Source organism: Scytonema sp. UIC 10036 (genome assembly GCF_009725235.1).
Window position 1 is genome coordinate 1 of record NZ_WJFC01000029.1, and the last position, 57,671, is coordinate 57,671.

The 57,671-nt window shown below is 41.6% G+C and carries 49 protein-coding genes, 1 tRNA gene and 5 pseudogenes (1 of these 55 running past the window's edge); 28 read left to right on the forward strand and 27 right to left on the reverse strand.

From position 1 onward, the window contains the following. Nucleotides 1-345 precede the first annotated feature (345 nt). Nucleotides 346-693, reverse strand: a complete 348-nt coding sequence (locus F7734_RS15795) for a hypothetical protein (RefSeq protein ID WP_155745606.1) — start codon at nucleotides 691-693, stop codon at nucleotides 346-348. Between the two features lie 280 nt (nucleotides 694-973). Between F7734_RS15795 and F7734_RS15800 the strand changes: the two genes are divergently transcribed. Continuing rightward, complete coding sequence (locus F7734_RS15800) at nucleotides 974-1,132, forward strand: hypothetical protein (RefSeq protein WP_155745607.1); 159 nt, start codon at nucleotides 974-976, stop codon at nucleotides 1,130-1,132. 91 nt (nucleotides 1,133-1,223) lie between these two features. On the opposite strand, the gene dhaL is transcribed toward F7734_RS15800, so the two are convergent. After that, on the reverse strand, nucleotides 1,224-1,862 hold the full coding sequence (gene dhaL / locus F7734_RS15805) for a dihydroxyacetone kinase subunit DhaL (protein WP_155745608.1): 639 nt from the start codon (nucleotides 1,860-1,862) through the stop codon (nucleotides 1,224-1,226). Between the two features lie 3 nt (nucleotides 1,863-1,865). Further along, nucleotides 1,866-2,939, reverse strand: coding sequence for a dihydroxyacetone kinase subunit DhaK (dhaK, locus tag F7734_RS15810; protein WP_166481936.1), 1,074 nt, complete (start codon nucleotides 2,937-2,939; stop codon nucleotides 1,866-1,868). 744 nt (nucleotides 2,940-3,683) lie between these two features. On the opposite strand from dhaK, the gene F7734_RS15815 reads away from it, so the two are divergent. Then, the gene (locus F7734_RS15815) at nucleotides 3,684-4,496 is read left to right on the forward strand and encodes an SDR family NAD(P)-dependent oxidoreductase (RefSeq protein ID WP_155745609.1); all 813 of its coding nucleotides are present in this window, start codon (nucleotides 3,684-3,686) and stop codon (nucleotides 4,494-4,496) included. Nucleotides 4,497-4,583: 87 nt separating this feature from the next. Here the strand turns inward: F7734_RS15815 and F7734_RS62025 are convergent, their stop codons facing one another. Beyond that, nucleotides 4,584-4,838 carry a hypothetical protein gene (locus F7734_RS62025; protein ID WP_207714112.1) on the reverse strand — a complete coding sequence of 85 codons (255 nt, stop codon included), beginning with the start codon at nucleotides 4,836-4,838 and terminating at the stop codon, nucleotides 4,584-4,586. Between the two features lie 93 nt (nucleotides 4,839-4,931). Further along, complete coding sequence (gene glp / locus F7734_RS15825) at nucleotides 4,932-6,173, reverse strand: gephyrin-like molybdotransferase Glp (RefSeq protein ID WP_155745610.1); 1,242 nt, start codon at nucleotides 6,171-6,173, stop codon at nucleotides 4,932-4,934. A 130-nt stretch (nucleotides 6,174-6,303) separates the two neighbouring features. On the opposite strand from glp, the gene F7734_RS15830 reads away from it, so the two are divergent. The 8 genes and pseudogenes from F7734_RS15830 to F7734_RS15865 form a co-directional block, all read left to right on the forward strand. After that, a complete protein-coding gene (locus F7734_RS15830; protein ID WP_155745611.1) occupies nucleotides 6,304-8,196 on the forward strand; it encodes a PAS domain S-box protein in 1,893 nt (630 codons plus the stop codon). A gap of 50 nt (nucleotides 8,197-8,246) precedes the next feature. After that, nucleotides 8,247-8,693: a response regulator gene (locus F7734_RS15835; protein ID WP_155745612.1), complete on the forward strand. Its 447-nt coding sequence runs from the start codon at nucleotides 8,247-8,249 to the stop codon at nucleotides 8,691-8,693. Between the two features lie 10 nt (nucleotides 8,694-8,703). Then, nucleotides 8,704-10,257 (forward strand): ATP-binding protein, encoded by a 1,554-nt coding sequence (locus tag F7734_RS15840; RefSeq protein WP_155745613.1) that lies wholly within the window; start codon nucleotides 8,704-8,706, stop codon nucleotides 10,255-10,257. Nucleotides 10,258-10,291: 34 nt separating this feature from the next. After that, entirely contained in the window at nucleotides 10,292-10,837 is a 546-nt protein-coding gene (locus tag F7734_RS15845; RefSeq protein WP_155745614.1) for an RDD family protein, read from the forward strand. Nucleotides 10,838-10,881: 44 nt separating this feature from the next. Then, a complete protein-coding gene (gene rpmG, locus F7734_RS15850) occupies nucleotides 10,882-11,076 on the forward strand; it encodes a 50S ribosomal protein L33 (protein ID WP_155745615.1) in 195 nt (64 codons plus the stop codon). A gap of 2 nt (nucleotides 11,077-11,078) precedes the next feature. After that, nucleotides 11,079-11,294: a 30S ribosomal protein S18 gene (rpsR, locus tag F7734_RS15855; protein WP_038088818.1), complete on the forward strand. Its 216-nt coding sequence runs from the start codon at nucleotides 11,079-11,081 to the stop codon at nucleotides 11,292-11,294. A 649-nt stretch (nucleotides 11,295-11,943) separates the two neighbouring features. After that, nucleotides 11,944-13,989, forward strand: coding sequence for a ribonuclease R family protein (locus tag F7734_RS15860; protein ID WP_166481937.1), 2,046 nt, complete (start codon nucleotides 11,944-11,946; stop codon nucleotides 13,987-13,989). A gap of 87 nt (nucleotides 13,990-14,076) precedes the next feature. Continuing rightward, nucleotides 14,077-14,292 (forward strand): annotated as a pseudogene (locus F7734_RS15865) (type II toxin-antitoxin system RelE/ParE family toxin); the annotation flags it as partial. A 445-nt stretch (nucleotides 14,293-14,737) separates the two neighbouring features. On the opposite strand, the gene F7734_RS65310 reads toward F7734_RS15865, so the two are convergent. Beyond that, nucleotides 14,738-14,863 (reverse strand): hypothetical protein, encoded by a 126-nt coding sequence (locus F7734_RS65310; protein WP_279239724.1) that lies wholly within the window; start codon nucleotides 14,861-14,863, stop codon nucleotides 14,738-14,740. A 21-nt stretch (nucleotides 14,864-14,884) separates the two neighbouring features. On the opposite strand from F7734_RS65310, the gene F7734_RS15870 reads away from it, so the two are divergent. Further along, nucleotides 14,885-15,700, forward strand: a complete 816-nt coding sequence (locus F7734_RS15870; RefSeq protein ID WP_155745617.1) for a carbon-nitrogen hydrolase family protein — start codon at nucleotides 14,885-14,887, stop codon at nucleotides 15,698-15,700. A gap of 146 nt (nucleotides 15,701-15,846) precedes the next feature. Further along, nucleotides 15,847-16,014: pseudogene (locus tag F7734_RS15875) on the forward strand (four helix bundle protein); the annotation flags it as partial. 65 nt (nucleotides 16,015-16,079) lie between these two features. Here F7734_RS15875 and F7734_RS65315 read toward each other — a convergent pair. Further along, nucleotides 16,080-16,211, reverse strand: coding sequence for a hypothetical protein (locus tag F7734_RS65315; protein WP_279239725.1), 132 nt, complete (start codon nucleotides 16,209-16,211; stop codon nucleotides 16,080-16,082). Between the two features lie 93 nt (nucleotides 16,212-16,304). On the opposite strand from F7734_RS65315, the gene F7734_RS15880 reads away from it, so the two are divergent. The 3 genes from F7734_RS15880 to F7734_RS15890 all read left to right on the forward strand — a co-directional run bounded on the left by F7734_RS15880 (nucleotide 16,305) and on the right by F7734_RS15890 (nucleotide 19,492). Beyond that, on the forward strand, nucleotides 16,305-16,514 hold the full coding sequence (locus F7734_RS15880; RefSeq protein ID WP_155745618.1) for a hypothetical protein: 210 nt from the start codon (nucleotides 16,305-16,307) through the stop codon (nucleotides 16,512-16,514). Then, nucleotides 16,511-16,777 (forward strand): type II toxin-antitoxin system RelE/ParE family toxin, encoded by a 267-nt coding sequence (locus F7734_RS15885; RefSeq protein WP_155745619.1) that lies wholly within the window; start codon nucleotides 16,511-16,513, stop codon nucleotides 16,775-16,777. The genes F7734_RS15880 and F7734_RS15885 overlap by 4 nt, the downstream gene beginning before the upstream one ends. Before the next feature lie 885 nt (nucleotides 16,778-17,662). Further along, nucleotides 17,663-19,492 carry a polysaccharide deacetylase family protein gene (locus F7734_RS15890; RefSeq protein ID WP_155745620.1) on the forward strand — a complete coding sequence of 610 codons (1,830 nt, stop codon included), beginning with the start codon at nucleotides 17,663-17,665 and terminating at the stop codon, nucleotides 19,490-19,492. Nucleotides 19,493-19,585: 93 nt separating this feature from the next. On the opposite strand, the gene fba is transcribed toward F7734_RS15890, so the two are convergent. The 3 genes from fba to pdhA form a co-directional block, all read right to left on the reverse strand. After that, nucleotides 19,586-20,665 (reverse strand): class II fructose-bisphosphate aldolase, encoded by a 1,080-nt coding sequence (gene fba / locus F7734_RS15895; RefSeq protein WP_155745621.1) that lies wholly within the window; start codon nucleotides 20,663-20,665, stop codon nucleotides 19,586-19,588. A gap of 301 nt (nucleotides 20,666-20,966) precedes the next feature. After that, a tRNA-Lys gene (locus tag F7734_RS15900) sits at nucleotides 20,967-21,038 on the reverse strand. Nucleotides 21,039-21,173: 135 nt separating this feature from the next. Then, on the reverse strand, nucleotides 21,174-22,208 hold the full coding sequence (gene pdhA / locus F7734_RS15905; protein ID WP_155745622.1) for a pyruvate dehydrogenase (acetyl-transferring) E1 component subunit alpha: 1,035 nt from the start codon (nucleotides 22,206-22,208) through the stop codon (nucleotides 21,174-21,176). Nucleotides 22,209-22,886: 678 nt separating this feature from the next. On the opposite strand from pdhA, the gene F7734_RS15910 reads away from it, so the two are divergent. Then, complete coding sequence (locus F7734_RS15910; protein ID WP_166481938.1) at nucleotides 22,887-25,202, forward strand: IMS domain-containing protein; 2,316 nt, start codon at nucleotides 22,887-22,889, stop codon at nucleotides 25,200-25,202. A 20-nt stretch (nucleotides 25,203-25,222) separates the two neighbouring features. Here the strand turns inward: F7734_RS15910 and F7734_RS15915 are convergent, their stop codons facing one another. Continuing rightward, complete coding sequence (locus F7734_RS15915) at nucleotides 25,223-25,678, reverse strand: response regulator (protein ID WP_243146909.1); 456 nt, start codon at nucleotides 25,676-25,678, stop codon at nucleotides 25,223-25,225. Between the two features lie 480 nt (nucleotides 25,679-26,158). Between F7734_RS15915 and F7734_RS15920 the strand changes: the two genes are divergently transcribed. Beyond that, the gene (locus F7734_RS15920; protein ID WP_155745671.1) at nucleotides 26,159-26,479 is read left to right on the forward strand and encodes a hypothetical protein; all 321 of its coding nucleotides are present in this window, start codon (nucleotides 26,159-26,161) and stop codon (nucleotides 26,477-26,479) included. 123 nt (nucleotides 26,480-26,602) lie between these two features. Here the strand turns inward: F7734_RS15920 and F7734_RS15925 are convergent, their stop codons facing one another. Together F7734_RS15925 and F7734_RS15930 are read right to left on the reverse strand one after the other, a co-directional pair. After that, complete coding sequence (locus tag F7734_RS15925; RefSeq protein ID WP_155745624.1) at nucleotides 26,603-28,390, reverse strand: alpha/beta hydrolase; 1,788 nt, start codon at nucleotides 28,388-28,390, stop codon at nucleotides 26,603-26,605. Between the two features lie 163 nt (nucleotides 28,391-28,553). Further along, complete coding sequence (locus F7734_RS15930) at nucleotides 28,554-29,678, reverse strand: C1 family peptidase (protein ID WP_155745625.1); 1,125 nt, start codon at nucleotides 29,676-29,678, stop codon at nucleotides 28,554-28,556. Between the two features lie 179 nt (nucleotides 29,679-29,857). Between F7734_RS15930 and F7734_RS62030 the strand changes: the two genes are divergently transcribed. Then, nucleotides 29,858-30,067, forward strand: a complete 210-nt coding sequence (locus F7734_RS62030; protein ID WP_155745626.1) for a hypothetical protein — start codon at nucleotides 29,858-29,860, stop codon at nucleotides 30,065-30,067. Nucleotides 30,068-30,095: 28 nt separating this feature from the next. On the opposite strand, the gene F7734_RS15940 is transcribed toward F7734_RS62030, so the two are convergent. Together F7734_RS15940 and F7734_RS15945 are read right to left on the reverse strand one after the other, a co-directional pair. After that, nucleotides 30,096-31,019 carry a histone deacetylase gene (locus F7734_RS15940; RefSeq protein ID WP_155745627.1) on the reverse strand — a complete coding sequence of 308 codons (924 nt, stop codon included), beginning with the start codon at nucleotides 31,017-31,019 and terminating at the stop codon, nucleotides 30,096-30,098. 55 nt (nucleotides 31,020-31,074) lie between these two features. Then, nucleotides 31,075-31,296, reverse strand: coding sequence for a hypothetical protein (locus F7734_RS15945; RefSeq protein ID WP_155745628.1), 222 nt, complete (start codon nucleotides 31,294-31,296; stop codon nucleotides 31,075-31,077). A 169-nt stretch (nucleotides 31,297-31,465) separates the two neighbouring features. Between F7734_RS15945 and F7734_RS15950 the strand changes: the two genes are divergently transcribed. From F7734_RS15950 to F7734_RS15970, 5 genes and pseudogenes are all read left to right on the forward strand, one after another. Continuing rightward, nucleotides 31,466-32,827, forward strand: coding sequence for a chloride channel protein (locus F7734_RS15950; RefSeq protein WP_347566210.1), 1,362 nt, complete (start codon nucleotides 31,466-31,468; stop codon nucleotides 32,825-32,827). A 184-nt stretch (nucleotides 32,828-33,011) separates the two neighbouring features. After that, the gene (gyrA, locus tag F7734_RS15955; RefSeq protein WP_155745629.1) at nucleotides 33,012-35,609 is read left to right on the forward strand and encodes a DNA gyrase subunit A; all 2,598 of its coding nucleotides are present in this window, start codon (nucleotides 33,012-33,014) and stop codon (nucleotides 35,607-35,609) included. 79 nt (nucleotides 35,610-35,688) lie between these two features. Continuing rightward, nucleotides 35,689-37,331: pseudogene (lnt, locus tag F7734_RS15960) on the forward strand (apolipoprotein N-acyltransferase). Between the two features lie 15 nt (nucleotides 37,332-37,346). Then, nucleotides 37,347-38,246 (forward strand): annotated as a pseudogene (locus F7734_RS15965) (RNA-guided endonuclease TnpB family protein); the annotation flags it as partial. 1,649 nt (nucleotides 38,247-39,895) lie between these two features. Next, nucleotides 39,896-40,642, forward strand: a complete 747-nt coding sequence (locus F7734_RS15970; protein ID WP_155745630.1) for a hypothetical protein — start codon at nucleotides 39,896-39,898, stop codon at nucleotides 40,640-40,642. Here the strand turns inward: F7734_RS15970 and F7734_RS15975 are convergent. Beyond that, nucleotides 40,616-40,840: a hypothetical protein gene (locus F7734_RS15975; protein ID WP_155745631.1), complete on the reverse strand. Its 225-nt coding sequence runs from the start codon at nucleotides 40,838-40,840 to the stop codon at nucleotides 40,616-40,618. The genes F7734_RS15970 and F7734_RS15975 overlap by 27 nt on opposite strands. A 437-nt stretch (nucleotides 40,841-41,277) precedes the next feature. Between F7734_RS15975 and F7734_RS15980 the strand changes: the two genes are divergently transcribed. The 4 genes and pseudogenes from F7734_RS15980 to F7734_RS15995 all read left to right on the forward strand — a co-directional run. Next, on the forward strand, nucleotides 41,278-41,730 hold the full coding sequence (locus F7734_RS15980; RefSeq protein ID WP_155745632.1) for a winged helix-turn-helix domain-containing protein: 453 nt from the start codon (nucleotides 41,278-41,280) through the stop codon (nucleotides 41,728-41,730). Between the two features lie 641 nt (nucleotides 41,731-42,371). Beyond that, entirely contained in the window at nucleotides 42,372-42,644 is a 273-nt protein-coding gene (locus tag F7734_RS15985) for a hypothetical protein (RefSeq protein WP_166481939.1), read from the forward strand. 142 nt (nucleotides 42,645-42,786) lie between these two features. Continuing rightward, entirely contained in the window at nucleotides 42,787-43,812 is a 1,026-nt protein-coding gene (locus F7734_RS15990; protein ID WP_155745634.1) for a phosphotransferase, read from the forward strand. Nucleotides 43,813-44,028: 216 nt separating this feature from the next. Next, nucleotides 44,029-44,190 (forward strand): annotated as a pseudogene (locus F7734_RS15995) (ester cyclase); the annotation flags it as partial. 101 nt (nucleotides 44,191-44,291) lie between these two features. On the opposite strand, the gene F7734_RS16000 reads toward F7734_RS15995, so the two are convergent. The 11 genes from F7734_RS16000 to F7734_RS16045 all read right to left on the reverse strand — a co-directional run bounded on the left by F7734_RS16000 (nucleotide 44,292) and on the right by F7734_RS16045 (nucleotide 56,428). After that, nucleotides 44,292-44,987, reverse strand: a complete 696-nt coding sequence (locus F7734_RS16000) for an acyltransferase (RefSeq protein ID WP_155745636.1) — start codon at nucleotides 44,985-44,987, stop codon at nucleotides 44,292-44,294. Nucleotides 44,988-45,674: 687 nt separating this feature from the next. Next, complete coding sequence (locus tag F7734_RS65320; protein ID WP_279239726.1) at nucleotides 45,675-45,803, reverse strand: hypothetical protein; 129 nt, start codon at nucleotides 45,801-45,803, stop codon at nucleotides 45,675-45,677. A 225-nt stretch (nucleotides 45,804-46,028) separates the two neighbouring features. Then, the gene (locus F7734_RS16005; RefSeq protein WP_155745637.1) at nucleotides 46,029-46,649 is read right to left on the reverse strand and encodes a hypothetical protein; all 621 of its coding nucleotides are present in this window, start codon (nucleotides 46,647-46,649) and stop codon (nucleotides 46,029-46,031) included. A 119-nt stretch (nucleotides 46,650-46,768) separates the two neighbouring features. Then, entirely contained in the window at nucleotides 46,769-48,454 is a 1,686-nt protein-coding gene (locus F7734_RS16010; RefSeq protein ID WP_155745638.1) for a TrbI/VirB10 family protein, read from the reverse strand. Nucleotides 48,455-48,482: 28 nt separating this feature from the next. Beyond that, nucleotides 48,483-49,169, reverse strand: a complete 687-nt coding sequence (locus tag F7734_RS16015) for a hypothetical protein (RefSeq protein WP_155745639.1) — start codon at nucleotides 49,167-49,169, stop codon at nucleotides 48,483-48,485. 159 nt (nucleotides 49,170-49,328) lie between these two features. After that, nucleotides 49,329-50,162, reverse strand: a complete 834-nt coding sequence (locus F7734_RS16020) for a hypothetical protein (RefSeq protein WP_155745640.1) — start codon at nucleotides 50,160-50,162, stop codon at nucleotides 49,329-49,331. 143 nt (nucleotides 50,163-50,305) lie between these two features. After that, the gene (locus tag F7734_RS16025; protein ID WP_155745641.1) at nucleotides 50,306-51,355 is read right to left on the reverse strand and encodes a hypothetical protein; all 1,050 of its coding nucleotides are present in this window, start codon (nucleotides 51,353-51,355) and stop codon (nucleotides 50,306-50,308) included. A 264-nt stretch (nucleotides 51,356-51,619) separates the two neighbouring features. Next, on the reverse strand, nucleotides 51,620-52,492 hold the full coding sequence (locus F7734_RS16030; protein ID WP_155745642.1) for a hypothetical protein: 873 nt from the start codon (nucleotides 52,490-52,492) through the stop codon (nucleotides 51,620-51,622). A gap of 290 nt (nucleotides 52,493-52,782) precedes the next feature. Next, the gene (locus F7734_RS16035; protein ID WP_155745643.1) at nucleotides 52,783-55,530 is read right to left on the reverse strand and encodes a hypothetical protein; all 2,748 of its coding nucleotides are present in this window, start codon (nucleotides 55,528-55,530) and stop codon (nucleotides 52,783-52,785) included. Next, a complete protein-coding gene (locus tag F7734_RS16040; protein WP_155745644.1) occupies nucleotides 55,478-55,855 on the reverse strand; it encodes a hypothetical protein in 378 nt (125 codons plus the stop codon). Before F7734_RS16040 ends, F7734_RS16035 begins: the two co-directional genes overlap by 53 nt. 15 nt (nucleotides 55,856-55,870) lie before the next feature. Further along, entirely contained in the window at nucleotides 55,871-56,428 is a 558-nt protein-coding gene (locus F7734_RS16045; RefSeq protein WP_155745645.1) for a hypothetical protein, read from the reverse strand. A gap of 1,065 nt (nucleotides 56,429-57,493) precedes the next feature. Between F7734_RS16045 and F7734_RS16050 the strand changes: the two genes are divergently transcribed. Beyond that, on the forward strand, nucleotides 57,494-57,671 hold the 5' portion of the coding sequence (locus F7734_RS16050) for a hypothetical protein (protein ID WP_166481940.1). Its footprint extends 818 nt past the window's final position; only the first 178 of its 996 coding nucleotides appear in the window; it begins with the start codon at nucleotides 57,494-57,496; its stop codon lies beyond the right edge, outside the window.

A 57,671-nucleotide genomic window follows, 5' to 3' on the forward strand; every position in this document is an offset into this window, starting at 1 on the left:
TTATTAATATATTGATAGATTTTTTGGTTGTTTCTCGAAAAGAAAAATATTTCTAATTTATGTCAGGGTTTACTTAAATATAAGGTCTCACATTTCTTCTCTAAGAATGTACCGTAGAAATGCGTAAAATTTTAGAAACTGGTTACCACCAGTTGTGACAACTGTGGGGCATCTTACCCGCTCATGTTTCCATCTTACCGTGTAGACGGCATTCTGCCTCCAGCCACTGGTCACGGCTCACTGATGTTATTAAATTTTTAATCCTTGTTGATATTAACAAGGATTATTAGAAAACCTGAATTATTCATGAAAAATGCACCCAATTGCACCAAGATGCATGCGAAATTAATCTTCTAGATACTGAGCTACCACAGTTAAATCTTCCATCGCCCGATTCAGACGTTCGAGCAGTACCTCATACACGTCTGGATCGGCATCGACGATTTCTAACTTTTTCCTTAAATAAAGTTCCAACGCTTCTATCCACAGAAACGCTTCTACACTGTAGATTGCTTTCACTAATCCCATATTGGTCAGAACAGCTAGCTGAAATCCTATATGGTCTTGTTCGGGGTCACCCAAGTACCCATTTCTAAATTCTAATTTTTCTGGTACGTAATGTTTGTATTGTTCGTGAGTGATACCACTAGGTATTAATTGTGGTTCTGGAAGGGGAGGTTGAGAGTCAGTCATAATTTCAGACCTTGAGACTATAGAATTCATGTTATTTAAATCTCACGCTAAGGCCCAAAGACGCAAAGCTTTTTTTGAAGTCTTTGCGTCTTTGGGTGAAGTTCATATTCTTTCTATAAGAGAGCTATTCTGTCAATAGAGATTTTCCGCAATTTTACGATATGAGTATTGGCAGATTTTTGTCATCTTATATACTAAGAAAAATTTTTCTATCTAAGCAAGAAGGCAAATTGCAATAGACATTTAACAATATATGCAACAATTTTTCTGGGAAAACTCTATGAATGTTATTAAAAGTCAAAAAAATTATCATTTATTAGCGAAAAATATAGCAAAAGAAACGGAAATGGTTTTGATGGTGATTTTAGACAGCATTAAAACGCAAAAAAGGCTCATCAATCGAAATGAAGCCAGCAAAATTTACCTGGCTAAGAAATAACAAAATTTACCTGCCTCCATCCGCTACAAACTGCGGTATCTAGCGGTTCAATCTATGCTATATTAAACAGTTATAGCTGCTAGCTTTTATTTCATGCATCAGAACTTTTCAGTACTTCATACAAACTCTTTAACATTAAGTAAGATGAAGTAGCTCCTGGGTCTTGATGTCCCACACTTCGCTCTCCCAAATAACTAGCCCGTCCTTTTTTAGCGAGCATGGGAGTTGTGTCACCCATTCCCCGTTCACCGGCAGCGACAGCTTCCTGCATTCCTTGGATAGAATTCTTCCCTTCACTTATAGCTTGTTGAAAAGCAGCGATAGCGGGAGAGAGTACATCTAGCATTGTTTTGTCTCCCAATTGCGCCTTACCTCTTTGAACAACACCATCTAAACCTGCTTGCAACATTGCCAACAGATCGCGATCGCTAAGTTCCTCTTTGCCAGTGACAGCTGTACTTGCTCTTAAAAAGAGAGTGCCATATAGGGGACCACTCGCACCGCCAACTGACGAAATGAGGGTCATGCTAACGGTTTTCAAAAGACTACCAATATCCTTATCTGCTACTGTTGGCAACTGACTTATCACTTTTTTAAATCCACGATCCATGTTAATACCATGGTCAGCATCACCAATTGCCGCATCTAATTCTGTCAAATAATCCTTATTTTTCTCTATCTCATCAGTAAAGTGCTGCAACCACTCTAAAATCTGCTCTTTTGTAACCATAGCTCAAACTCCCCACCGCAAACTTGGTGTTTTTACAGGTGCATCCCATAACCGAACCATCTCATCATTAAGTTTTAATAAAGTAATGGAACACCCTTGCATCTCTAAAGAAGTGATATAAGAGCCAATCAGGTTGCGTACAATATGCAATCCCTTCTTTTTACAGACTTCCTCGAGTTTGCGATAAACAATATACAGTTCGCTGAGGGGAGTCCCACCCATACCATTGACAAAAGCTAGAACGCGATCCCCGTTCTGAAAACTGGGATCGATGAGTTCCACATCTATCCATTCACCTTTCTCTTCATCCCATTCCCGCACTGTACGGCTGTAAGGCTTATCCTCAATAATAGATATCGCCAGCATTTCTGCGATCTCATCTACGGATGCAAAAGCTCTGCGCTCTCTTCCGGGTTCGCCATGGATACCAATACCCATTTCTATTTCGCGATCGCCCAGTTCAAAAGTTGGTGTCCCTTTAGCAGGAACAGTGCAAGAACTCAGTGCGATCCCCATACTACGACCATTCAAATTTACTTGACGACATAAATCTACAACTTTTTGCAAATCGTATCCTTGTTGTGCCGCCGCACCACCAATTTTTTCTGCAAGTACAGTTGTCCCCACACCCCGGCGTCCCTGAGTATATAAGCTATCTTTAACTGCTACATCATCATCTATAAGAATATTTAGCACTTGGATACCCTCACTCCGGGCTAACTCCGTAGCCATTTCAAAATTCATGATATCGCCACTGTAGTTCTTCACAATGTAAACGATACCAGCCCCTCCATCAACTTTCTTCGCAGCTGCCAACATTTGGTCGGGGGTAGGAGAAGTAAAAACCTCACCAGGACAAGCAGCGTCTAACATTCCCATACCCACAAACCCTGCGTGCATTGGTTCGTGACCGCTACCTCCACCAGAAATCATAGCGACTTTCCCCGGTACGGGTGCATCTGCTCTGTAGACAAAAGTAGGGTCATAGTCAACCCTGATGAAATCGGGATGGGCTGCAGCCATTCCTTCTAAACTTTCGCGGACAAAGTCTTCAGGTTTATTAATAAGTTTTTTCACGGTTTAGCCATTCTTTATTTAGAGGTTGCTACAACCCAGAATAGATCGTTATTGCTCTTTAATTCATTGTGAGAGCTTCATGAAATTATGTAACAGTCAAAGATTTTTATTAAGAAATGTTGCTGATAGTTAATCCCTTTGCTACCGTATCCCTATGTAGTTGGTTCTGGTAAATACTCGTATTTAACAGAGGTGTTATCCATGGTCATTGTCTTGTGGAACGGGAGTCTCCGCCCGTTCATTCCAGAGAGGGCGAGCGAGGACGCCCAACCCACTAATAGTTAGGGTAAGTGATGCAAGTTAAAAAATTCCTAGCTTAATCCTGACATATTACCTTTCCAACTCAAATTTTAAGGCCGTCTGACGAGTGCTTTGTCAAGTTTAAATTGGGGGCTATTCATTTAAGTTCGTAGTTGCGTTCTCGCGCTAAACAGACCCCCACTCTCGTTCCCAGGTTCTACCTGGGAATGCAGATCGCGAGGCTCCGCCTCGCACTCTGTAGTAGAGCACAGGAGGCGGAGCCTCTAGTAAGGCATTCCCAGCCTCAGGCTGGGAACGAGGTGACAGATCCTCAAAATGAATGCGATAAACCTAGCAAGATTTCTCTTAGGTTTTATGCAACTGATATCCCGATTGCAAGTATTTTCTATCTCTATCTCCCACACGTGCATTCTTTGACAAAATTATTCAAGTTACAAAGCAGGCACTAACGGGAGTGAGATTTTAACTTTGTAGGTTTTAACTATGAATATTCAAGGCAAAACAGTTCTGATTACTGGAGCCTCACGAGGCATTGGACGAGCGATCGCTATTGAATTTGCAAAGCAAGGAGCCAAATCCTTGCTCTTGGTGGCTAGAGATGCGACTCGATTGGCTGAAGTGGCTTCTGAAATAGAAATGCTTGGTGTGAAAACATATGCCATGGCTCTAGATTTATCTCAAGTTGTGGAAGTGAATATTGCGATCGCTCAAGCTTGGCGGAATCACGGACCTATTGATGTGCTTGTCAATTGTGCTGGAGTAGCCCATCAAACGCCCTTTCTCAACTCTCGATTTTCTAAAGTGCAAGCAGAAATATCTGTAAATCTCATAGGTATGTATACCATGACTCGTCTGGTAGCCCGACGCATGGCAGTACAACGTTCGGGGACTATTATTAACGTTTCTAGTCTGATGGGTAAAGTGGCTGCACCAACAATGGCAACCTATTCAGCTACAAAATTTGCAATTCTAGGCTTCACTCAGGCTTTGCGGGGTGAGCTAGCACCATACAATATTCGGGTTGTTGCTTTATTGCCATCTTTAACTGACACTGATATGGTGAAAGATTTAGAGTGGTTTCGCTGGGTTATACCGATGACTCCCGAACAGGTGGCTCAAGCACTTGTTAGAGGTTTACAAAGAGATTCACCTGAAATCTTGGTAGGCTGGCAAAGTCATATTGCTGTGTGGTGCGATCGTCTTGCACCTTGGTTGTTGGAAAAGGTTTTACAAATGGCATCTCCCCTTTCTCAAGAAAAACAAGTGCGCCATCAAAGATGGAGGAATGCTAGATGAGGAGGAAGCTCGCGCACTCGTCGTAAAGCTTTGGCGACTAAAAGTCGCCGCTATGCAGACAAAACCCACCTACATGAGTTAAAAATTTTACCCCTGCCTATTGGAAGCCTGAACCAAGTTCAGGTTTTCGGCAAGCCCACACTGTACCCCGAAGGCTGTCAGTGTGGGTAGTTGACTCGCAGCTTCGATTTCTTCCGCAGCCACATCTGCGCGATCGGACTTTGCGTAAATCAACAGTAACAAAACACACTGAGGCGAAAACAACTGATAAATCAAGCGATCCCCGCCACTTTTTCCACTGGGAATATCGCTATCCCTATCGCTACATGAATATAATAGCAATCCCTAAACTTTGAGAATGACTGGAGGCGGAGCCTCCTTTAACTGCATTCCCATGCTCTGCATGGGAACGAGAGATCGATTGCAGGTTACTGCTCACTGAATCAAGACGTGAACCTCTTCACCAGTAGCAACAAGTGTTTTCCCCACTGGCAAAACAGCTAGACTATTTGTTTGAGCCAAATTAATCAGGTTCCCAGAATTTTGGACGCCGCTTGCTGGATAAAAGTAGTAAATGCCATCGCTCAAACGCATTTGACCCCAAACGTAAGTTTCACGTTTGCCATCAGAACGTAACTCTTGAGATGCACGTGCTTTAATAAACTTTGGTTCCCAACCTTCAGCTAGCCCGGAAAGCTTTTTGATGGCGGGTTGCACAAATCGCCAAAATGTCACTAAGACGGCGGCGGGATTTCCCGGTAAGCCAAAGTATATTGGGGAGTGGGAAGGGGAAGAAGGAGGGAAGGTGGCGACGGTGAGGGGTTTACCGGGTTTCATGGCTACAGAACGAACGTGTATTTTTCCCCCTAAAGACTCTAGTATTTGTTCCACATAGTCGTAGTCTCCTACTGAGACACCTCCTGAAGAGATAATGATATCGGCTTGAGTAAGAGCATAAGCGATCGCTTCCTCAAGGGCAGTTGGTTCATCTCTCACAATGCCTAACATAATTGCTTCAGCGCCCATCTGTTGAACTAAAGCTGCTATGGCATATTGATTTGAATCTACAATTTGACCTGCTTGCAATGGTGTTTCAGGTGTCACCAGTTCATCCCCAGTAGACAAAATTGCTACACGAGGACGGCGGAAAACTTTTAATTTTGTGCATTGAACAGCCGCCAAAACCGCGATTTCTTGAGCGTTTAACACAATTCCCGAAGGTAGCAATGGCGACCCAGCTTTATAGTACGATGCTTGCTGCCTAACAAATTCTTTTGGTTTTGGGGTTGCGAGAATAAAAACTTGGTTTTCCTCGCGGCGAGTTCGTTCCTGCATCACAACTGTATCTGCCCCAACAGGCATAATTGCTCCGGTCAAAATCCGTGCGGCTTTCCCCGATTGAATGATAGACTTGGGCTGAACCCCGGCAGAAATTTCTTCGATAATCTCTAATACAACTGGTTTTTCCTCGTTACAGTCCCGCACATCTTCGTATCTGACTGCGTAACCATCCATTGCCGAGTTATCCCAATGAGGAAAATCCAGTTGACTCGTGACTGGAGACGCCAGAATGCGACCGCTTGCTGTTAATAAATCTATAACTTCCGTATTTATATGGCTATCTAAAGGTTGTATCAACTGTAGAATAGTAGCTTCTGCATTACTTACTGAAAGCATGGGATCGCCTCTGATTCTGTACCTTCGATTTTAATTGAGAAGGAAGCATGATTCGTTGAGGAGTTATCAGGGTAAACTGGTAAACCGATTCGGAGGTTATCAAGTTTGTTATTATACATGGTAATTCAAGATGGAAGGAGCGTCTGAAAGAATTCTTACAGATAGTTTTGCTTTGGGATTGCAGCTATTTGGTGGAGTCAGTCAATCCTCTAATGTTGCTATTATGGAATACTCGCTGGTTTTCAGTCTTCTGTTTGGGGTGTTTTTTCTGCTTAGCAGGGGATTTCGCATACGGAAAGCCGTGTTAGAAGAACGCAAACTCCTAGAATCAGATCGCAAGCTAGCTGAAGAAGCGCTACAAAAGGCTATGCTTGAATTAGAAGGACAAGTGGAGGAACTTACTCAAGAGTTAAAGCAGACTTTAGAGCAACTGCAACTGGAAATTTTAGAACGCCAACGTTGGTCAAAAGCGCTTCATGACAGCGAAGAGCGCTATCGTTCCCTCGTTGCCGCCACTGCTCAAGTGACTTGGATTGCCAATTCTGAAGGTGAAGCCATTTCTACAACTCCTGGTTGGCAGGAAATTACAGGGCAAACTCCAGAAGAGATTAAGGGACAGGGATGGCTGAACACGGTTCATCCTGATGACAAAGCACAATTGCAACAAATTTGGATGAATGCTGTTGCAAGTAAAAGTTTTTATGTTGCTGAGTTTCGATTGCGAACAAAAGATGGAAAGTATCGGGACTACGTAACACGAGGAATTCCCGTTTTTAACTCAGATGGCAGTGTTCGAGAGTGGGTTGGTGCTTGTACGGACATTACCGAACGCAAGAAGGCAGAACAAACACTCCGAAGTCGTGAGGAACTTTACCGCACCCTGGCAAGCAATTTTCCCAATGGTGCTGTTTTGTTGTTTGACCGAGATTTACGCTTGACTCTGGTTGAAGGTGCGGATTTACTGGAAATTGGTTTGAGTAAAGAGCTATTGGAAGGGAAGATGATTTGGGAAGCCTTTCCACCAGAAACTTCTGCTGCGATCGCACCATTCTACCAAGCCGCGCTATTGGGTGAGACAAATGTTTCAGAAGTCGGCTACTGCGATCGCGTTTATAAGTTATACACCCTTCCTGTAAAGAACGACATGGGAGAAGTGGTGGCTGGAATGGCGATGACACAAAACATTACACAGCAAAAACAGATAGAGCAAGCGCTGAAAAACGCTAAAGAAGAGTTAGAAATTCGGGTTCAAGAACGGACGAAAGCATTGACTGCGGAAATCGCCGAACGCAAAGAAACCGAAAAAAAATTAGAACAAACCATGGAACATCTAAAACGTTCCAATCAAGAACTAGAGAGATTTGCCTTTGTCGCTGCACACGATCTACAAGAACCATTACGCGCAATTACTGGTTACACCCAACTTTTAGCACAAGAATACCAAGACCCTCCAAACTCGTCTATTCGAGAATATATGGATTATATTGTGGAGGGGTCAACGCGGATGCAGCATTTGGTTCGCGATTTGCTGATTTACCACCGCGTTGGTTCGGTTACTAGATCCTTTGCTCCCACTGACTGCAATGCTATACTGCGGCAGGTGGTCAGTCACCTACAACCTTCTATTACTGATAGTCAAGCGAGCGTTATTTATGAAAATTTACCAACTGTAAGTGCCGATCAAACCTTACTCCTACAATTATTTCAAAATCTAATTGACAATGCAATTAAATTTCGCACCACAGAAACACCTAAAGTTCACGTAACAGCTGAATTTACAAAAAATAATGAATGTTTATTTTGTGTAAGTGATAATGGGATTGGGATCAAACAAAGGTATTTGGAGCGGATTTTTGAAATTTTCAAACGACTCCATACCCAAAAAAAGTTTTCTGGCACTGGCATTGGTTTAGCTATTTGTAAAAAAATAGTAGAACATCACGGAGGGCACATTTGGGTAGAATCTGAGATGGGAGTGGGAACAAAGTTTTACTTTACAATCCCTTCATCAGACCCACCCTAATTTGAAAAGACGAATAGATAATACCTATAGATTAAGATAATGAAGTACCTATGACTGATAACCAGAACTCGCGACCCGTTGAGATTTTGCTCGTAGAAGACTCATATAGCGATGCCAATCTCACTATCAAAAGCTTAGGTAAAACTAGTATCGCTAATAATTTACATTGGGTAGAAGACGGCGAGACAGCTATCGAGTATTTACGACACCAAGGCGAGTATACCAAAGCTACACGCCCAGATCTGATTTTACTCGACCTTAATCTTCCGGGATTAGATGGGCGAGAAGTCCTCGCAGAAATTAAAGCTGACCCCGATCTCAAACGCATCCCTGTCGTGGTTCTGACAACGAGTGCAGATGAACAAGATGTACTTAAGTCTTATGACTTAAACGCTAACTGCTACATCACCAAGCCTGTTGACATTCACCAGTTCCTGCAAATCGTGCATTTGATCAATGACTTTTGGCTAGCCGCAGTTAAGTTACCACCTAAGTAAGGTTATTGTTATGAACAATACATCAACTAAGATTCTCCTAGTAGAAGATAGTCCCAGCGACGCCAAACTGTTGCAGCAAACTCTATTTCGTTTGGGCAGTAACAACTGGCAAGTCAGCCACTTTGAGCGATTAGGTGATGCCATTGATGCTTGTAGCAACCAGAGCTTTGATATAGCTTTGTTAGACCTCTCGCTCCCTGATTCTGAGGGTTTAAACACTGTTGCCGAATTTCATGCAGCCGCGCCAGATATCCCAATTGTGGTGCTGACTGGTTTTGATGATGAAGAAATTGCCTTACAAGCTGTGGCAAAAAGAGCGCAGGATTATCTTGTTAAGGGACAAATTACTCCCCAACTTTTAGGGCGTGCTATCCGCTACGCTATTGAGAGGGGACAAGTTCTAAAAAAAATGGAGGAAAGCGAGCGTCGCTTTCGAGGTATTTTTGAACAAACATTCCAGTTAATGGGACTGCTGTCTCCTGAAGGTATTATTTTAGAACTTAACAAAACAACTCTCGACATATGTGGCATTGAGCTAGAAACCTCTTTGGGTAAACCTTTTTGGGAACTCCCCCGTTGGAATTGCTGTGAAGCAAGCGAGTGGTTAAAAACTGCTGTAGCTAAAGCAGCTAGTGGAGAGTTTGTCCGTCAAGAACAGCCAGTTTGTGGAAAAGATAATACGGAAATATGGATAGATTTCTCCCTCAAACCGTTGAAAGACAATGCAGAGAAAGTGGTATTGTTGATTGTTGAAGGTCGTGATATTAGCGATCGCAAACGCGCTGAAGCAGAAATTAGGAACGCTTGGGAAACAGAACGGGAACTCAATGACCTAAAATCTAAATTTGTGTCGATGGTTTCTCATGAATTTCGCAATCCCATGACTGTTATTCGGACTGCAGTCGAAATTTTAGAAACCTATAACAAAGAATTAACCGAGCAGCAAAAAGGGAAATACTTTGGGCAAATTCAAAGTGCTCTTCGTCAAATGTTGCAACTCTTAGACGAAGTTTTGTTACTTGGCAGAAGTGATGCAGGAAAATTAGAGTACCAACCTACAGCCTTAGATTTAGAGAATTTCTGTAATGAACTTGCACAAACTTTACAAGAGAGTGCTGGAGAGAATTACCAAATAAACTTTAGCGTACAAGGAGAACGCACTTCAGTAGAAATGGACGAAAATCTATTGCGTCATATCCTAACTAACTTACTGTCAAACGCTATCAAATATTCTCCTAAAGGTGGCATTATTCAATTTGAATTAACTTACCAAGACGAGCAGGCTAATTTCCGCATCCAAGATTCAGGAATTGGGATTCCATTAAAAGACCAACAACGATTATTTGAAACTTTCCATAGAGCCAGTAACGTTGGTCGAATCCAAGGGACAGGATTGGGGCTTTCCATTGTGAAAAAATGTGTGGATTTACATCAAGGTCAAATTCAGCTAGAAAGCGAAGTCGGAGTTGGAACAACGTTTACAGTCAGATTACCATTCAATCCTAACAACACCCAGTCTCTGGAATTGACCGACGCCCCCTGGGACTCTCAAAAATTAGCTTGAATTAATATTAAAATAAACCCACACACCTAAATGTATGTCTATTGAGCAAGTTCCCCCCAAGCACTTTCCCAAAGTTGAGTTTGAACGGCGAGGTATGGCGGCTGGAGTTGATTTCCTCATAGTCTGGTTAGTCAGCTCTTTGTTGGGTGGTTCTCAACTCGGCGTTCAAATTGTTCAAATACTCGTCTTTATTGTGGGTTGGGCAATTTTACGCGTCATCGTACCCTACAACAATCAAGGGCAAAGCTTGGGGCGCTATGCCTTTGACATCAAGGTGCTAGAAATGGAAAGCGCTCGAGTTCCCGATTTACAAACATTTTTGCGGCGAGAAGGGATCGTCTGTTTGAGTGCGCTGTTAGTTTCTATCACCTTGAGTAACATCATACGCAATCCCACTGCTATACTTCTATTGGTTCCTTTGGCTATTGATTGCGGTGCGGCTTTTTCCGACACCCAATTTCGCCAAGCTTTGCATGACCGCTTTGCAAAGACTATGGTGGTTTCCTCGCGTCGTGGCTATTCTCTTGATATAAAAGTTAAGCAAATAGTTGATAAAGTGCGACGTAATATGAGACAATAGATATTTGTGTTAATTCTCAACAAGCTGTATTTTTTGATAAGCTTATGGCTAAGAGTAAAGGTGTCCGTATAGTAGTGACACTAGAATGTACTGAGTGTCGTACAAATCCAGAAAAACGCTCTCCTGGTGTTTCTCGTTATACCAGTACGAAAAACCGTCGGAATACAACCAACAGGCTAGAACTGAAAAAGTTCTGCACTCACTGTAACAAACACACTGTTCACAAGGAAATTAAGTAGAGATGAGCTATTATCGTCGTCGTTTGTCTCCCATAAAACCAGGAGAACCCATTGATTACAAAGATGTAGATTTGTTGCGTAAGTTTATCACCGAACGAGGAAAGATACTTCCGCGTCGGATTACAGGGCTTACAGCGCAGCAACAGCGAGAGTTAACACTAGCGATTAAACGCTCCAGGATTTTGGCTCTGTTACCGTTTATTAACGCAGAAGGCTAATCAGTGAGGAGTAAGTGAACTGGAGTGATCCAGAGTAAATCGGAGCAATCCGACTTACTGACTCCACCATGACTCAACTTTGAACTAGTTTCAAGGTTACCCGTTGAGGGTTTCAGTCCGCTTAAGGGTTATGACTTAATGAGGTTAGCCAGCCTCAAGCGTCGGGTCAGGAACATGACTGCGTCACACAGTACACACCAAAACCTACTAACAAGCTCAAAAGCAGTGTCGAGGCAAACAATACCCCGCAAGGGAGCGCTCAAATGAGCAACAACGTAAATTTAGGGTGCGGTTCAGTCCGATTTACCCCAAATTACTCAAAATAATCCTTATTTTTGGCTACTTAGTTACATGACCAGTGACCAGTGACCAGTGACCAGCGACTGATTGGGAATTGCATTCCCAGTCACAAGTCCCCAGTCCTAGTCCCTATTTTCAGATGGTGTAACCGGAAAGCTCAGTTCGCATAGCTCAAAATCAAGGGTTTAGGCGAAAAAAAAATCTAAAATAAGAGCCAAAAATACTAATGTTAATTTGGAATTTGATACCATAGGTGTTCAATCCAAAATCTAAAATCTAGAATGGAATTTGATACCATAGGTATTCAATCCAAAATCTAAAATCTAAAATCTAAAATATTGCGAGGCTTGTGGAGAAGGGGACGCTGGTTGAATTTAGAGTAGGTAGCGATCGCCGTTTGGGAGTAGTAGACCGTCCAGACGGAAAAGCTCGTTGGTTTGTAGTGGATGAACGTGGTCAATCCCACAGTCTCGCACCCCGGCAAATTACCTATACAGTAAGCGGACAAACCTACAAGCCTTCGCAAATTCCTGAATTTTTGGCAGAAATTAAGCCGTATTTAGATCCATCGAGCTTGGAAGTGGCATGGGAACTCCTTGCGGAAACAGGGGAAACCGCCACTCCAGCAGAAATGGCGAATTTACTATTTTCCTCTTCAGAAGCGCATCATAGTTACGCAGCTTACTACTTGTTATCAGATGATAAAATATACTTTAAGCAAAAAGGAGACGCTTATGAGCCGCGAACATCTGCGGCTGTAGCAGAGCGAAAACACCAACTCGAAGTAGAAGCGCTCAAAGCTAAAGGTCAGCAAGAGTTTTTGACGCGAGTAGAACTTGCCCTCAAAGGCGAGTTGGTAGAGTGGCAGCGTCACGATCGCCATCGGCTAGAAGCTTTAGAAAAGTATGCTTCACTCATAGCAGATATTGTCCGTGTGGGTTTAAGTTATGACAGTCTTGCTCGCGCTTATCCACCACCGCAACCAGTCCAAGAAACAATGAACTTACTGGGACGTCCCGCAACCCCCCAAGGAGCTTTTCAACTCCTGGTAGATTTGGGTTGGTGGAGTGAGCATGAGAACTTATTTATACGACGTTCGTCAATACCCATACAATTCCCTACCAAGGTAATAGAAGTGGCGCAACAGCGATTAGACTCACATCTACCAGATCGAGATATTAATCGTCTGGAACTCACACATCTAAAGGTATATACAATTGATGATGAAAGCACCACTGAGATAGATGATGGTGTGAGTTGGGAATTGCTTCCCGATGGCAGGGAAAGATTGTGGGTACATATTGCCGATCCAACACGCTGGCTGTTACCAGAAGATGATTTGGATTTAGAAGCTAGAAAGCGAGGCAGCACAGTCTATTTACCAACGGGCATGATACCCATGTTCCCAGAAGTCTTGGCAACCGGACCGATGAGTTTGGTGCAAGGGAAAATTTGTTGCGCCCTAAGTTTTGGGGTTGTTTTAAATGAAGCAGGAGCTGTAGAAGAATACAGCATTCATCCAAGTTTAATTAAACCAACCTATCGCCTTACCTATGAAGATGTAGATGAAATGCTACATTTGGGCTTAGAGGCAGAATCGGAAATTGCTGCGATCGCTCAATGGGCAAGTCGGCGCAAAGCTTGGCGGTATGCCCAAGGAGCCATCAGCATCAATATGCCAGAGGCAATGATTAAAGTTAAGGGAGAAGATATCAGCATCGATATCTTAGAAGATTCCCAATCCCGGCAATTAGTGGCTGAAATGATGATTCTTGCCGGTGAAGTGGCCGCTAAGTACGGTCAAAAACATAACATCCCTTTACCCTTTCGCGGTCAACCACAGCCAGAGTTACCACCAGAGCAAGAACTGGTACAGCTCCCCGCCGGATTTGTACGTGCTTGTGCCATGCGTCGCTGTATGCCCAAGAGCGAAATGAGCATTACCCCTGTACGCCATGCGGGTTTGGGTTTGGATACATACACCCAAGCGACTTCTCCCATTCGCCGTTACAGTGACTTGCTGACCCATTTCCAACTGAAAGCACATTTACGAGGTGAGGTGCCACCATTCTCAGCAGAACAACTTAAAGAAGTTATGCTGTCTGTATCTACCATCACCCAAGAAGTGACAATGGTTGAGCGGCAAACAAACAGGTACTGGGCTTTAGAATATCTGCGCCGCAATACAGATACAGTTTGGGAAACAGTCGTTTTAATGTGGCTGAGAGAAGACAGTGGTTTGGCACTGATTCTATTAGAAGAATTGGGCTTACAGTTACCAATGTTCTTCAAACGTTCTGTGAAGTTAGGCGAACAAATCTTAGTCAAAGCGGCTCATTCCGATCCGCACAAAGATGTGATTCAGTTCCAAGAAATTATCTATCAGGAAGCGTAGCAATGTGACAAAACTAAATTTTCATGCGATGAGCAGACAAGAATTAAGAGCTTATGTGCTAGAACATCGGGATGACGAAGAGCTTTAGAGCAAATAAAAAAACTAGATTCTGAAACTCAACGACGGACAGCTATGAAGCTGCAAGAATTAGCAACCAACCCGCGTTTAAGTGAAGCCAAAAATCTCGAAAGTGCAGAATTTTTATACAAACTTAGTCTAGATGACTACCGCATCGTTTATCAAATTAAGGATGAATCTTCGTTAGTTACCGTATTGAAAATTGCTCATTTAAGAGACTACTAACAAGCAAAACTTGCAAGTTATAAAGACCCCTTAAGATAATAGAGTCATAGAAAGAACTTCTCTATGAGTTGGGTTACTTGACAATACAAGATGATTGAAAATATCAATTATAGTCAATCAAAAGACTCTATATAATTCTAATTATTCATGAAAAACTTTAAGTTATGTAGGTAGTTGTTCTGCTATCTACAAGCCTCAGGTGGTGAGCATTGCCCATCTTACGGATATGCAACCAATCAAAAAGCATTCCTATACTCTATTATTTGTTAAGTTCGGTAAAAATATAGTAATTATTACTCTTTTAATGCCAACAATATTAAGATGTGTAAACAATAGAATTTCTGCAAATTTGGCAAGTTCCTCTTAAATTAGAGAAAGCGCTTCTCTATAGGGATAGATTTTGATATTCTACTGTTCAAGTCAAACAAAGCTTTACTAGCAGCTATCATGTACTATCCTGCATCAATAATGCATATAAGCGGGCATTGGGAATGGGGAATTGGGCACAGGTTGTGAGTTCTTCTCCCTTGTCTCCCTTGTCTCCCTTGTCTTCATCCCTTCTTACACACATCTACTATTTCGTTTTAAATCTATGAAGTCTTATTTAGCCGCCGCTATTCAAATGACCAGTGTGCCTAACTTGGAAAAAAACTTGGCACAAGCTGAGGAATTAATCGATTTAGCCGTGCGCCAAGGTGCTGAATTAATTGGATTGCCAGAAAATTTTCCTTATATGGGAGAGGAAAGTGAAAAAATGGCTCAAGCCTCGGCGATCGCTCGTGGTTCGGAAACATTTCTCAAAACGATGGCACAACGCTATCAAGTGACTCTCTTAGGTGGCGGCTTTCCAGTTCCAGTAAATGATGGCAAGAAAGTTTACAACACTGCCCTACTCATCGATCCCAACGGTCAAGAACTTGCTCGCTACCACAAAGTCCATTTATTTGATGTTAACGTTCCGGATGGCAATACTTATCGAGAATCCAGCACGGTGATGGCAGGGGAGCAGCTTCCCCCCGTCCACTTTTCACAAGAACTGGGTAATATAGGGCTTTCCGTCTGCTATGATGTCCGCTTTCCCGAACTTTACCGACACATAGCCCATAAAAATGGGGATGTTTTATTTGTACCTGCTGCCTTTACAGCCTTTACTGGCAAAGATCACTGGCAAGTCCTCTTACAAGCCCGTGCTATTGAAAACACCTGCTATGTCATTGCTCCAGCACAAACAGGGCTTAACTATGCTCGCCGTCAAACCCACGGACACGCCATGATTATCGATCCTTGGGGAGTGATTTTAGCTGATGCAGGAGAAAAACCGGGAGTGGCGATCGCCGAAATTAATCCTTCGCGAATTGAACAAGTGCGCCGTCAAATGCCCAGCCTGCAACACCGCATTTTTGTTTAATCTATTAGCACTTTCTCGTCACTCGTTCCCAGGTTCTACCTGGGAATGCATTACTAGAGGCTCAGCCTCGCAAGTAGATTGAGCGAGAGAGGCGGAGCTTCTAAAGAAGGCGTTGCATATTTCTAGAACTTAGCTGAAAAGATTTTGACTGTGAAGCCGAAGCGAACGAAGCTAGGACTTGGATTAAATTTGCTGTTAAATGCAATTATATGGATGTGGAAACCGGACGAGAACTTTCTGGACGTTACAATCAAGTTTTATCTGGTCTTGTCAATATGATTAATAATCCATCCCCTTGGTTAATAAATCATTAATCTCCCCCTGCATCAAGAGCATCCCACTAGCGAACCCTGCTTGCCTCTTGTTTACACCTGAATCCTTACACATATATATTTAACTCCCAATCTCTAGATTTTATCTTTTCCTTGATGATTTTGAGGATATAAATCTCCATTTTACAGTCTTTACCAACCCAGTACTCTAAATCTTCCAAAAATTCTAGCTGAAACATCGCGATGCGATCGTATCTTGTATAGAAGTAACTCTATATTACTTATAGCCAAGAATGTGTTACCATTAAATCAAAATCACTTCTAAAAAATACATGATTAATATTAACCTAGATGAAAATCAACTCAAAAATATCTTCAAGACAGCAATCCTTGAGTTAATGCAAGAACAAAAAGATGTATTTTCTGATTTATTTGCAGAGATTATTGAAGATATGGCTCTCGAAAAAGCTATCAAAGAAGGTGAAGAAACAGAAACCGTTAGCCGAGAGGCAATTTTTAAAATTTTGGATAAGAAAGCATGAACGTAGAGTTTAGAAAAAGCTTTGAAAAGGATTTAGGTAAGATACGAGATGATGCATTGCTACAAAGAATTAAAGCTGTAATTGAAGAAGTAGAAAATGTGGAAAACATTACTGAAATTAGCAATATCAAGAAATTGATATCTAATGGTGATAATTATCGTATTAGAGTAGGAGATTACAGGATAGGTATTACCATTTCTAATGGAAGAATTATTTTTGTGAGAGTCTTGCAAAGAAAAGATATTTACAGGTATTTCCCATAAAAGCGTCTGTCCTCTTGAGAGAGGTTTATTGTTGATTTTAACTTTTGGGTTGATGCTGTAACTGATACTCATGCTCTAATTTTCTACTGACTGCTAAATACTCACACGCAACTTGCCAAAGTAAAACGCCATCCGTCAAAGACAATACCAGAGAAGATGCAATTCCCTACTTAACTGGATCGCGAGTATCGTTGATATAAATCAAAATGTTGGTATCAACAGCGTTCATGCAACATATCTCGTGTGAAGCAAGGTGTTTCAAAAGATCTAGAAGCAGGGGCATAAGGCATTGCGCCCTTACAAAATCTGTGTGTACTGCACTCTTTTTTCAAAATGGTATTATCCTACAATTCTATCTCATAGAAATTATCGGTAAGAGGATGTTTTAACAAGAAGGCAACGGGGAACAGGGAACTCTTAACAGTTCGTTCCTCACTGTTCCCTAGTTCCCTTCTAAGTAAAATCCGGGGCTCTAAGTCCCCCACTATATTGAAATGATACATTTCAATGAGTGGTGCGCGTTGGTGGGGGTTTAAAGCCCCCATTAGTCAGCCGTATGCTTAAAGAAGCCGGGGATCTGAATCCATTTAACAAATACAAAACGAAAACCAAAGGAACATATTGCCTACCCCATCCAGTCAACTCAGTATGAAGTACATATTTATCTGCGTGCATCTGCTACAGGCTGCGGTTCCTGAATTCAAAAACCGCTATAAGCCTCACATACTTCATCTTTTTTGTAACACTTAAACAAGCCTTATTTTATACTTAATCTTTTTTAAAGATTTGACCTTGTATTTTGAGAAAAAAAAGCCATAATGTGTAGGCGTTGCAGCGATCGCAGTCAAACTACGGTCAGCAAGCAGAATTGTTTTCGTTAAAATTATGAAGCTAAAGACAAATACTGATATCTTGAAGCACCTATTCCTTAACCTTCGCCCACAGAGTTTATTTTATACCCTTATTTGTGGACTGTTTGCTGTTTCCACGTTTTTTCCAGAACCAGCAGTTGCACGTCGGCGTGTTATAAAAGACATTGAGCCTCAAAATGCTACTGAGATTGGTGAAAGTTGCAGCAGCCCCGATACAGGAATTAACAATCAATTTTCCCTTGCGGCTAGTAATTTTGCTCTTATGTCTACTGTAGTCAGCCAACCCAAAATAGGGCTGACATCTCTCATTGAGTCTTTAGGACCGTATGTCTTTGCCTTCCTAAATCGCAGCAATGGCATTAGCCTCCACGAGCGGGCAAAGTTAGCAAAAGTCCCCATCTTAATGTATCACGATATACTCCCAAAAAAAGAAGTCTTTTTTGATGTCACTCCTGAAGAATTGGAAGCGCATTTCGAGTTATTAAAAGAGAATGGTATGACCCCCATTACTCTAGACCAGTTAACAACTCACTTGCAAACAGGAGTACCTCTCCCGGAAAAACCTGTTCTTTTAACATTTGATGATGGTTATGGGGGACATTACGAATACGTTTATCCTTTACTTAAAAAGTATGGCTATCCTGCTGTCTTTTCAATTTACACCAAGGGAGTCGGCAACAATGTGGGTCGAACTCATGTAAGTTGGGAACAACTTAAGGAAATGGTAGCCGATCCTTTAGTCACAATTGCCTCACACAGCGTCAGCCACCCGTTAGATTTAACAGTTCTACCATCAGAAGAAATTAAAAAAGAAGTTGTAGAATCCAAAGCTATTCTTGAGTCTAATTTGGGTATCCCCATTCGTTACTTTACTTATCCTGCTGGAAAATATGATGCCCAAGTTGCAAATGCCGTGCATGAAGCAGGTTATCAGCTAGCGCTGACAATGAGTAATACGGACGAGAAATATGCTGGTGAATCAGAAAGTTTATTGGCTGTTTCCCGCTTTGGTCAATCTAGAATTCAAGAAGTGATAGCTGACGCTTGGGGTGGTCCCAAATTACCAAGCTGGAAAATCGGGTTTGACTTTACCAGCCCCATACAAAAAAACGACGTAAATATTGACAAAATTCCCTTAGTCTTGGTTGCTGGTGGTAAACCAATGACCATTCACGCGGATAGCCGCTATCAAGTTGCAGAAATTTTAGATAAGAGTGGCACCAATGCTGTTGCTGCCATAGATGGAGGTTTCTTTTCTTTAAAATCCTTAAACTCCAATGTCATGATTGGACCAGTCTACAGCCAGAATACAAGACAATTTATTCCTGGTAGTGCTTGGGACATTCAAAAAATCGGCGGACGCCCTTTAGTCCTGATTAGTCCTCACTCAGTGCGTTTTATTCCCTTTGATTCAACAAAGCACAATACTTTAGAGGGGATAAAGGCTGAAATGCCGGATTTGACTGATGCTTTTGTAGCAGCCGCATGGTTGGTCAAAGATGGTGCGCCTCAAGAAGCGAGTACCTTTAATGGTCTGTATGGTTTTGATATACCCCGCCATCGGGCTTTTTGGGGCATTAATCAAAACAAACAACCCACTATCGGGGTTTCTCTGGAGTCGGTGGACTCTGTATCTTTGGGAGTTGCACTTGTAAAAGCAGGGTTGCGGGATGTTGTCATGGTAGATTCCGGTCAAAGCGCTGCTTTGGTTTACCAAGGGGAGTCTGTAGTCCGTTACGAACCTCGCCCCGTACCTCATGCAGTTGCACTCTTACCACCCGCATCAGCAATGAATAACCCTTGTGTTCTCGTACAAAATAAAACAAAAAACCGGGGAACTTAAGCGCTACCCAGTTGAGTCTTATTAATACTAGAATCCTCAGTGATGTAGGGACACGAGCAAAGCATGTGTCCCTTTTTCCCTATATGTTGTTAACTAGACAACAGCAGCTTTCTTTGTGACGGCGTTGAGTTCACCCTTAGCATATTTAGCAGCAAATTCTTCAAGGGAGACTTGCTTGATCTTGCTAGCGTTGCCAGCAGTACCAAATTGCTGATAGCGATCGCTACAAACCTTCTGCATATATTTAATGGAAGGCTTGAGGAAATGACGGGGGTCAAATTCCTTAGGATCTTTTGCTAAAGCTTCACGTACAGCAGCAGTGATAGCCAAACGGTTATCAGTGTCAATATTTACCTTACGTACACCGCTCTTGATACCTTTTTGGATTTCTTCTACGGGTACACCATAGGTTTCAGGAATTGCACCGCCATACTGGTTAATAAGTGCAATTAAATCTTCAGGTACGGAGGAAGAACCGTGCATAACCAAGTGAGTGTTAGGCAAACGGCGGTGAATTTCTTCAATGCGGCTGATTGCTAGAATTTCCCCAGTTGGCTTGCGGGTAAACTTATAAGCACCGTGGCTGGTACCAATAGCCACCGCCAAAGCATCGACTTGGGTTTGCTCAACAAAGTCAACTGCTTGGTCAGGATCGGTCAGCAGTTGGTCGTGGGAAAGCTTACCCTCAGCACCGTGACCATCTTCTTTGTCACCCATACCGGTTTCCAAAGAACCCAAACAACCAAGCTCACCTTCGACGCTGACACCTAGCGAGTGAGCCACATTTACCACTTCGCGGGTAACGTTAACGTTGTACTCGTAGCTAGCGGGGGTCTTAGCATCAGCTTCCAGCGAACCATCCATCATGACGCTGGTAAAGTTGTTTTTAATAGCTGAGTAGCAGGTGGAAGGTGCATTACCATGATCCTGGTGCATGGTAATGGGAATATGAGGGTAGGTTTCCACTGCTGCCAAAATGAGGTGACGCAAGAAGTTTTCACCAGCATACTTACGAGCGCCACGAGAAGCTTGCAAAATCACAGGGCTATCTGTCTCTTGAGCAGCCAGCATAATCGCTTGGATCTGCTCCAAATTGTTCACGTTGTAAGCTGGTATGCCGTAACCATTTTCTGCTGCGTGGTCTAACAGCAGTCGCAGGGATACAAGCGCCATAGATAGTCCTCCTAAATGTGGTTTTCAGCTAGTGGGCAAGACAAGCGTAAATTATTACGCTATTTTTAATATTATTTTAAGCTTATAGGAAATTATAACTAGTGTTGTATCTTTATGTTGAAAAACTTTAAGATATTTCGTTAATCGTCAACATTTTCGTTTCTTTCTGTAAAGAATCTTTAAGGCAATGGGGGATTGGTATTTACAGCAAGAAGCGCCTTGGTGTTTTCCAGAAGATGAAGATGTGCCATGGTATTTACGCGAAGACGCGCCATGGCGCGTCTCTACACTATTACTTTTATGGGTCGCCCGGGATTCGAACCCGGAACTAATCGGTTAAAAGCCGAGTACTCTACCGTTGAGTTAGCGACCCTTTTGTTTTATCCGACTATGTCATCATAGCACAGTCGAATGGAGTTTTGTAAAGGGTTTGGAAAAAAAATTATGAATTATGAATGCTGAATGCTGAAAAATTTCATAATTCACACTTCATAATTCATAATTTCCACTACTCGTCTTCAGCAAATACAAAGCGATGTAGCTCGTTTGGACTTGGTTCGGGGCTGCTTTCAGCAAATTTGACGGCTTCGTCTATAACTTGCTGTACCTTATGGTCAATGTCTTTGAGTTCTTCGCTAGAAGCTAAGTTTTGCTCAACTAGATAAGCAGCAAACTTCTTGATGGGGTCGCGGGAGAACCAAAATTCCTTTTCTTGTTTGCTTCGCATTTCATCTGGATCGGCTAGGGAATGACCTCGGAAACGATAGGTCAGTGCCTCAATGAGGGTAGGACCTTCTCCTGCACGCGCACGGGCTACGGCTTCCCGAGCTACTGCTCGCACGGCTAAGACATCCATTCCGTCTACTTCCACGCCAACCATATTAAACACGCTGGCTTTCTTGTAAATTTCCGGTTGGGAAGTCGCCCTTTCGTGAGCCATACCGATCGCCCACTTGTTATTTTCTACAACAAAAATAATTGGTAGATTCCACAGAGCCGCCATGTTTAGGGTTTCAAAAAACTGACCGTTATTAGCAGCCCCATCTCCAAAAAAGCAAGCAGTCACAAGGTCTGCATTTTCATCGCCCAAGACCTCGCGACGGTATTTGCTCTGAAAAGCTGCTCCTGCTGCTACGGGAATACCTTCTGCCACAAAAGCATATCCACCCAAAAGACGGTGTTCGGCAGAAAACATATGCATGGAACCACCACGTCCTTTGCTGCATCCTGTGGCTTTGCCAAATAACTCCGCCAATACCTCATTTGCCGGTACTCCCGCACTCAAAGCATGAACGTGGTCGCGGTAGGTACTGCAAACAAAATCTTCTCCCGGTCGCATCGACTTGATAACACCAGTGGAAATCGCTTCTTGACCGTTATACAGGTGTACAAAACCAAACATTTTGCCCCTGTAGTACATTTCGGCACACTTGTCTTCAAACAAGCGTCCGAGCACCATGTCCTCGTACAACACTAGCCCTTCTTCTCTAGTTATTTGTACGGTTGCTGTATCAAATTTAGGTAATGTGCGTTCTTGGCTCATTATTTCTTGGTATTCCTGTCGTAAATCTTAAAGTTACTATGTGAGCATATTTGCCAAAATGCAGCGTAAGCTTTTAAAAAGATAGCATCTCAACCAGGAGCTAGCGAAACAGTGTCTACTGCTGTTATAGCTTTTGGCTATAAATTAGCTGTCTCGATAGTCAGTTTTCTGCCTATTTACTAACAATTTCACAAGGCGCTGGCATGCATTGTTATTCTTCTCGAGCTCGTTGCTATGAGAGAATAACTGTGGTATACTTCGGTTCTCTCTATTGGAGAAAGTATAAAAAAGGGGGTTCTTTCACCATATAGTTGGAGAAAATCTATCTGAATCACCAGCAGGAATGATTTGGTTATAAACTCTGAAAAGAGAATAAATATAGACTTCTATAGATTCCTGCCAGAACAGCACTCATGTTAGCGCTGTCAAAAAAGGTAAGACTCATTCTCTGTTAGTTGTTACCAGGTTGCAGTACATTTACAGAAAAATCGTAAAAATAATCTTAAAAAGAGAAACCCGGTCTCAAAAAAAGCAAAACATTATCATTGAAGGCGTGGGCAACAGTGCTTAATAGCACTCATATAGTTCTATGTTATTAGATTGGCAGAATGATAAGTTTTTACAATTCACTCATGCTGTAGGAAAATTATGTTTATCGCGCTGCAGGGGAAGTAGGCTGTGCGAATTCCGCTAGATTACTACCGAATTTTAGGCATACCGATGGCGGCAAGTGAGGAACAGTTGCGGCAAGCATACGGCGATCGCATTATGCAGCTGCCGCGACGAGAGTATTCCCATGCAGCAATTACATCGAGAAAGAAACTCATTGAGAAAGCTTACGTTGTCTTATCAGATCCCAGAGAACGTAAAACATACGACAAACTATACTTAGCTCATGCCTATGGTTCTGACAACCATCAAGATAGGGGAGTCGCTGTTGAAACTGCCCTACAAGACAATGGAGATGGTGAGTCACTCAATCTCAGCATTGAAATTGCACAAGACGAATTAGTGGGGGCACTCCTAATTTTGCAAGAATTGGGAGAGTACGAACTCGTCCTAAAACTAGGTCGCCCCTACCTAATTAACAGAAACGGTACGGGCAAAAGATACGTCAACAAAGAAGACAGCGAAGAACACTACACTGTTGAACTACCAGATATAGTTCTTACTGTTGCCCTTGCTTGTTTGGAATTAGGTCGCGAGCAATGGCAGCAAGGGCACTATGAAAATGCGGCAATTTCCTTAGAAACAGGAGAGGAACTATTAGCGAGGGAAGGGTTATTTCCTAGTGGTAGGGCTGAAATTAAGTCCGATCTCAATAGATTGCGACCTTATCGCATTTTAGAACTGCTAGCATTGCCTGAAGAAAATGCAACCGAAAGAGCTCAAGGATTGCAATTGTTACAGAAAGTGCTTGACGAGCGAGGTGGTATTGATGGGGCGGGAGATGATCGATCGGGGCTAAACATTGATGACTTTCTCAGATTTATTCAGCAACTGCGTAATTACCTGACAGTTACAGAACAGCACCAATTATTTGAAGCGGAAAGCAAGCGCCCCTCAGCAGTGGCAACTTATCTAGCAGTTTACGCCCAGCTAGCAAGAGGATTTGCCCAACGTCAACCCGCATTAATTCGTCAAGCAAAGCAGTTACTGATACGCTTGAGTCAGCGTCAAGATGTTCATTTAGAACAGTCTCTCTGTGCCATGCTTTTAGGACAAACAGAGGAAGCCACTCGTGTCTTAGAACTCTCTCAAGAGTACGAAGCTCTGGCTTTTATTCGAGAACATTCTCATGATTCTCCAGACTTGTTACCAGGGTTATGTCTTTATGGAGAACGCTGGTTGCAAAACGACGTATTTCCTCACTTTCGAGATTTGGTAGACCAACCAGTTTCCTTGAAAGATTATTTTTCCGATCCGGGTGTACAAGCTTATTTAGAAAACCTGCCAACAGAAGAAGAAACAACTTATGAATCGGCAGGGATTTACCCACAGCCATCCACTCAAGCACAAACAAATCGTCGCCACCAGAACGGTTACCACAAAAGTTCTACACAAAACACCAGGCAATTGCCAACAATAAGAACACCATTGGTAGAACCACCAGCAACAAGACCACCAGCGGAAAGGCAAGACAATTTACGCTGGTCTCAATCCGGTTATACCTCTCCCAAATCTTATGGCAATGTCAGCAAACCAGCAGAAGTCTCTGTCAGCTCACTGCCCAATACCGAATACCATCCTAGAGAGACGCACCAACCTTTAAATGGTACAGCCCGCACAACTCCTCCCCAATCCAGAAGACAAATCAAACAGCCCACTCATCTAGGGTATGTCTCAGAAAACACTCCTGTTTCATCTCGCCGCCGTCGGACACGCAATCGGCGATCGCAACTGCGCTTATTGTGGATGATATTAGCCTCAGCAGCCAGTTTAGTTGTGTTGTGGTTTGTCATTTCAACAACGATTGGATTTTTCAAAAATCTGTTGTCTCCCGCACCATCCCTAAAAGGTGAGCAAGTCTCTGTACAACTCAACCAGCCTCCAATACGGATTCCCGACCCCACCAGCAAACCACTACTCCCTACGGGGTCTTTGACAGAAGAAAAAGCAGCTGAAATTGTTCGGGTTTGGCTCGATATCAAAGCCGCAGCTTTTGGCTCAAAACACGATCTCTCTAGTTTGGAGCATATTTTAGTGAGTCCTACCCTCACAAAATGGCGGCAGTGGGGGCAACGAGAAAAAGATAATAATCGTTATCGAAAATACGACCACAGCATAAAAGTAGAATCCTTGGAAACCAATCGAACTTCCCAAAACCAAGCCGCAGTAGAAGCAGCCGTCACTGAAGCCACAGAATTTTATGAAAACGGTCAAATGAGAAAGTCAGATAAAGAAAAATTACGAGTCAGGTACGAGCTAATTCGTGTAGACGATGGGTGGCGTATCCGTGATATGTCAGTCCTAAATAAAATCAGCACAATTTAACAGTGACAAATGACCAATGACTATTTTTCTCTGATTTGTAGTTCCATTTCTACCCATTTGTGGGCTAGCAAGCGATGGACGCGCTGACGCAGCACGTCCCAATCAAATGGCTTTGTGAGATAGCCTGTGACTCCTGCATCAATTGCGCGATCGCGAAACTGTTTGTCCTCAAGCGCTGTAATCATTAAAATTGGGGGACAGCGATCGCCCAACAGGGTTTGCAGTTGAGAGCAACAAGTAAACCCGTCCATCTCTGGCATTATAGCATCTAATAACACCATATCAGGCGGTTGTGCCTGACAAATATCCAAACATTGTTGTCCGTTGCTAGCCTCAGCAACAGAATATCCTTCTTTTTCAATAGCCTCACGCAGCACAAACCGCATTGGCTTATCATCATCTACAACAAGAATCACAGGTGGATTGCTGTCAAAGACGGAATTTATCATCCTGACTCCTTGGGTGCTCTCACTCATAGCAAAGAAGTTCTACCTGTTGATACTCTTTTTTTTATTTCGTGACCAGCGTAAAATTACGGCGTTGGCCAGAAAGTTAATGCCCAGAATTTTGAATTCTTAAGTTTTTAACACTTTTTGCATAATTCAACTATCACAGGAATATATTTTAAGTTTTTTATCATTTTCTACCTTCTGGTAGTTTATTTACATATTTTTTTTAAGTACTTTAAAGTTAATGCTTGCTCAAATATTAAGAAATATTGAGCGTACGAGTCTCAAGTAAAGTTTATTTTCTTTTCGTGCAAAAACCAGCAAGTGGCTGTTAGTCTGTAAATATGTGAATTTATAAACAAGCTCCAACAGGTGTTTTAATTTTTTAACCAAGCTTCACAACAACACAAATACTTCCTTAGGTTATAGACCAAACAGGTTATTTGTTAGGACTATTTGAAGATTAACAACTCATTCATTATGCAAATTCAATTTCCTAGACTGAGTATGAAACATTATCATCTGGAATGGATCGCGGAATGGTGCCAAGACAACGGCTGGACAGATTTATTTGAGGAGCGTCGCAATAACTACTGGGCTTTTCCACCCGGTGCAGTCATGCCTGAACCCATTCCTACTCAAGTATTAAGATTGATTAAAAGTCAAAAGGGCATGACTTCGGACGAGAAGTTTTGGTCTATATCAGCAGTCCTAGGTACGCTCGCTGCAATTATTTCTACCTATTTGTTGAAATGTCCAATGCCTCTTGTTTTAGCTTTTGCTTTTGATGCAGTCACAGCAGCTCGACTGGAAATTGAAGAAGCGTAAAGAGATAGTGGTTAGTGGTTAGTAGTTGGTTGTTAGTGGTTAGTTGCTATTGGTTGGTTCTTGTACCACTAAAGTTAGTAATGCAATTAACCAATAACGACTAACTACTAACCACTAACCAATTCATCTGTTGTACATTTGAGCAAACTGTTCAGCAGTGAAAGATTGAATTAAGCTTAAGTGAATAGGTGACTGACTGATAAACTTTGCATAAGCTGCACTTAGATAAGGGCGGTACTCTTGCTGCTGTGATAAATGAGTTTGGAAGAAAGCCAAACTTAAAGCTTTGACATAAAGTTGAGCGATCGCAGGATCGGGACCGATTAAACTTGGTGGAACAGGTAAAACTTCTTGAGAAGAATTTAATTTTTGTGAAGTGGAGAAATGGGTAGCGTTCTCCATTAGAACTAGATACTTATCTTGAGTTTGCAGCCAAGTAAATGGGCGAATTTGTTCTGGAACTGCTGGAGTAAAAATGTCTTGACTTCCTCCAACCAGCATGACAGGAACTTTAATTTGACTCAATCCTCTTTGCCCTAAAATAGTGCTAATTAGGGGATTTAGTGCCATCACTGCTTTAATCCGTTGGTCTTGTATCGGGTAGTTAGCAGGTGATAATTGATTGGCTCGGCATTGCAAGAAAACTGAGAGATTCAGGGAACGATTGGGATTACAATCCTTACGAACCTGCTCAAAATCAATGACTGCTCCTGATAGAGCAAGACTGGTATAACCTCCCAAAGAATGACCAATAGCACCTACTTGTTGTAGATTGAGTTGTCCTTTGAGGATAAGATCGGATTCGGATAAACGCTGGAGTTCATCAAGCAAAAACGTTACATCTAAAGGGCGATTAATCAATTCTTGCGGTTCTGGTGGACCTGCTAATCCTGCGAAATACTGCCGAAATTTCTTAGCATCACTTCCAGGATGTTCGAGAACAGCAACTGCAAAACCATAGGATGCTAGATGTTGAGAGACGTAAGCAAAGGTTTCTCTGTCTTCTGCTACACCGTGAGAAATGACAATAACAGGAAAGGCGGAGGCGTTTAAAGTTTTTGTTCTTGCTTGAGGAAGGTACAAATCAACCTCAAACTGGCGATTGCGATTGTTGTCATCCAAACTTAGAGTTTTTTTAACCCAGTTAAAAGAACCTGGACGGCGTAAATCTGGACGTTGCGAGAAATCATTGTTTGATTGAGCGGCTGCTTCTGTTTCTGCAATTTCTTTAAGTGCAACAACAAGCACATCTCTTTTCTTTAAGAGTTCCGATAAGTTGTCGATAATACCTTGGGTTTCCCTCAAATTAAGCCTCAGTGCTGAACTGGGGTAACGGCGAATCAGATTGACAAGAGTTAAGCCATCTCGATCTGCCGCAGATAGGATTAGTGCAGATCGCAGGGCATAAAAACCATTTTGTCTGTTTTGTGTCAGGAATAATTCCCCTAACCTTTTCAGCAGATTTTCACCAATCGCGGAATAGGTAAATTGAGACACTAAGGTAGGGGACACTTCAAATTTTGTCTGGAGTAAATCTCGTAGTTGATTTAACTGGTTTGGTTTTATACGTTTAGCATAGAAGGCGAATTCGTCAGTTATTTTGCCTTCTTTGGCAAAGGCTTCTAAAGAAGTTGTAGAAATGGAAAAGTCACCAAAGGGAGGGTATGTAAATTCTATTTTCTCAGCTCCTAGCCCTGGTATTGCACTCACAAGAGTTGAGAGGACACCGAGCGTAAAAGTACTTAATACCGTTTGCAAAGAGATCTGCTGTTTTTTGTGGTTATGGGAAGCAACGGTCTTTTGAGTGCAATGCTTCCGGAAGGATTTGCCCAAAGAGCGATCGCGTTTCCGTTTTACCACACTTCGGCGCACTTTTAACCTAGCAGTTGTCTGCTTTTTCCACTTATACATTTATAAAATATTAAAAATCTTTCTTAATAAGACTTTACCTTATCGGTAGCCCCAAATAAATTAAATGTCAAATACCTTTAGGCTCGTAGTTGCAACGATCGCGCACTCATCGCAACTACGAACATTTTACTGACCAACAAAGGCACGAGGTTACAAAATTTCTTTACTCTTCTTCGCTCTCATTGCCATCTAGGCTGTAATCGTAATCGCCATCAATAGCATATTCTTCGCAGAGTGCATCCAGATCCTCAAGAAATTGGCTGCTATACTCTATTGTCAAGTCAAAGTTAAGAATATTAACAATATAGGTTTCTTCATCTTCCTGTTCTTCATATTCGTAGTCAAAATAATACTCTTCCTCGCTTTCGACGTAGCTCATACATAGTTCATCCAAAACCTCAATGAAACCCTCTGGGTCATCAGTAGTAACGTAGAAGTCGAAAAGCAACAGAGAATTTTCATCGGCAAAGAATGATTCACCTTCTTCCCAAACTCCAGCACTAAAGTCAAGGTCGTTGACAGATTTAATAATCCACGAGTCGTGACCGTTGTACTCCTGATGGATGACATAGTTGTAGGGTATGTAGCAATATCCGCGATCGCCCCACTCTGAACCCCAGGAATTACGCACGATAAACACGCGGTCTTTGTCAGAGTAGCCAACACAAAGCATTGCATGCCATCCGTGGGTAGAGCGTACATTATCCGATTTCTTGGGCATCGGTACGCGTCCCCGATTGTGTGTGGCATCATCAAAGGACTCAAACGTGTTGAGGGCAAACGCAATGGGATAACCCTCTGCTAAGGTATGTTTCCACAAGTCAAGATCGGTTTCAACAAACTCAGCTTCCTGTATTTTGAAGTTTGCTGCATGTTCGTAAGCAGAACTTTCTGGTTCTTGGAAAATCAAATCTTCATCATTAGGCCAAATGTCTTCAGAGCATGCTCCATAGTTGGTTAGAGCTTTGATGGCAAGTTCCATTTGTGTCCCGCCATCTTCTTGTTCGCTACCATCAAGAGACCGAGCATTATAGTAAACAAATAAACGGCTCACATCACTTGATTCGCCTAAATCCCGTTTAGCAAGGTATTCATAAGCACCTACAAATGCATTTGCTACACAGCTATTACCAACCTGCTCTTCTACTTCGGTCATGTATCTACGGAGGTCTACTTTAGGCGGTAAGCGATCGCTATCAAAGCGCCCTGTATGATGCATTTTGGCGTCTTCTGATTTCTTGCCGGGACGATAACCACCGATGCGATATTTTCTAGCTTGTGTAAACATTTTTACTGGTGTGAAATTTGTTATTCTTGTATAACTCACCATCAGTAATTCGTAAAGTTTTTCTCTTCTCTGTATATGTAAAGAAATCTATACTTCCCACGGGTATAGATTGCGCTTTTGAACCCAGGTGTAGGGGCGCAATACAAGAATGGCTCCAGCTATTAGAATTAAAAAGTAATGTGTCTCAAACTAAGTCTTTATTTAAAGATAGGAATTATAAAATTTTCAAAAAAAAATCATTATTACTAATGAATTTTATATCAGTAATAATGTTGTTAATTTCATTAATAGTATCAGCAAGAGAATTTCTAAATGATAGAGAAATACAAAAAGTACCGCATCAAAATTCTAAAAGTACTAAGCCTATTTTAGGAGAAAAGAAACCATAAATATCATTGATTTTACAGCCGTTCTCAATTATTTGTAAAACAAACAGTGCTCAATTGTTTCTACAACTGATTTAGAAAGGGATTCAAAATCGTAACCACCTTCCAAACCGAACACAATTTTACGAGTAATTCCCAAGCAATAATCAGTGAAGACGCCATAATCTTGTGGCTGTAAATCAATGCTTGCTAATGGATCGTCAGCATTGGCATCGTAACCAGCACTGACAATTAATAAATCAGGTTGAAAGTTTGACAAAAAAGGTATGACCTTTTTTTCAAAGACGGGCTGGTATACCCCCATATTACTACCTGGAGGTACAGGTAAATTGAGCACATTATCATGAAATCCTTTTTCTGTTGCTCGTCCAGTCCCTGGGTAGCAGGGATACTGATGCAAGGAACAGTAAGCGACTTGCGGGTGTTCTTCTACAATTGCTTGCGTCCCATTGCCATGATGAACATCCCAGTCCAGAATAGCTACACGATTGATTCCTGGTTTTTGCAAGGCATAAAATGCAGCAACGGCAGCATTGGAAAATAAGCAGAATCCCATTCCCTCATCACTGACAGCATGATGCCCTGGTGGACGAGCCAGGACAAAAGCTGGTTTGCCAGTTTCTAGCACAATATCGACTCCATCTAACCAAGCGCTAACTGCCAGTAAAGCAACATCATAACTGCGGGAGGAAACAGGGGTATCTCCATCTAAATAACCACCACCTGCAAGAGCAATTTCTCGAATTTTGTTGATATGACGTTGGGTATGCGCTTGTTGCAAAAAAGACATGAGGGGTCGAGTTTCTGGCGAAGATGGCGATCGCCATTCAATTTGTTCTGCAAAAGCAGCTTGTTTGAGGGCTGTGGTAATCGCCATTAAACGTTCTGGATTTTCTGGATGGAAAGACCCCGTTTTATGATCTAGAAACTCGTCGGAATAGATAATTGGCAACATAGAGCTAATGGGCTAATTACTAATGGCTAATGGTTAATAGCAATTAGTTTAACGATCATTCTTTGGTAAAGCCAATCATTTCGTCGGTGGGTTCGTCAAGCATTTCTGGTACGACTGCCTGGTTACCTCTAAGTTCATCGGGTGATAATGAAAGCAACACGTCGTCCATTTTTGGAGGATGCTTGATGCGATCGAGCATTTCGGGGCTTAATTGTGACTCATCAGTTTGTGGATTTGTTTTCTCAGCTTGATTGGGAGTTGTTTCGTCGCTATACATGATGGATACTTACTCCAACCTTGACACACCTTGAGCCTAAACTTTTGCCATAGACGCAATACACTACCTTGGGGCTTAAATTCCAATGCTTCTTTATTTCCCACACGTACTAGCATAGAGAATATAAAGATTTCATAACATTTGTTTCATTAAGCTAGGAATATTACTCGTGCTACCAGACAATCGCCCTCCTCACGGACAAACTCAACGCCGGACTTTTCGTCAACTTTTTGGATTGGTAAAACGCAATCCCTTCACGATTTCTCGTTGGGTTTTATGCTGGACTGTTGTGGGGACTGTTTGTGGTTTATTTGCGGGGTTGTATTGGAGTGTGCTGGAACTAATGCTCCACGGGCTTGAAAAATTTCAAGGTTGGAGTCTGTTGCTCGTTATGCCACTTGCTGGTTTAGCGATTGGTTTAGTCATTCATTGTCTTGGCAATCCCGGTGAAATTGCCGCGATCGTTGATAACATCCATCTTCAAAATGGGCGCTTGGATGCTCGTAAAAATCCTTCGATGATTCTGGCTTCTTTGCTCAGCATCTCAGCAGGTGGTAGTGCTGGACCGGAAGCACCACTTGTACAGGTGACCGGTTCTTTTGGGACTTGGGTTGCCGATCGTTTGCGACTCGAAGGTGAAGATGTGAGGTCTATGAGTTTAGCTGCAATGGCTGCAGGCTTTACAGCTTTGTTTGGCGCACCTCTTGGTGGTGCTATGTTTGCTTTGGAAATTTTGCACCACCAGCATATTGTTGAGTACTATGAAGCTTTAATGCCTGCGATTGTTTCTAGTTGTGCGAGTTATCTGGTTTTCGCTGCCATTACACATTTGGGGATTGCGCCAACCTGGCATTTTCCGCAATATCACATAGACAGTATTGATGATTTTGCACTAGTGATTGTCTTCGGATTTGTGGGAGTTATTGCTGGGTGGATTTTTATGAGTGTTTTTCGAGCCTGCGATCGCATTTTTGCCCAAATTCCCGGACCCGTTTATTTCCGCACAACACTAGCTGGCTTGGGACTTGGTCTTTTAGCGGCTGTCTTACCACTTACCCGTTATTTTGGACATCATGAATTAGAAGTTGTTCTGGATGGAAACTTTCCGACTGTTTTCTTGTTTGTGCTTGCTTTTGCAAAAATGGCATCTATTAGCGTGACTGTTACTGGAGGATGGCGCGGAGGATTTATCATCCCCCTATTTTTTACAGGCGCTTGTTTGGGTAAAGCTGTAGCTAGCTTAATTCCAGGACTGAATTCGACGCTTGCCATGATTTGTACAATGGCAGCTATCAATGCAGCAGTGACGCGAACACCTATCAGTACAACCTTATTGCTATCAAAATTAACAAATTTTAGCCCCTTCACGCCAATTTTGTTTGCCAGTTTGATTGGATTTTTTCTCGCTCCTAAAGTACCCTTGATCGAATCTCAACTCAAAAATCAATCGTCATTGGTTTCTCTTTCTCGTTCCCAGGTTCTACCTGGGAATGCAGAGAGCGAGGCTCTGCCTCGCCATACAGGGGGCTGAGCCTCCTGTGAGGCATTCCCAGGCGGAGCCTGGGAACGAGGTGAGACGAAGTTTCCCCCAGCAAACAGTAAAATATGCTAGAATTGTATCAAATTATGGCAGTTATTCAGCGTTAATTCGGAATAATTTTGCTTTTTTTTCAGTATAAAGGCTAAAATCTGCGATTTTTGGAGTTTTTTAGGTTATGACAACCTCTCAGGAGAGGATTATCCCGACCGATCTGGGGAACGAAATGTCCCGGTCTTATTTAGAGTACGCCATGAGCGTGATTGTAGGTCGGGCGCTGCCAGATGCCAGGGATGGTCTGAAACCTGTGCATCGTCGTATCCTCTATGCTATGCATGAATTGGGATTGACCGCAGATCGCCCTTTTCGTAAATGCGCTCGTGTAGTAGGGGAAGTATTGGGTAAATATCACCCTCACGGCGACACAGCAGTCTATGACGCTCTGGTGCGGATGGCACAGGATTTTTCCATGAGATCGCCCTTAATTGCAGGGCATGGAAACTTCGGTTCAATAGATAACGATCCACCTGCGGCAATGCGATACACCGAATGCCGCTTGGAAGCTTTAACGAGTGACGCTTTACTACAAGATATTGAGTCGGAAACCGTAGATTTTGTTAATAACTTTGACGGTTCCCAACAAGAACCAACTGTTTTGCCAGCACGCGTTCCACAGTTGCTGCTGAATGGTTCTTCTGGTATTGCCGTGGGTATGGCAACCAACATTCCCCCTCATAATTTGGGTGAGTTGATTGATGGATTGGTAGCACTGATTCACAATCCTGACATTAATGATACTCAATTAATGCAGTATATTCCCGGTCCTGATTTTCCTACAGGAGGTCAGATTTTGGGGACGGGGCCAATTAAAGAAGCTTATACTATGGGGCGCGGTTCCATCACCATGCGGGGTGTGGCTCAAATTGAAACCATAGAACAAAGGGGACGACCGGATAGAGAAGCAATAATTGTTACTGAATTGCCATACCAAACCAACAAAGCAGCATTGATTGAAAAAATAGCTGAGTTGGTGAATGACAAGAAAATAGACGGAATTGCAGATATTCGAGATGAGAGCGATCGCGATGGTATGCGAATCGTGATTGAACTCAAGCGTGATGCTTATCCCAGGGTTGTTCTGAACAATCTCTACAAACAAACGCCAATACAAGCTAACTTTGGGGCGAATATGCTGGCGCTTGTGAATGGGGAACCCCAAGTGCTCAAGCTCAAGCAATTCTTGCAAGTCTTCCTAGATTTCCGCATCGAAGCCATTACCAGACGCACGCAATATGAATTGCGGAAAGCTGAGGAACGCGACCATATTTTGCAGGGGTTGTTGATCGCCCTATCGCACCTAGATGAAATTATTAGCTTAATTCGCCATGCACCTGATGCGCCCACAGCTAAAGGAGAGTTAGTCACAACCTACGGACTCTCTGAAGCGCAAGCCGATGCGATTTTGCAAATGCAACTGCGGCGTTTGACAGCTTTGGAAGCAGATAAAATTCGCTTGGAGCACGAAGAATTACAAGCCCTCATTGCCGATCTGCAAGATATTCTTGCGCGTCGAGAGCGAATTCTGGAAATTATTGAGAATGAGGTGAAACATCTCAAAGAGAAATACGCAACGCCTCGCCGGACAACGATCTCGCCTTTGGAAGGGGAAATAGATGACCGAGACTTGATTGCCAATGAAAAGGTTGTCATTTTAGTCACCGAACAAGGGTACATCAAACGGATGCCAGTTAACACCTTTGAAGCGCAAAGCCGTGCGACCAGAGGCAAAGCTGCAGCAAAGATGAAAGAAGATGATGGTGTTGAGCATTTCCTCACTTGCTGCGACCATGACAGTGTTTTATTCTTCAGTCAGCGAGGTGTTGTTTATTGCCTCAAAACTTATCAAATCCCCGTGAGTTCCCGTACAAGTAGGGGGACGCCAATTGTTCAATTGCTACCCGTTCCCAAAGAGGAAAAAATTACCTCAATAGTTCCTGTTACGGAGTTTAGCAGTGATGAATATTTGGTCATGCTCACTAACGGTGGTTATATCAAGAAAACCGAGTTAGCTGCATTTAGTAATATTCGTGCTAATGGTTTGATTGCTATCTCTTTAGAGGAAGGGGATCAACTCCGTTGGGTGAGAAGAGCAAGAGTTGAAGATAGCGTAATCATTGGTTCGCGTCGGGGAATGGCAATTCACTTTAGATGTAACCACGAGCAACTGCGTCCTTTGGGACGGGCGACTCGTGGGGTAAAAGCCATGAAACTGCGCGATAAAGATGAACTGGTGGGAATGGATATTCTTCCATCTGCGATTCTTGAAACTTTAAGTACAGCTATAGAAGCTGAACTTGAGGATGTTGAAACGGAAGAAATCCTTGAGGTTGAGGTGAATGAAGAATCTGTAGAAGTGACTGGTAACGGCAGTACTGGTCCGTGGGTGTTGGTGATTACAATGGGAGGGTATGGCAAGCGCGTACCAGTTTCCCAGTTCCGCCTGCAAAAGCGTGCCGGTCAGGGTATCATGGCGACTAAATTCAAAAACCGCAAAATCAAAGACCAACTGGCAACTTTACATATCGTTAACAATGATGCAGCAGAGATTATGATGGTCACCAGTCGCGGTATTATCATTCGTCAGGCGGTGAATGCGATTTCAATTCAATCGCGATCGGCAACGGGAGTACGAGTGCAGCGCCTTGACGAAGATGACGTTATCACGGGAGTGGCAATAGTTCCCCCCGATACTGTTGATGCAACCGAAGCAGAGTAAGCATTTTGGATTTTGGATTTTGGATTTTGGATTGAATCCAAAGTCTAAAATCTTTATTGCTTTTATAAGTGGAGTTTTGATGGGGTTGACGGTTGCGCCATTTGATGCATGGGTCTTGGCATGGATTGCCCTGGCCCCCCTATGGGTACTTGTTGTTAATTCTACACAACGAAACAACCAATCCCCTCATCCCCCCTCTCCCTCCCCCTCTCCCATTGTCCATCGCCTGGGGTATTGGTTATCCACGGAATCGCCTTATCTTGGATTACTGGAATTCATCCCATGACTTGGATGGGCGTTCCTTGGTTGGCAAGTGTGGCGATCGCTTTATTTTGCTGGACGTTCATTACTTTGTGGGGAGCAGCATTAGTTGCTACTTGGGCAACTTGTTTCTCGTTAATTTTAGATTTTAGATTGCCGATTTTAGATTGGTTTAGAGTGACTTTCAAACGAGGAAATGAAACGTCTCCTCCAAAATCCAAAATCCAAAATCCAAAATCCAAAATCCAAAATGGATTTGTTCGTGTTCTTATTGGCACAGCTATCTGGTGTGGATTAGAAGCACTTTGGAGTGCAGGACCGTTGTGGTGGACTTCTCTTTCTTACACGCAAAGCCCGCAAAATCTCGTTATTTTACATTTAGGTCAACTGTCTGGACCAAGTGCGGTGACTGCGGCTATTGTGGCGGTGAATGGTTTGCTTGCGGAAGCATGGATCAACCGCAGAGGCGCAGAGAACGCAGAGGAAAGAAAGAGATTTCTCTCTGCGACCTCAGCGCCTCTGCGGTTCAGTTATTTAGTTTCTGCGGCTTCACTATTTATTTTTCTCCATCTTATTGGTTTGAGTTTATATAGCCGTCCTTTAGTTCAAAAACCAGAAGCAGCGTTGAAAGTGGGGATTGTTCAGGGAAATGTTCCTAATGAAATTAAACTTTTTCGAGAAGGTTTTCGTCGTGCTCTTGAAGGTTACACCACGGGTTATGTCACGCTAGTAGACCAAGGTGTTGATGCAGTGCTGACTCCAGAGGGTGCTTTGCCTTTTTTCCAGAGCGATATCATGGCAAGTTCTTTGGTAGCTGCGGTGCGGGAAAAAAAGAAAGTTGCTTGGATTGGCGGTTTTTATAGAGATGGGCGTAGTTATACAAATAGTTTATTTACAGTTACGGGTAGTGGTGTAATTTTTAGTCGCTACGGCAAAGTTAAGATGGTGCCGATTGGGGAATACGTTCCTTTTGAGGAAATTTTGGGTGGTCTTATTGACCGTTTGTCACCTTTGAAGGAACACCAGGTTGCGGGGAAGGAAAATCAAATATTTGACACGCCTTTTGGTCGTGCTATTGTCGGGATTTGTTATGAATCGGCTTTTTCCGAACATTTCCGCCGTCAAGCTGCGGTGGGAGGTGAGTTTATACTGGCACCTTCTAATGATGCTCACTACAGTGCTGCTATGCCAGCACAGCATCACGCACAGGATATTATGCGGGCTATTGAAACTGACAGATGGGCGGTGCGGGCAACAAATACGGGATATTCAGCTTTTGTAGATCCTCATGGTAGAACGTTGTGGATTTCGGGGCATAATACTTACGAGGTTCATACGGAAACGATATATCGTCTTCAAAGTAAGACTTTGTACGTGCTTTGGGGCGATTGGTTGACGCCGTTATTGTTAGGAGTGGGCGGTTTGGGATGGTTTGTAGGAAATCGGATATCCGGATTTTAGAAGAAAGGGGTTCCGCAGTTTAAGAAAAAAGGGCAGCATGATAGTTTCACGTTAGAAGGAACTGTTAAAACACTTGGAAGCCGTAGTATTCAAGTTCCTAAAATAGGGGTATTGAAAACATACGAATGCTTACCAACTCATTGTCCTAGAAAAAAGAAAAAGTCTCCTCATAAAGTTCCACCAAATAGTTTCCAACCAAAATCAGTGACAATTAGTCGTGAAGCTGATAAATGGTTTATTTCATTCAGGTTTGAGGCAAGTAAGCCAGATCTGAAATTAGAAGACACTTGGTTTTTCTCTGAACACTCAGTAGTAGGTGTCGATCTAGGTGTTTCTAATTTGGCAACTCTATCCACTGGCGAGATTGTTGAAGGAGCTAAATCTTACAAAAGATTTAAAGACAAGCTAGCTAGACTTCAATGGTTAAATCGACAGAAAGTGATAGGTTCAGCTAATTGGAAGAAAGCTCAATTACAAATTGCTAGATTACATAGAAAGATAGCGAACATCCGAAAAGATACATTACATAAGTTAACCATACTATTAGCTAAGAACCACAGCGTAATAGTTATTGAGGATTTAAACGTCAAAGGTATGATGGCAAATCATAAACTAGCCGCAAGCATTCAAGATATGGGATTCTTTGAATTCAGGAGACAGCTAACTTATAAATGTGATTTGTTTGGCTCAAAGCTTGTAATTGTTGATAGGTGGTTTCCTAGTTCTAAAACTTGTTCCAATTGCGGAACAGTTAAGAAAGAACTTTCATTGAAAGAAAGAACTTTTAATTGTGAGTGTGGTCTCAGCATTAACCGAGACCTGAACGCTGCCATTAACCTGAGCCACTGCGTTGCCGGGGTTCCCCCGGTTGAAGCACGTGGCGTCAAGAATTATTCGTCCATCACCGTTAGTTAGACGGAGTGAGCCTGTGGACTGGAGGGTGCCGACATCACCAGAGTGAAGCAGGAATCAAGCATCAAAGTTCAGCTAGATTAATGACGACAATGTCTAGCTTTGGGTAACTTTGGGTAAGTCTTAATGTAACGGCTGTCGAATACTTGATTTTGACATATCTTTTGATTGCAGTATGTCTCCTTTTCCTATAAATTATGTCATGTTCACTTGCATACCCTGAATAAAGCTCACGCAAAGACGAGGCAGCGCGTTGCTCTGGTTCCCAGAGTTGAAGCGCCTGCCGTCGCAAAGGCGCTAAGGAACTAAGCAACTTTACTATGGTCATGTTACCGGACATGATATTAGAGAGTTTCCAATTTTGTTCTTGACAAATAAATTAGTACGTATATATACGGTAGCTGATTATAGGGTAGTGTTTGTATCTTTGCTTAGTGTGAATTAGCTAACTGCTATCGTTGGAAAAAAAGCTAATAGCTTTCTTTTGAAGTAAGCTATGAAAGTTTTTTCTTTTGGCTAACTAATACTACAGCAATCCTAAATAGGTCGTGAACATACTTATCCATACATAGATACTTTGTCAAAGGAGAAGACTTGATGATTAACAGCAAAATCAAACAAAAATTTAACCGCATTAAAAGACTTACATAACATATAAATAGGGCTTGCTGTAATATCTATTATCAATAATCCCTAAAATATCATTTCTGGTGATAGTTCTAAAATACTACTCATTAGTCAGTTTGTTAGTACCTATGAACTTGTGACAGCTAGGGTGCGGAATGTGGGCTATAATTAAAATAATTTTCTAGTGAAATTTCTGTTAAGAATTACAAATTTTTTTAATTACTCACAAGTTCCTCAAAATTAAAGCTTAACTCTAAAGTAGAACGAGATTATTCATCGTTTTCTTATTCTTTACGTATTTAGAAAGATGAATACAACTGCACTAATAACTGAATTTGTGGTTAGTGGATTGATGCTAATTACAACGCTTTTTTTTGTGATACTTAACTTTTTTAATATACGTGACCTGAGTTTTTTTATTACAATTAAAGATTTCTCTAGTCTAATAGTTGTGCTAATTCTTTTGTTTTCTTATTTGTTTGGAGCCATAATTAATCCTCTGATCGGTGCTAAGGTATTTAAGTTTTTTGTTCAAATATTGAATATTCTCTCTAGACTTTCGGTGAAAAAATTTCAAAAATCCTGATTCTTAACAATAAATGATGAATGCGTGAAGAGTATTACTTTATTTATCAATACGGTTCACAAAATTTGTTAAGAAGAATTGAATATAAAGAAAGTTTACTAGGTTAACTAAATGGCTACGAGCAGTAATTACGCATTTTGGGAATTTCTATCAGTGTTTGGTTGATTACACACTTGAATTGGCAGATTGGCCTATACCATTAATGCTTCAATTTTGCTCTTTATAGGTTCATTAAATGCCGCAATTGCTCAGACAAATAATCTAAAGCGAACAGTACATATTGTCAATATGATTATTTGCCGTGACAGAATGACAAAAGAGTAGAGACAGTCAGGGGAGGGAATGATGAGTGTCTGGAAAGCGATCGCATTGCTTCGAGGTTTTATGTTGACGTTTAGCATCAAATCAAATAACAAAAGAGGAAAGCCCTGCACCTAGTATGAAAAGCAGTTCAGGTTTCATCAGGCTCATCGTCACAACTAGTTTGATGGGGATTTTACTATTTCTTATTTTTGGTAGTCAGATTAAGAAGCATATTGAGGAGAAACTATTCGAGTCCACATATCAATTTTTTCTAATCACTGTCATGGGTGGAGGGGTTTCTCTTGTTTATGAAGCTTATCGTCGCGAATGTGAATCACAGGAACGTCAGAAAGAAATCGAACGTGAGTCACGAGAACGTCAGAAGGAGATTCAGCGTAATCTCCGTTCTACTTTAATCGCCGCTTATCACGACCTTAAAAAAGTAAGGCGATTGCTGAGGGCACAAGCGATTAGCTTAGAACCAGGTACAGGTAAATTAGAAAGGATGATTGTATGGGAAGAATATAACAAGCAACTTGAGAAACTTATTGATGCTGAACTATCTATTGAGGAGGCAGTCCGTGTGATTGAAAGTGAACCTAAATTGTTTCAGCATTCTACTTCTGGAAATACTGAATCGGGAACTCATAAACAATTGGTAGATGAATTAATTAAAATTAAGGAATATCTGAATGAGGTTATAAGTGAGTACGAGCAATCTTACAAAACATTTGCCAATTGCTCAGTGAGTAGAAACCTCTCTGAATTACCTAAGCTTCTCAATTTTATTGGATCTAAGGATGAGGCAAAAGGAAGTAACACTATATTCTGGACACCTTTTCACACCGTGCTGGAGCTACTTAGCAAAGTGCTTCAAAATTGAATCCGATGCCGCAGCTAAAAGCGCTAATGGTTGCATCAGTAGAGCTATTAGCATTTCTACCAGTTTAGATTTTTCTAGTAGTTCTAGATTTTTACTTGCGGCTATAAGATCAGTGACTATTTGACTGATGCTTAAAGTTGCCGCGATAACTCGGATTTTTTTTATGAGCGCTTGTTGGTTGCTTGATACTTCAGTCATACATATGCACTCAAATATTGGTTTAAATAATGTCCATTATCAGTAGATCACAAACTTTTTCCCAAAGGGCGATCGCCAACAAATTAACCAGTATATTAAAGTGCTATAAGATACATAATCTATAGAGAAAACTTATCATTACTTAAACAATTTCCCGAAGTGAAATAATAAAAGTGTTGTGTATCATTTTGTTAAAATAATTGACTGTTTCATTAGAACAACTGGCTATAACAGAGACAGAAACTCTAAATGAAGTTCTTGAGTGTTTGGCAGAAAACTTCTCAATTAAGACTCAAGGTGTATGTGAGTAGAATACTTTGCTTATGTTGTTCATCAGGTAAAAACTACTTTATCTTACAGCAAGCCCTAAATAGGTCGTGAACAAGCACCAAATACGATATTGTGAGCTTAAAGGGTGATATCGAGGTGTACGACAGATGGATTTACTCACAGAATTAATCAGAACAACCAAGGAGCCAAAAGAACAATTACGTGCGCTTGCTGTACAAATGGTTGAAAATAATTATACATATCGAGAAATACAACAAATTCTTGATGTATCGCTTGGTTTTATCAGTAAATGTAAAAAATCTTACGATGAAAACGGTATAAATGGTTTGAAATTAGGATATAAAGGAACTACAGGATACCTAACCCAAGAGCAAAAAGAAAACATTTTAACCTGGTTAAAATCACGTGAGTGGTGGTCGATTGATGAAGTATATGATTATATATTAGAGACTTACGGAGTCACCTTTGAATCAAAACAAAGCTACTATCATCTTTTACACGAAGCCGGACTTTCATGGAAAAAAAGCCAACGTACTCACCCAAGTAAAGATGATGCGCTGGTTGCTAAAAAAAACAAGAAATTATGGACTTACTTGTAAAGTGGCATCATGAAATAGCTAACAAGGAAGATTCCGCTACTGTACTTAAATCCAATACCCGTGAATGAAACTGATTTGAATCCGGAAACCCTTTCCTAGTAAAGGCTACAGTTCTTAAGGCTAGACGGCAATTGCGTTGTATAGGAATGATGCGATCGCCGCAAGTGAAGATTTTAGCGAGAGACTACCATTCAAAAAAACGCCTATAACCCTTTTTCAGAGAGCGTTTGAGAGAACTGACGAAATTCATTCACGGGTATTGTACTTAAATCGGTAGCTAAACAATTTGATTTACCCTACACCTATGGCTTTAAGCTTGACTATTATGCTCAGGAAATTCTACTGGTACTTGTAGCACTAGGTCAAGGAAGAGTGCATAAACAGGGTAGAGGCTACTTCTACACTATCTATTAATTTGTTAGCTATTTAGCACCTTTTGTATCAGTCAATCATTTTTCGACTTTTAGCAACTGGCACTTTATAAGTTAAATGTGTTTTAACTTCCCAGTTGTGAAAAATGTGTTTTTCTTAAAAAGATAATTCATTTTGATTTGCAACAGCATACAATACATCTGTTTAAATTGTGTTTTGTATGCCTATTTAGCTAGAAAAAACCAAACAAGTATTTGCCAGGACAATATATGCATCTTCAAACTGTATTCATCCGCTTCTACAAATCTTTTAACTTCGATTATTTGTTACAAGTTCAGAAAGAAAATAAAAAGGAAAATATACGTTATCCTTGGGATGATATTGATGGAAAATTTTATCCATATGTTCGTATACCGATAGATCCAAAAGTTACAACAATTGTTGGTGCGAATGAATCTGGTAAGACTCATCTTTTAAGTGCAATTAGAAAAGGGATCACTGGTAAAGAGATTCAGTATGAAGATTTTTGCCGTTATTCTTAGGTTTCATTACGGTTCAGTTAGTGATGTTCATTCCTCAAAATTCCCCTTGTGCATAGCTAAAAAGGGGGGTTTTGAGGATCGAGTCTTGCAGCGTTTTTCATAAAAATTGACTAGACTATAGGTATTTGCCTCTAAAAATAAAATGAAGCCTTTTGCTGAACTTAGCTACAGTGGTCAAGTGAAGCGGCTCTTGCGCTTAGCACAGTCTGCTTTGCTCAACTACAACCTAGATAAAAGCCGCTTAGTATGTCTGGCACATGGCGAGAACACTACATTTAAAGTTGAGCTAGGTTCTGATAAATCAAGAGAAACATTAGACAAAACAGACTGTTGTTATGTGCTTCGGATTTATCGACCAGGCAAACACGATTTTGCTTCAATTCATTCTGAATTGCTCTGGTTATTGTCGCTACAACACAAAACTGATTTAGCAGTTGCACAACCTGTATCGGCGAGTGATGGTTCGCTTTTTGTGATGGCAGAGGCAGAGGGAGTACCAGAAGCACGATATTGCACTCTTTTTCGTTGGCTTCCCGGTCGATTTTTAGATGCTGGATTGAGTCCAAAAGCAATTGTGCTGATGGGCATATTCTTGGCACAGTTGCACCAATACAGCCAGCAGTTTATTGTTCCAAAAGGCTTTGTGCGACCTCGAATAGACGAGGACGGATTGTTCGGAACATTTCCTATAAGTTTGTCAATTGAGAGCAAATTGCTAGTATCACAGAGCAATCAAGCCGTGTTGGAAGCATCCGCCAAAAAAATTCGCTCTTCCATGCAAGATCTCAGGCAGCACAGAGAGTTCTTTGGTCTTATACATGGTGACCTACATTACGGAAACTGTAAGTTTTATCAAGGCAAGATACAGGTATTTGATTTTGATGATTGTGGTTGGAGTTATTATCTTTATGACTTGGCTGTGACACTTTATTACTTCCGTAACCGATCTGAGTACCCAGTTTGGCGAAAAGTTTTACTTGAAAGTTATCAACAAATATGCTCACTTCCCAAGCAAACTGAATCTTGCTTAGATGCATTGATTGCTGCACGACGCTTACATTTATTGCGTGACCTCCTTCAACGTCAAGATCATCCAAAATTAAGAGAGCTTACACCTAAATTTATAAATTCCTCTGTGGAAGAGTTGAATAAATTCTTAAATCAATGAGTTGATTTACCTCACTGTCAATTACTTACAGCACCTTTTGCCTTGCGCTTCTTCAAAATCTGAATGAACACCCAGTATCATCAACTGCTTCTTGACTGGAAATCTTAGACATAACCGATAAATACTTAACTTTACCTAATATAGCCTAGATTTTTCTTGTGCAGTACTCACCCGATCGCAGGAGAAAAGGTCGCCATTATCTGAACTGCTCGAGGTACTCACAAAGGCGAGATAAAATTGCTTAATCTCCCTCCAACATTCAAAACTGCATCTTGGGGTGGGATAACTATTTACCGCATTGTTGAAGGTAAGGTTGTTGAAGAGCAAGGACAAGATGCATTAGGTGTTTTTCAACAACTTGGTTTAATTCCTTGCTGATAATTAGTGTTGTGTCGTCTTTTTGCCCCCATTAAAAAAATAACTTGGTGATGAGCTCTTAGCCCGACTCTAAAGTCAGGGCTAAATTCCTAGTTAACTACTTAATTTCTAGATTTTACGAAATCCTTGCTAGTTCTTTGTCTGATAACCTTGGCAGGTATTCCTACAGCAACTGAGTAGGAAGGAATGTCTTTAGTGACAACTGCGCCTGCACCAATCACACTTCCCTTACCTATAGTGACTCCGTCTAAAACCGTCACCGCGTGTCCCAACCAGCAGTCATCTTCAATCGTAATTCCTTTACGAGTGATTCCCTGGGAAGAAATTTTCTGGGTAGGATCGTCAAAAATGTGATTGTTGGCAACAATTCCTGCGTGGGATGCAATGAGACAATCTTTACCAATTGTTATATTGCCGGGACCACCTATACAAACGCTAGAACCGATAAATGTACGTTCACCAATGTGGATCTGAGTATTATCTAATGCTCCAATCTCTACGCTTTTTTCCAGGATAACTCCATCTGCCAGACAAACTCTATTGTTTTGATGCGATCCTGCATGTATACGCACATCTTTAAAAAGATAAACACCATTGCCTATTTCGATATATCTAGTGCTGATAAATTCAACACCGTTGTGGATATAAACAGAGTTACCTAGTTTGCCAAAAATACTCTTGTACATTATGTTTCGTAACTTTGTTCCTAAGAGAATTGTAGGAACATCACCTAACAGAGTTGTTAGAAACATCTCTTCTAAACGCTTATATTTTGAAATAAATTGCTTGTCATTCATAGTTCTAACACCTTAGTGAAGTTGTTTTTATTACTTTGGGTAGTTGTAAACTCTTGTTGAAATTGCGTCTACCTATTGTTCTTCGCACTTATCTGTCAAAAGCTACTCTTGAAATTATAAAACTAGTAAAAACTTCAAACAGATAAAGTCTAATTCCTGAGAGGATGTTTGAGAAATTTGACAAATAACTCTTGAGATCGGTCTCAAGACTGCTCGGATAAGAATTTTTGTAGGTTGGGTAAACCCGTGGAGAAACCCAACAAACGTCTGTAAATGTTGGGTTTCGTTCCTCAACCCAACCTACGTGTTTTCGCATTTTTAGGCTTAACCAATAAGTATTGAGACTAGTCTAGTCTAAGATTCAACCTCAAGGTAAAAATCTAATTTCTCTTTGTTGCAAAGATTGATATCTTGTTAGCTCAATTTCAAAAAACAGGATTTTTGTGATTGTAGTTCAATAACTTGATGTGTTTCTATCCGAAAGTTTTGTTGTAACTGATTAACAACAAAATATAACTACAAAACGACAGTAAGTATTGAACTGTTCAATATCACAAACCAATCTTGAACTGTTTAGTTAAACAAATTACTCTTTCAACGCGATCGCATCTATTGAATTTCGGAAAATCCTATTTTCAAGATGTGAGTGTTGAAATTGCCATTGTATTTAGATACAAAAACAGCACATCACGGGGGAGTGTCACCAACTTCAGCCATCTCATTGAAGTTCACCATCGGTGCGTACAAATAAGCACTTCCCCGACTACTATAACGGCTTTCTTCTTGCCAGTTTCTAGAGTCTCGATCTGTAATCATGATGTGCAATAGTCATTTCTTAATTTAACAGAGAGAAAATCAGTACATAACTCACTATCAACCATAGCAAACAGTTTGGGCACTAAATTTAAAGTACTGATAAAATATATAAAGTTTCTATGAAATCTTAAAAGAAATTTTACTGCTTGCTGTTAGTTTTACCGATAAATTTGATTTGGCTGAGTAATAATAGCAACAATTATTTTTGAAAATTCTGTTTCTCCGTCAGCGTGAGTCATCTCTCCTTTCGATATTTGTATTCCTATAATTTTGTCTGTTATTTCCTGTGGCGCAAGACCCTGCACCAGGATAAGAGGCATCGGCGAAAACAGCTAGGGTGTTATATTCTGGCTCGCCTTCACCATAGTTCACTCGGAAGGTGTATAACTTTTTTTGTCCTTGCTTTTCAGTCACCACGGTGAGAAGTGTGGAGTTGGTGTTGGGAAGCCCAGGAATGTTAAGTTTTTGAATTCGTCTAAGGTGAATGACGCTTGCCGCTGAGTTTTCACAATCTCCTGTTTCTGAACCTTGTTGACCAGACTGCAAGCACATGGGACCATCAAAATCTAATGTGACTTTGGACGGATCGTCTAACCAAACTTTTTTAATTGTTTCTCCAGCCTGAATAAAGCTTAAGTTTGTTCCTTGCTGAAACCAAACTTTGATTTCGGGTATTGCGCCTCCTAAACCTTGAGCTTGGCAGGAAAATATGGAACGCAAAACGGCGTTGTTTGCTAACGCACTGCTGGCTAGCAATAATATTGCTGCTGAGAAAAAGAAAGGTACTAGAGGGAGGAGATAAGGATTGTATGGGGTTTGTTCTGGAATATGAGTGTTGTCGTTCATAATAACTTTTTGGGTTCTGAACCGCAGCCTGTAGCAGATGGACGCGGATTGTTTTAGGTAGGGCTGCAAGATATCCGACTTCTTTAAGAAGTCGGGTATCTGAGCAAACTTGGTAGTCATCAAAATTGCGTTGCTCGATTGACTCTAACTTCCATTTTTGTGCCTGCTGGTATCCACCAAATATTAGTTCTCTGCGCTTTTTGGGATTGTGCCTGTTGGCTGCGTCGCATTACCTCAGGAACGACAGATCTCATACCACCATCAAGAACTCCGGCTAGGAGATCTGGATCGGAGTTACTGTTAAAGCAGTACCTACTACCATAACGAAGAATAGTGGGGTTGCCGTTTGCATCATTGTCATAATATGTATCTCTCTCGCACTTTTCCTTTGGGCGATTAATTAACTCTCCTGCTTTTTGAGCACCTCCCAAGGCGAACATTAATGCATCACGCCCAATGGATGAGCCTCCTCCACCGGAATACTGGGTTGCAACTGGGGGTTTACCACCAGCGCCACTAATTATCAATGCATCTTGCGGTACGGATTTTTCTACTCGATCGCCATTGTCTTGCCAAACAACTTTATCTACATTAAGGTCTACCAACCCGCCTTCAGAAATAGAACGAATTTTAGTATGTAGTTCTGCGTTTGCTGGTATGACCTCAGAACCATCTTCGGCTTTTAATGCTTCCCTTAATTGCACTACAACTATTTGATTATTACTATTGTTCTCACGGCTTCCCCTACTCACTGCTCCATACAACCCCTTTACCAAAGTAGCCTTGGCGCTACTTCCGACCACTGTTGATTTGGTTGCTTTGGTTCTCCTTTGTGCTATTAGGCTACCTGTAGAACTTTCTGGAGTTATTCTCACAGGCGGTCTGGGAGTGACCAGAGGTTGCGGGGCTGGTATCTCGTTTGCTCTACTAGCAATTGTTGCATTATTGGCATTTTGATTATCAGGGGTAGATACTTGACCGTAGCTACCCAGTTTTGCTAATCTCGCCCACTCCTGAAGGGGATCTGGTGTTGGTGGTGGAGTAAATTCTACAGATGGCTCAAGTGGGGGCGGAACTGGTGGTAGTTGGGTGGGTAGAGGGTTAGGTGTTCTGGCTACAGCTTGCCGTACTCTAACGGGGCGATCGACTGTTACAATTCGATCTCGGTAAACAGTTCGCACGACGGGTGGTGCTGGTATCCTTTGTACTATCACCCTTGGTTGCTCTCTGGAAGAATCTCGCGCTTCCAACGGTGGATTCGGTCTAGCCGCAATTCGAGGAGTTTCTGGTTTTAAGTTTCTGAGTTGTTGTTGGGCTGCTTTGACTGCTAATGCTTGTTCGGTGAGGGCTAGTTTCGATTTCAGCGCTTCATTTTCTCTTTCTAGCTGCTCTAGGCGTGATTCTGGTTTGGGCTGCGGTGGTGCTTCCTGTATTGAACTGCGATTTTGAGTGCTGGGCTTATTGTTGGTTCCGCTCATTAACTGTGTCAAAAATGTGCCAGCAACGACAACTACAGCCAAAGTACCAGCCCCTACTACGCCCAGCTTGGCGAAGGGATTGGACGATAGGGGTTGCTTCGTTTGAAGTTCTTGTGGTTCTTGTGGTTCTTGTAGTTCAGAAAGGGATGGCTGTCTTACAGGAACTGAACCCTCGTCAGAAGAAGACGGAGATTCTTCTTCCAAGCCAACTAATCTTGCCATCCGTGCTTCTAAATCTGAAGAGTCTTCAAGTTGAAAATCCCCCGTATTATAAGGGGTATCTTCTGAACTACTGATAGATGGAGAGGGATTTTTGTATGTAGTCATTGTATTATTGATGTCAATAAGCTTTAGTTTAAGAACACTTTTGATCCGTTATCTCACATATATTGTATATTTCTAGCTTTGCTTCACCAAGGCGATGCACGGCTAAATCTATAGGAAGTGGGACTTTGGGTAGAGATGTTGCCTGTTCCTCTATTGCTTGGACTAAAATTTGTTTCCGAAAAGGAGTTGTCTCTCCTAAGGGGTCAGAACTTGTAAAAACTATGTGATTGCCAATGACCTCTACCTTCCACTTGCCATCCTCACCCTCAATCTTTGTTGGTGCTGAAATTCTTTGTACCACCAATACAGATTCTGTTCCTTTGTTGATATTTCCCGCTTGATTTTCTGGGATTAATTTATTAACTTCTGGCTCGAACCTCTGCTGTGCTTTGCCTGCTAGTAATTGAGAACTCAATTGCCAAACTGTTCTTGGCGGCTGTTTTTGCGACCAGGTCAGCATTAAGGTCATGGTTTCACCCACAAAGCGTCGGATCGTCTCTGGGTTTCGCTCTAAATTCTGTTTGGGGTCTGCTGTTATGGCACTACCATCAGCAAGTTGCACCAAACTTTGAGTTGTATTTCTACGATTCAACTGCTGCAACATCGAACCATGAAACAAGAGTACTAACAAAGCTAACAGATTTAGACCGAATGTTGCTACTGCTAACAGTGGTAATATATTGGTTTTTTTGTTTTCTTGTTTAAGTAACTGCATTTGTTATTGTTATTGGTTATTGTTATTGGTTATTGGTTATTGGTTATTGGTTATTTGTAGGATTTTTAGCGGTTTTTCATACCTTTACATAGTTCTGGTTTTTATTTTCTACTCACCATTGATAATTTAACTATTCGTTTTTTTTAAATAACTTTTGTTTTATCTAATAAAGCTTCCGGATTTTTCTATATTTTCTTGGCAAGAATTGTTTCCTGTTGAACCTCCATATCCATCTAGCAAACACAAATTCCTTATTTCGGATATCTCCATCTTTTCAGCCCGTATTGCGTAAACGGCTTTTTGTAAGTCGGTCATCAAGTCGGCTTGTGGATGTGTAAAAGTATTGACTGCTCTCACAATCACATCTTTATTAAAAGGAACTATGACTTTTTTATCTTCTTGAAAACGCTTCTTTTGGACAAGATCTGCAACTATACCAACTCGCCACAATCCTGGCTCTATTTTTTCAGGACGGGAAACTTGTTTGATAATTAACTGCCCTGACATGGCTTGGCTTGGATTGTTGGAAAAGACTTCTAGTGGGGTTAGATCTGCAATTTGTCTTAAAAAATCTGTGCGTAAATCTTCTGATAAGGCAAAACTGGCAATCCAACTGCTTGTGGTAACTTTTTTGTTGAAGCCTTGTGGTGCTTTAATAGATATTCCTTCATCTGGTATGGGTTTTGTTGCTTGTTCTACGGTTTGTACTGGTAGCGTTCCAGACCAGTTAAACAGTGATGCCATCGTATTAGTGACAAATTGCCGAATTGCTTGTGGTTCTCGTTCTAAATCTTCGGCTTCAGTAATAGCGACTGGTTTACCATCAATGAGTTGTACAAAGGTAGGAGATTTTTCCAAGCTGAGTTTGCGAATAGTCAATCCTTGAACGACAAGAAGAAATATAACGAATAAGTGCAAACCGAAGGTGAAGAAGGCAAAGGCTCCCAAAACACTCCCAGTTCGTTTTTTTCTTTTTTCTAGTAAACTTACCATTGATTCATCCCCCCGCAATCCGAACTACTTGGAGCTAGTCTTTATTATAGGTATACAATCCAACATAACGCTATACCGACTTGATGGGCGATTTTGGGAATTGCGATTTCAGCTTTGCAAGCGCTCTCCCGTACACTCACACCCTAAATCCTGTCTCTCACTAACGAAGTTGTATTGCTGATAGTGTTGAATACTGTCAATCCCCCAAGCCCAGCCAAAACTAAAGATAAAATTGGTGCTAAAATTCCCAAAAAAATGATAAACCACATTAAGTCTGGATCTGCACTTACATCTTCTGCTGGTCCGTTAATAATCACCGCTGCTGTTAACACAGCGATAATACTGAATGAAATTTTAGCAATTCCTACAGATAAAAACCCTGTCAGCCAAGCAAAAATTGGTTTTCCAGATACAGGTAGCAAAGATCCACCTACAGCTAGGGGTCCCAATACTGCTAGCAAAAGCATCGTAGATTCTATCAGATTCTGAAAAGCAAATTGTAAAGAAATTAAAAAACTTTTAATACTTGTTTGTACTGTCCCACCCACGAAAGAGTTTAGTGCAAGTTCCGATTCATTCCCTGGATTATCTAGAACTAAATTCACTTTAGTTTCTAGTCTATATATCCAAGTTTTATCTCCATACAAACTCCTATAATCCACCCAAAGAGAATCAATTTTTTTCCTAGCTTCTGTAAAGCATTGAGTTTGCTGTATGCCAGTTAGTGTCTGACAAGGACGCAAGTAAGATCCTGCAATTTCTTCTGCAATGCTCAAATTGAGAGCTTGCTGGTAAGTTTGATTGCTGTCACCTGCTTGCACGACTTGCTGATTCACATTATTAATAAAATTCCGCAACCCCAGTGTCAGATTCGACAGTATAGTTCCATTCCCAGGATTCGCTAACAGTATGACGACAATAAATGGCCAAATCAATGCTGAGAGAGGGCGTGAATATTCGTTATCTAAGACATCTCTCAGCCATTGCATCATAAAAAACAGCAAAGTTCCTACTGCAAAAAAGATACCTAAATTTGTAAGCGAACCATACAAATTGTTACTGGTATTATTTTGTAATAAATCTACCCATTGAGCGTTCCAACTATCAGCAAGACTTTGTGTAGTTGTTGCACCTCCGCTGAGAATATCATTAACAATAATTTGTGCGAAAACATTCAAACTATCCAGCCACATTTTTGTTCTCCATATCTCACTTTCGTTCCTCCCGTTCCTCTCCTTCCTCTCGTTCCCAGGCTCTGCCTGGGAATGCCTTAAGCGAGGCTCTGCCTCGCATTAACCATAGTTTTCTAACTATGATAATCAAGGCGGCTTATACCCAAGAATCTTTCCCGACTTAGTCTAGCAACAAGTATAAACTCTTGAGGCAGAGCCTCGCGGGTAGCATTCCCAGGTAGAACCTGGGAACGAGGGTACTAGGGGAGTATGGAAATGAATTAGTCACTGGTCACTGGTCACTGTCGATCTAACTCCTAGCAAATCTGCTTGAGAGGTTGCTCTCAAAAGTTGCGCCGCTTCTGCGGATGCATCAACTCTTCTAGCACGATTCGCCTCTTCCATCTGCTGAGAAATATTTGCTAGATTCAAGTTTGAGTATTGTTGAAACTGGTTCCCTTGTATTGTCAGCCCAAGCGTTGCCCCCAGCATTTTTGATTGCTCGCGCTGAATTATGAGGTTTTGTAACTGCATATTTGCTTGAGTTACATTGGAACAATTGGCAGCAGCGCTAGCAGCGTTACCAGTATTACCAGTACCACCACTTACAGCCTGACAAGCAGTGGAGACAATTTGATCCAGGATGCTTTTGCTTTCTTCAGCACTTTCTACAGCTTTCTCAATGGTTTCAACAGAATTCTCGACATTTTCTAACTTCGCTTTTGACCGTTCTTGTCCTCGTTCGCCCAAAACACTTTCCACGACACCACGGGTAATTTGGCGCTCGATTTCATTAGCGGCTATTGTTGCTTGTACTCCTGGATTGTTTTCAAAAGTGCCTGCAGAATTGTCAAACACTCGCTCGCGAAAGCGATTTCCTGCTGCAATTGGGTTAGGTGTTCTGCCTTCTTGGATATAATAAGATGTGGAATAATCGATCGCATCTTTAATTTCGGATTCTACAACTCTTGCGGGGTTGGGGATATTATCATAATTATTGCCGGGATAAGTTTCATTTCCCAAGTAAGATTGTAAATCTCTCGCATACTCTTGAAAGTCCTCCCAAACCTTCCCTAATGATGGTTGGGTAAATTGCGCCATGGCTGGTAACATTCCCAGTAATGCTAAAGAAGAAGCCAAAAGAATAGTTTTTTTCATAATTAATTAGGGGTGTTAGGGGTTAGGGGTTAGGGAAGAGAAATTTTCTTCAGATCCCCGACTTCTTAAAGGATACAGCTGGTCAATTGGGTGAGACCCCTTATTGGCTACTGTCTCGCCTCTCGTTCCCAGGTAGAACCTGGGAATGCGTATTGCGAGGCTCTGCCTCGCGCAAGCAGCAGCTCTAAGACAGGAGGCGGAGCCTCCCTTAAGGCATTCCCAGGCGGAGCCTGGGAACGAGGTGGGGGATCAGATCTATCATTTAAAAAGTCGGGGATCTCGCAGTAGCCTTACGATCCCCGCAGCGAAGCTACTAACTGACGAGCGAAGACAGAAATTGCTTCATACTTATCACTGTAGCGCTGCATAGTTTCTGTACGTGCGGATTGTTCGTGAGGGTTGTTAGCAACAACTGCTAATTGTTCAAATCCAGGATAATAACGACAGAAAGTATAAATCCCGTTGTCATCTAGCAACCATTGGCTGTAAACGCCTTCTTTGCGGGGGAAAAAACTTTCTGAGGCATTGCGAACAATAATTTCTCGAGGATATTTTAAAATATTTGTAAAACTATCAACTGCTACTGGTTGGATGCGACCAATTAATCGCGTTGACAGGTTTTGCAAAATTTTAGATGATGCTTTGGATTTTGCAATGGTATCTGGGTCTTGTGCTGATAAAATAACCCTAATACCAGCTTTAGCACCGTTGGCACAGATTCTACCAACTAAACTAGCAATTTGTTCAAATTCAAAGAGAATGGGCGCTTCGTCTATAAAGAATATTGAGGATGGGCTGCTTAAAGCGCGTCGCAATGCTGCTGAATACGCACTTAAAGAGAGTATTGCAGCATCTTCATTATCGGAGAGGTTTCTGAGAGCAAAAACCAAAAGGGGCGCATCGGTTGGGAAGCTGGAGGGAGCGGAAATCGCTTGTCCTACTCGGCTTGAAAGCCAAAACCGCAGGCGCAAATGAATTTGATTGAGTGCATCTTCAACTCTGCCTCCTATGGAATCTAGCTGTAGGTGTTCTGGAGAGCAAAATATGAGAAAATCGTGTAGGGTGGGGGTTTTTTGCCAAGCTTGAGTGCCAAATCCTTCTTCTATAGCTTCTCGATAGCGCTGTTTGATACCTTCATCAGTAAAGAAAGCTCCTAAAGCTAAGTTGAGAATGGAGCGCACTGTTTGTGTCAGGAGTTGATTTTCAGATGATGACCCTAAAATCATTGTCATGAGCGCTGATTCTAGGAATCCCACATAATCAAGCATACGATCGCGCTGTTCGTCTCTGGACAGCGATCGCAAATCTGGCTGTTCAAACAAGTTGTTCGATTGTTTGGAAATATCAAAATACGCCCCGTTCCTTCCCATAAATTCCGTGTAGTCGGTGAAGGTAGAAGTCCCATCGGGTTTGGGGTAATCTAACGCTACCACTGGAATATTATGGGCTAAAGCTTGAGTTAAAATACCCGATACCAACACCGATTTCCCAGCACGAGTTGTGGCAAACAGTGCTAAATTTTTATGCTGGTTAAACAAATCTAAATGAACGGGTGTTCCCCCTTCTTCTGCTATCAACTCAAAGCCTCGTTTGTCGCCTGCTTTGGTTAGCGTTAAAGGCATTAACCCTTGCACTTCACTTGTTAAATAAAGTTGACGACGGTTGAAAGGTTTTGCTAGCAACCCCTCCCACACTATAGGTAGTGTTTGCAACCAAATTTTCCAAGCATACTCTGTTTCTCTAACAACTTGCGCCGGACGTTGAAAACAACTTTCTATATACTTTGTCGCTTCGTCTAACTTCTCTAGATTTGGGCGATGCACGAGAAGAGCTACAGATGTATAAATTGGTACTGCCCCTTCATACAATTGCTCTTGCGCCGCTACCGATTTTCTCAGCTTTAATTGAGCGTTGACATCGATAGTTTTGCTTTTTTCTTGTGCCGTCAAAGCTGTTATATTCGACTGCTTCAAAACCCTTTGCAAAGTGGTTTTTACTAAAGCGGGGTTAGCCGCACTTAACTGACAAAAAATCTCTGTATCAACAATTGTTTCTCTTGCTAGTAATTCCCATAAATAGCGCAGTTGAGCAGATTTGTTTTGCCAACCACCGGGTTTTTCCAAAAACGACATCACACCAACAAAGTTATTGTTAACATGAACCCAACGGCGATCGGCACATGGTACACTAGACTCCATCAGCAATGTTGTACTGTGGAGATTGTCTATCAGCAATTTAGTACTCGCTAAGTCTGAATAAACTTGTTCGTGCAGTCCTTTTTCATCTAAAATTAGCAATTGAGGAATATCTATGGGCTGAGTGTCATTAAATCGCCTCCAGATTTCCTGCCAAAGTTCAACAGCAGTCAGAGGTTTAACATTCAATCCCATTTGGTTGGAAAGAAGCTGTTCCCAACGACGAAATCCTTCTTTGTAAGCAGTAGCGATCGTAGCTTCAGTTTGCTCGTTTCTGACATCTACGAAATCACCTTTGAATTTTAACCACCACTGTTCGCCTCTTGCCAAAAGTTTCTCTATCCAATCATTCGTTGCTGAAGCACTTGGTTCAACAGTGTACGTCACATACACGCGAAGAAATTTTGGTTTGCGGATTCCAGTACGAGTCAGTTCTTTAATACGAGCTCGTTCCGCCATCAGCAAATATTTTATATCTGGTGATGGGGCACGTTTAATAAGAGATGCCAGTTCTTGTTGTCGCTGTTTATCGGAACTAAAAGACCCCATGTGAAAGGTAATTCTTTCTTCCCCAGGAATGTCTTTTAACCCGACCTCAATATTATTGCAAATTGTCTCGATTTGATCTGTTGTTAGGGTAGTATGAATACCTTGGCACTCAAAACCAAAAACAAAGCAGAATCTATCTTTCTGAGTGCCTTTTGTCAAAATATAAGCACCAATATCTCTACTATCAAGGGCAACACGAAGCATTGTGGCTAAATGTAGGGCATCTTCAAAAGGTGTGAGTCTACTTTCTCGACCCGCGATGCCTACGCTTTGTTTTCCTATTTTTTCTTTCATGGTGAGATTCTAGAAAACTTTTATAACGGGCAGTGCCTCTTGTCCAGGTCGGAACACCTATAAACTTACTCAGAAATCGCCAACTTCTACCCCCTGTTAATATCCACCAAGTTCCCATGCCCCACCCAGCAATTAAGATAGTCCACAACCATTTTTGCCATTCATCTCGGAATGCACCCCCAAAAAAGCCGTTAACAATCATGTAGGAGAGAAGGGCAATTATTGTCCAAGGAAAGATTTGATCGGCAGGAATTGGTCCTAAGGAAGGTTGGCTTCCCAGAATTTGGTTGACAGGTCGAAATTCTTTGTCTCGGTCATCAGCCATAACGCATCCCCAAACTTAGCCAATGATAAAGGATGTCAACACATCAGCAATGGTAACAGCAATAACTACCAATAGGGGTGTTCTGGCTACGACTTGCCAATCTTCATCTTTACGAACGGCATTCACAACGCCAATCAGGGCAACAGCAATGTAAAGTAAGTAAAGCGCTCGTATAACATTAAACACCAAACTCACTGCGGCTGCGGTTCCACTTCCCTGTGGAGTCCCCTGAGTTAAATTGTTTTTGAAAAAGTTTTCCGCTTTGCCAAAAAATTGAGCTGCGGCTGGAACACTGAAGTAGTCTATCCAAAAGAAGCTGAGAATTGCAGCAATTGCTAGGGTTTGCAAAAGAATCAGCCAGTGTCTGGATATATGTGTTTGCTGTCCTATCTGTTGAATGACTGTTGTTGCTAAACCAATAAAAAGCAAGCAAAGCAGTAAAACAGGACTTTTCCAACAAATAACACTTAAGAAAACAGCACAGGTAAGCAAAAATGGCACAGACGCAAAAAAGTGAGCGCACCAACGTTTCACCCGATGGAATGATTCTTTTTGAAAATTTTTTACAGACATGGACGAATTTTCCCAACCTTTCTATTAGTAACGACTTGCAAGCTGCTGTGCCTTTTTGTCGGTCTACCCTTCAAGTCAAGGCAAACCTCTCATTCTACCAATTAGCAGGGTATTTTGCTTGTATTTTATTATACATTTTAAAAGTTAGACAAGAAAACTAGTAAACAAGATAACATACTAAAGAAGAATTATTTTCTAAGTGGATAGCCTTGTCTATTTTAAAGCAACTATTAAATAATTAAGATAGAAGATACAAGCATTAGACATAAAATCAGAAAAAATTGTCATTGGCTAATTACTAGAAAACAAATTTTTAGTGTACCGTGGAGTTACTAGTAGCATTTTTTAATACAAAATGTTGTATTTGTACGTAAAGACGATTCCGGTTAACTCCGGTTTCCTGTTACACTAATCTCAGATTCTATCAAATATTATTCTTTAATGACTTGAAAAGAAAGGACGTAGTTATTAATGACTGCATTACCTTCTCTTAACCCGAACTTTCTGACAAAATAAGGATGAAGGATAAAAGGTGAAGCACATTATCTTTCATTGTTTAAATAAAAAGAGTCACAAAACCAGAACTAGTTCCAGTTACACGCACAGTTACGGTTAGCGATCGGCAAGCGCTTTTCTTTCCCTTAGTCGATGCTGCCAACGTGGAGGTTTGACCTTGAGGCGAAAACTGGAGACATCTGTGCTAGCTGGTAACAAACATTGATAGGAATTAAGCCACAGTTAGACATTTCCGGAATCACTTGAGTTCTTGTGTACTTAGTACTAGAGTACACAATTAAAGTGAATAACCTTTGTTATGGGGTGTATTTTTCTTAACCAAAAGTATTCACAGGTTGTGTTTCTACCATCGCTACTCTTAGCCTGCAACGATTTATGGTTGGTAATGGTATACAAAGACACAAAAAATCTTTGTTGTTTTTTTTAAGCATAGTTGTAGTATATACGGTATTATTCTTTGTTTCTAATCAACTCCGATTTGCTCCCATATGGGATGAAGGACATTTTTGGGAAACTAGCAAGCTGTTTAGCCATAGTCTGATTCCTAGTATGGATACCTTAAAAAGTTATAAGGAGTTGAATACTCCGCTTCCTTTTATAGTTTTTGGTGTTCTTGAGCATCTCTTTAATGGCGGCATATTTGCTGGGCGCTTGGTGAACTTTGTTTTCTCATTTGCGATCGCATTGCTGATTGGATTTTCTTCTAAAAATCCAACTAGAAACAGTG

Bases quoted from the DNA above. Each gene is read 5' to 3' on its own strand.
- F7734_RS16030 (WP_155745642.1), bottom strand. From the start codon at position 52,492: ATGAAAAAAACTATTCTTTTGGCTTCTTCTTTAGCATTACTGGGAATG.
- rpsR (WP_038088818.1), top strand. From the start codon at position 11,079: ATGAGCTATTATCGTCGTCGTTTGTCTCCCATAAAACCAGGAGAACCC.
- F7734_RS15880 (WP_155745618.1), top strand. From the start codon at position 16,305: ATGATTAATATTAACCTAGATGAAAATCAACTCAAAAATATCTTCAAG.
- F7734_RS16035 (WP_155745643.1), bottom strand. From the start codon at position 55,530: ATGAAAGAAAAAATAGGAAAACAAAGCGTAGGCATCGCGGGTCGAGAA.
- F7734_RS15835 (WP_155745612.1), top strand. From the start codon at position 8,247: ATGACTGATAACCAGAACTCGCGACCCGTTGAGATTTTGCTCGTAGAA.
- fba (WP_155745621.1), bottom strand. From the start codon at position 20,665: ATGGCGCTTGTATCCCTGCGACTGCTGTTAGACCACGCAGCAGAAAAT.
- F7734_RS16020 (WP_155745640.1), bottom strand. From the start codon at position 50,162: ATGGTAAGTTTACTAGAAAAAAGAAAAAAACGAACTGGGAGTGTTTTG.
- F7734_RS16040 (WP_155745644.1), bottom strand. From the start codon at position 55,855: ATGGCTGATGACCGAGACAAAGAATTTCGACCTGTCAACCAAATTCTG.
- F7734_RS16005 (WP_155745637.1), bottom strand. From the start codon at position 46,649: ATGAACGACAACACTCATATTCCAGAACAAACCCCATACAATCCTTAT.
- F7734_RS15885 (WP_155745619.1), top strand. From the start codon at position 16,511: ATGAACGTAGAGTTTAGAAAAAGCTTTGAAAAGGATTTAGGTAAGATA.
- pdhA (WP_155745622.1), bottom strand. From the start codon at position 22,208: ATGAGCCAAGAACGCACATTACCTAAATTTGATACAGCAACCGTACAA.
- F7734_RS15975 (WP_155745631.1), bottom strand. From the start codon at position 40,840: ATGACTGAAGTATCAAGCAACCAACAAGCGCTCATAAAAAAAATCCGA.
- F7734_RS15830 (WP_155745611.1), top strand. From the start codon at position 6,304: ATGGAAGGAGCGTCTGAAAGAATTCTTACAGATAGTTTTGCTTTGGGA.
- F7734_RS16010 (WP_155745638.1), bottom strand. From the start codon at position 48,454: ATGACTACATACAAAAATCCCTCTCCATCTATCAGTAGTTCAGAAGAT.
- F7734_RS15795 (WP_155745606.1), bottom strand. From the start codon at position 693: ATGACTGACTCTCAACCTCCCCTTCCAGAACCACAATTAATACCTAGT.
- rpmG (WP_155745615.1), top strand. From the start codon at position 10,882: ATGGCTAAGAGTAAAGGTGTCCGTATAGTAGTGACACTAGAATGTACT.
- F7734_RS65315 (WP_279239725.1), bottom strand. From the start codon at position 16,211: ATGTTTCAGCTAGAATTTTTGGAAGATTTAGAGTACTGGGTTGGTAAA.
- F7734_RS15945 (WP_155745628.1), bottom strand. From the start codon at position 31,296: ATGTATAGCGACGAAACAACTCCCAATCAAGCTGAGAAAACAAATCCA.
- F7734_RS15940 (WP_155745627.1), bottom strand. From the start codon at position 31,019: ATGTTGCCAATTATCTATTCCGACGAGTTTCTAGATCATAAAACGGGG.
- F7734_RS15890 (WP_155745620.1), top strand. From the start codon at position 17,663: ATGAAGCTAAAGACAAATACTGATATCTTGAAGCACCTATTCCTTAAC.
- F7734_RS15915 (WP_243146909.1), bottom strand. From the start codon at position 25,678: ATGAGTGAGAGCACCCAAGGAGTCAGGATGATAAATTCCGTCTTTGAC.
- F7734_RS16045 (WP_155745645.1), bottom strand. From the start codon at position 56,428: ATGTCTGTAAAAAATTTTCAAAAAGAATCATTCCATCGGGTGAAACGT.
- F7734_RS15840 (WP_155745613.1), top strand. From the start codon at position 8,704: ATGAACAATACATCAACTAAGATTCTCCTAGTAGAAGATAGTCCCAGC.
- F7734_RS16025 (WP_155745641.1), bottom strand. From the start codon at position 51,355: ATGTGGCTGGATAGTTTGAATGTTTTCGCACAAATTATTGTTAATGAT.
- F7734_RS65320 (WP_279239726.1), bottom strand. From the start codon at position 45,803: ATGATTACAGATCGAGACTCTAGAAACTGGCAAGAAGAAAGCCGTTAT.
- dhaL (WP_155745608.1), bottom strand. From the start codon at position 1,862: ATGGTTACAAAAGAGCAGATTTTAGAGTGGTTGCAGCACTTTACTGAT.
- F7734_RS15930 (WP_155745625.1), bottom strand. From the start codon at position 29,678: ATGTTTACACAAGCTAGAAAATATCGCATCGGTGGTTATCGTCCCGGC.
- F7734_RS15870 (WP_155745617.1), top strand. From the start codon at position 14,885: ATGAAGTCTTATTTAGCCGCCGCTATTCAAATGACCAGTGTGCCTAAC.
- F7734_RS15800 (WP_155745607.1), top strand. From the start codon at position 974: ATGAATGTTATTAAAAGTCAAAAAAATTATCATTTATTAGCGAAAAAT.
- F7734_RS16000 (WP_155745636.1), bottom strand. From the start codon at position 44,987: ATGAATGACAAGCAATTTATTTCAAAATATAAGCGTTTAGAAGAGATG.
- F7734_RS65310 (WP_279239724.1), bottom strand. From the start codon at position 14,863: ATGTGTGTAAGAAGGGATGAAGACAAGGGAGACAAGGGAGACAAGGGA.
- F7734_RS15920 (WP_155745671.1), top strand. From the start codon at position 26,159: ATGAAACATTATCATCTGGAATGGATCGCGGAATGGTGCCAAGACAAC.
- F7734_RS15845 (WP_155745614.1), top strand. From the start codon at position 10,292: ATGTCTATTGAGCAAGTTCCCCCCAAGCACTTTCCCAAAGTTGAGTTT.
- F7734_RS15815 (WP_155745609.1), top strand. From the start codon at position 3,684: ATGAATATTCAAGGCAAAACAGTTCTGATTACTGGAGCCTCACGAGGC.
- F7734_RS15985 (WP_166481939.1), top strand. From the start codon at position 42,372: ATGCATCTTCAAACTGTATTCATCCGCTTCTACAAATCTTTTAACTTC.
- gyrA (WP_155745629.1), top strand. From the start codon at position 33,012: ATGACAACCTCTCAGGAGAGGATTATCCCGACCGATCTGGGGAACGAA.
- F7734_RS15925 (WP_155745624.1), bottom strand. From the start codon at position 28,390: ATGTATAAGTGGAAAAAGCAGACAACTGCTAGGTTAAAAGTGCGCCGA.
- F7734_RS15980 (WP_155745632.1), top strand. From the start codon at position 41,278: ATGGATTTACTCACAGAATTAATCAGAACAACCAAGGAGCCAAAAGAA.
- F7734_RS15990 (WP_155745634.1), top strand. From the start codon at position 42,787: ATGAAGCCTTTTGCTGAACTTAGCTACAGTGGTCAAGTGAAGCGGCTC.
- glp (WP_155745610.1), bottom strand. From the start codon at position 6,173: ATGCTTTCAGTAAGTAATGCAGAAGCTACTATTCTACAGTTGATACAA.
- F7734_RS16015 (WP_155745639.1), bottom strand. From the start codon at position 49,169: ATGCAGTTACTTAAACAAGAAAACAAAAAAACCAATATATTACCACTG.
- F7734_RS15970 (WP_155745630.1), top strand. From the start codon at position 39,896: ATGAAAAGCAGTTCAGGTTTCATCAGGCTCATCGTCACAACTAGTTTG.